The 57,671-nt window shown below is 69.1% G+C and carries 40 protein-coding genes (1 of these 40 running past the window's edge); 14 read left to right on the top strand and 26 right to left on the bottom strand.

Translation table 11 applies throughout. The features are described from left to right. The 4 genes from AC5JJ2_RS09785 to AC5JJ2_RS09770 all read right to left on the bottom strand — a co-directional run. On the bottom strand, positions 1-511 hold the 5' end (the start) of the coding sequence (locus AC5JJ2_RS09785; RefSeq protein ID WP_495857798.1) for a transaldolase family protein. Its footprint begins 539 nt before the window's first position; only the first 511 of its 1,050 coding nucleotides appear in the window; it begins with the start codon at positions 509-511; its stop codon lies off the left edge, out of view. Between the two features lie 141 nt (positions 512-652). Then, positions 653-1,033 carry a DoxX family protein gene (locus AC5JJ2_RS09780; protein WP_495857797.1) on the bottom strand — a complete coding sequence of 127 codons (381 nt, stop codon included), beginning with the start codon at positions 1,031-1,033 and terminating at the stop codon, positions 653-655. Positions 1,034-1,047: 14 nt separating this feature from the next. Continuing rightward, positions 1,048-1,518, bottom strand: coding sequence for a DUF1579 domain-containing protein (locus AC5JJ2_RS09775; protein WP_495857796.1), 471 nt, complete (start codon positions 1,516-1,518; stop codon positions 1,048-1,050). 189 nt (positions 1,519-1,707) lie between these two features. Further along, entirely contained in the window at positions 1,708-2,265 is a 558-nt protein-coding gene (locus tag AC5JJ2_RS09770; RefSeq protein WP_495857795.1) for an ECF-type sigma factor, read from the bottom strand. Positions 2,266-2,324: 59 nt separating this feature from the next. On the opposite strand from AC5JJ2_RS09770, the gene AC5JJ2_RS09765 reads away from it, so the two are divergent. Then, a complete protein-coding gene (locus tag AC5JJ2_RS09765) occupies positions 2,325-3,047 on the top strand; it encodes a DUF4058 family protein (RefSeq protein WP_495857794.1) in 723 nt (240 codons plus the stop codon). A gap of 8 nt (positions 3,048-3,055) precedes the next feature. Here the strand turns inward: AC5JJ2_RS09765 and AC5JJ2_RS09760 are convergent, their stop codons facing one another. The 5 genes from AC5JJ2_RS09760 to thrS form a co-directional block, all read right to left on the bottom strand. Then, the gene (locus tag AC5JJ2_RS09760) at positions 3,056-7,231 is read right to left on the bottom strand and encodes a protein kinase domain-containing protein (RefSeq protein ID WP_495857793.1); all 4,176 of its coding nucleotides are present in this window, start codon (positions 7,229-7,231) and stop codon (positions 3,056-3,058) included. A gap of 78 nt (positions 7,232-7,309) precedes the next feature. Continuing rightward, complete coding sequence (locus AC5JJ2_RS09755) at positions 7,310-7,894, bottom strand: YdeI/OmpD-associated family protein (RefSeq protein WP_495857792.1); 585 nt, start codon at positions 7,892-7,894, stop codon at positions 7,310-7,312. Positions 7,895-7,902: 8 nt separating this feature from the next. Next, positions 7,903-8,229: a hypothetical protein gene (locus AC5JJ2_RS09750; protein ID WP_495857791.1), complete on the bottom strand. Its 327-nt coding sequence runs from the start codon at positions 8,227-8,229 to the stop codon at positions 7,903-7,905. Next, positions 8,229-8,477, bottom strand: a complete 249-nt coding sequence (locus AC5JJ2_RS09745; protein WP_495857790.1) for a hypothetical protein — start codon at positions 8,475-8,477, stop codon at positions 8,229-8,231. Before AC5JJ2_RS09745 ends, AC5JJ2_RS09750 begins: the two co-directional genes overlap by 1 nt. A 78-nt stretch (positions 8,478-8,555) precedes the next feature. Beyond that, positions 8,556-10,805: a threonine--tRNA ligase gene (gene thrS / locus AC5JJ2_RS09740; protein WP_495857789.1), complete on the bottom strand. Its 2,250-nt coding sequence runs from the start codon at positions 10,803-10,805 to the stop codon at positions 8,556-8,558. A gap of 442 nt (positions 10,806-11,247) precedes the next feature. Here thrS and AC5JJ2_RS09735 point away from each other — a divergent pair, with 442 nt between their 5' ends. Beyond that, on the top strand, positions 11,248-11,598 hold the full coding sequence (locus AC5JJ2_RS09735) for a transposase (RefSeq protein WP_495857788.1): 351 nt from the start codon (positions 11,248-11,250) through the stop codon (positions 11,596-11,598). Positions 11,599-11,730: 132 nt separating this feature from the next. Further along, complete coding sequence (locus AC5JJ2_RS09730; RefSeq protein ID WP_495857787.1) at positions 11,731-13,623, top strand: RNA polymerase sigma factor; 1,893 nt, start codon at positions 11,731-11,733, stop codon at positions 13,621-13,623. 54 nt (positions 13,624-13,677) lie between these two features. Here AC5JJ2_RS09730 and AC5JJ2_RS09725 read toward each other — a convergent pair whose 3' ends face one another. Continuing rightward, positions 13,678-13,932, bottom strand: coding sequence for a hypothetical protein (locus AC5JJ2_RS09725; RefSeq protein WP_495857786.1), 255 nt, complete (start codon positions 13,930-13,932; stop codon positions 13,678-13,680). Between the two features lie 241 nt (positions 13,933-14,173). Between AC5JJ2_RS09725 and AC5JJ2_RS09720 the strand changes: the two genes are divergently transcribed. From AC5JJ2_RS09720 to AC5JJ2_RS09710, 3 genes are all read left to right on the top strand, one after another. Then, positions 14,174-15,166, top strand: coding sequence for a DUF1559 family PulG-like putative transporter (locus AC5JJ2_RS09720; RefSeq protein WP_495857785.1), 993 nt, complete (start codon positions 14,174-14,176; stop codon positions 15,164-15,166). 145 nt (positions 15,167-15,311) lie between these two features. Then, the gene (locus AC5JJ2_RS09715; protein WP_495857784.1) at positions 15,312-16,397 is read left to right on the top strand and encodes an SPFH domain-containing protein; all 1,086 of its coding nucleotides are present in this window, start codon (positions 15,312-15,314) and stop codon (positions 16,395-16,397) included. Between the two features lie 77 nt (positions 16,398-16,474). Continuing rightward, complete coding sequence (locus AC5JJ2_RS09710) at positions 16,475-17,620, top strand: TFIIB-type zinc ribbon-containing protein (RefSeq protein WP_495857783.1); 1,146 nt, start codon at positions 16,475-16,477, stop codon at positions 17,618-17,620. Between the two features lie 247 nt (positions 17,621-17,867). Here the strand turns inward: AC5JJ2_RS09710 and AC5JJ2_RS09705 are convergent, their stop codons facing one another. After that, entirely contained in the window at positions 17,868-20,945 is a 3,078-nt protein-coding gene (locus AC5JJ2_RS09705) for a Tex-like N-terminal domain-containing protein (RefSeq protein ID WP_495857782.1), read from the bottom strand. A gap of 321 nt (positions 20,946-21,266) precedes the next feature. On the opposite strand from AC5JJ2_RS09705, the gene AC5JJ2_RS09700 reads away from it, so the two are divergent. Both AC5JJ2_RS09700 and AC5JJ2_RS09695 read left to right on the top strand, forming a co-directional pair. Beyond that, positions 21,267-24,107, top strand: coding sequence for a serine/threonine-protein kinase (locus AC5JJ2_RS09700; RefSeq protein ID WP_495857781.1), 2,841 nt, complete (start codon positions 21,267-21,269; stop codon positions 24,105-24,107). A gap of 296 nt (positions 24,108-24,403) precedes the next feature. Next, complete coding sequence (locus tag AC5JJ2_RS09695) at positions 24,404-25,666, top strand: DUF1501 domain-containing protein (protein WP_495857780.1); 1,263 nt, start codon at positions 24,404-24,406, stop codon at positions 25,664-25,666. Between the two features lie 63 nt (positions 25,667-25,729). Here the strand turns inward: AC5JJ2_RS09695 and AC5JJ2_RS09690 are convergent, their stop codons facing one another. From AC5JJ2_RS09690 to AC5JJ2_RS09650, 9 genes are all read right to left on the bottom strand, one after another. Then, the gene (locus tag AC5JJ2_RS09690) at positions 25,730-26,320 is read right to left on the bottom strand and encodes an LOG family protein (protein ID WP_495857779.1); all 591 of its coding nucleotides are present in this window, start codon (positions 26,318-26,320) and stop codon (positions 25,730-25,732) included. After that, positions 26,317-26,730 (bottom strand): hypothetical protein, encoded by a 414-nt coding sequence (locus AC5JJ2_RS09685; protein ID WP_495857778.1) that lies wholly within the window; start codon positions 26,728-26,730, stop codon positions 26,317-26,319. Before AC5JJ2_RS09685 ends, AC5JJ2_RS09690 begins: the two co-directional genes overlap by 4 nt. A gap of 459 nt (positions 26,731-27,189) precedes the next feature. After that, a complete protein-coding gene (gene glnE / locus AC5JJ2_RS09680; RefSeq protein WP_495857777.1) occupies positions 27,190-30,336 on the bottom strand; it encodes a bifunctional [glutamate--ammonia ligase]-adenylyl-L-tyrosine phosphorylase/[glutamate--ammonia-ligase] adenylyltransferase in 3,147 nt (1,048 codons plus the stop codon). Beyond that, on the bottom strand, positions 30,333-30,722 hold the full coding sequence (locus tag AC5JJ2_RS09675) for a hypothetical protein (protein ID WP_495857776.1): 390 nt from the start codon (positions 30,720-30,722) through the stop codon (positions 30,333-30,335). Before AC5JJ2_RS09675 ends, glnE begins: the two co-directional genes overlap by 4 nt. 1 nt (position 30,723) lies before the next feature. Continuing rightward, positions 30,724-31,704, bottom strand: a complete 981-nt coding sequence (locus AC5JJ2_RS09670) for a hypothetical protein (RefSeq protein ID WP_495857775.1) — start codon at positions 31,702-31,704, stop codon at positions 30,724-30,726. Positions 31,705-31,714: 10 nt separating this feature from the next. Continuing rightward, entirely contained in the window at positions 31,715-32,008 is a 294-nt protein-coding gene (locus tag AC5JJ2_RS09665) for a hypothetical protein (protein ID WP_495857774.1), read from the bottom strand. A 101-nt stretch (positions 32,009-32,109) separates the two neighbouring features. Further along, a complete protein-coding gene (miaB, locus tag AC5JJ2_RS09660; protein ID WP_495857773.1) occupies positions 32,110-33,564 on the bottom strand; it encodes a tRNA (N6-isopentenyl adenosine(37)-C2)-methylthiotransferase MiaB in 1,455 nt (484 codons plus the stop codon). 133 nt (positions 33,565-33,697) lie between these two features. Then, the gene (locus AC5JJ2_RS09655) at positions 33,698-35,821 is read right to left on the bottom strand and encodes an elongation factor G (RefSeq protein ID WP_495857772.1); all 2,124 of its coding nucleotides are present in this window, start codon (positions 35,819-35,821) and stop codon (positions 33,698-33,700) included. An 84-nt stretch (positions 35,822-35,905) separates the two neighbouring features. After that, positions 35,906-39,250, bottom strand: coding sequence for a 3-keto-alpha-glucoside-1,2-lyase-like domain-containing protein (locus tag AC5JJ2_RS09650; RefSeq protein ID WP_495857771.1), 3,345 nt, complete (start codon positions 39,248-39,250; stop codon positions 35,906-35,908). 224 nt (positions 39,251-39,474) lie between these two features. Here AC5JJ2_RS09650 and AC5JJ2_RS09645 point away from each other — a divergent pair, with 224 nt between their 5' ends. From AC5JJ2_RS09645 to AC5JJ2_RS09635, 3 genes are all read left to right on the top strand, one after another. Beyond that, complete coding sequence (locus tag AC5JJ2_RS09645; RefSeq protein ID WP_495857770.1) at positions 39,475-40,281, top strand: glycerophosphodiester phosphodiesterase; 807 nt, start codon at positions 39,475-39,477, stop codon at positions 40,279-40,281. Positions 40,282-40,794: 513 nt separating this feature from the next. Next, positions 40,795-41,451, top strand: a complete 657-nt coding sequence (locus AC5JJ2_RS09640; RefSeq protein ID WP_495857769.1) for a redox-sensing transcriptional repressor Rex — start codon at positions 40,795-40,797, stop codon at positions 41,449-41,451. Between the two features lie 181 nt (positions 41,452-41,632). Continuing rightward, a complete protein-coding gene (locus AC5JJ2_RS09635; RefSeq protein ID WP_495857768.1) occupies positions 41,633-44,053 on the top strand; it encodes a DUF1549 and DUF1553 domain-containing protein in 2,421 nt (806 codons plus the stop codon). Positions 44,054-44,206: 153 nt separating this feature from the next. Here AC5JJ2_RS09635 and AC5JJ2_RS09630 read toward each other — a convergent pair whose 3' ends face one another. From AC5JJ2_RS09630 to AC5JJ2_RS09615, 4 genes are all read right to left on the bottom strand, one after another. Then, positions 44,207-46,150: a dihydroorotate dehydrogenase gene (locus tag AC5JJ2_RS09630; RefSeq protein WP_495857767.1), complete on the bottom strand. Its 1,944-nt coding sequence runs from the start codon at positions 46,148-46,150 to the stop codon at positions 44,207-44,209. A gap of 53 nt (positions 46,151-46,203) precedes the next feature. Continuing rightward, positions 46,204-47,352, bottom strand: a complete 1,149-nt coding sequence (locus AC5JJ2_RS09625; protein WP_495857766.1) for an ATP-grasp domain-containing protein — start codon at positions 47,350-47,352, stop codon at positions 46,204-46,206. Between the two features lie 194 nt (positions 47,353-47,546). After that, entirely contained in the window at positions 47,547-50,150 is a 2,604-nt protein-coding gene (locus AC5JJ2_RS09620; RefSeq protein ID WP_495857765.1) for a fused MFS/spermidine synthase, read from the bottom strand. A gap of 129 nt (positions 50,151-50,279) precedes the next feature. Further along, entirely contained in the window at positions 50,280-52,337 is a 2,058-nt protein-coding gene (locus tag AC5JJ2_RS09615; protein ID WP_495857764.1) for a hypothetical protein, read from the bottom strand. 297 nt (positions 52,338-52,634) lie between these two features. On the opposite strand from AC5JJ2_RS09615, the gene AC5JJ2_RS09610 reads away from it, so the two are divergent. After that, complete coding sequence (locus AC5JJ2_RS09610; RefSeq protein ID WP_495857763.1) at positions 52,635-52,943, top strand: hypothetical protein; 309 nt, start codon at positions 52,635-52,637, stop codon at positions 52,941-52,943. A gap of 197 nt (positions 52,944-53,140) precedes the next feature. Here the strand turns inward: AC5JJ2_RS09610 and AC5JJ2_RS09605 are convergent, their stop codons facing one another. Further along, positions 53,141-53,956: an arginase family protein gene (locus tag AC5JJ2_RS09605; protein ID WP_495857762.1), complete on the bottom strand. Its 816-nt coding sequence runs from the start codon at positions 53,954-53,956 to the stop codon at positions 53,141-53,143. Positions 53,957-54,058: 102 nt separating this feature from the next. Between AC5JJ2_RS09605 and AC5JJ2_RS09600 the strand changes: the two genes are divergently transcribed. Continuing rightward, a complete protein-coding gene (locus AC5JJ2_RS09600) occupies positions 54,059-54,559 on the top strand; it encodes a gamma carbonic anhydrase family protein (protein WP_495857761.1) in 501 nt (166 codons plus the stop codon). A gap of 25 nt (positions 54,560-54,584) precedes the next feature. Then, a complete protein-coding gene (locus AC5JJ2_RS09595; RefSeq protein ID WP_495857760.1) occupies positions 54,585-55,835 on the top strand; it encodes a M24 family metallopeptidase in 1,251 nt (416 codons plus the stop codon). Between the two features lie 123 nt (positions 55,836-55,958). Here the strand turns inward: AC5JJ2_RS09595 and pckA are convergent, their stop codons facing one another. Further along, positions 55,959-57,437 (bottom strand): phosphoenolpyruvate carboxykinase (ATP), encoded by a 1,479-nt coding sequence (gene pckA, locus AC5JJ2_RS09590; protein WP_495857759.1) that lies wholly within the window; start codon positions 57,435-57,437, stop codon positions 55,959-55,961. Between the last annotated feature and the right edge of the window lie 234 nt (positions 57,438-57,671).

Below are 57,671 nucleotides of genomic sequence, written 5' to 3'. Positions count from 1 at the left end.
ACTGGCTCTCGGAGAAGATGAGCGTCACGTTCACGGCCACGCCGTGGGCGACGAGTTCCTCCAGCGCGCCGAGGCCGCCGGGCGTCGCCGGGACCTTAATCATCCGGTTGCAGTGGCCGCTCGACCACCGCCACGCGAGGTCCATGTACTTCATCGTCCGCTCGATCGTCGGCAGGTTCCGGCCGGTGTCCTCGAGCAGCGGGTCCAGCTCGAAGCTGACCCACCCGTCGTCCCCCTTCGTCTCGTCCCAGACCGGCTTGAACACGTCCTGCGCGGCCTGCACGAGCTTGTCCGTCATGGCCCAGGCGATCGTCTCGTCGTCGTGGCCCTGGCTTGCGAACGCGGCGATGTCGCTGTCGAACCGGCCGGTCTTGAGGAGGTCGGCGATGATGATCGGGTTGGAGGTCGCGCCGGTCGCGCCGAACTCGCGGTTCTTCTTGATCTCGGTCGGATCGACGGAGTCGAGCCAGAGCTTCGTGCCGGCGGCGACGATGGATTGGAGCGGCGTCATGGGAATCTCCGAACGTGGGTGAGCGGCGTCCGGGACATGATACGGAAGAACCGCGGGCCGTTCCCGGCCGCGGGGCGGGGAAAATCGCGGCCGTCGGGCCGGGCGCGGAACGGCGGGTCAACACCGCGGGGCCGTGCCCGGTTACCCGGGCTTGCGGCCGACGGCGAGGTCGAAGACCGCCGGCTGCCGCAGGCCGAGGGCCACCCAGACGAGTACGCCCATCACGAGCGGGGCCACGAACGCGTCCCCGACCCGGACGTGGGTGCAGATCGCGCCGCCGAGGTAGCCGGTGATCAGGATCGCGGCGACGAACGCCGCCCGCGGGACCAGGAACAGGAGCGCGATTGCGACCTCGACGATCCCGATTTTCGTCATCACGTCCGTGGTGAAGCCGAGCTTCGCGAACATCTCGGCCTTGCCTTCCCACTCGGTGAACTTCCCCATCGAGCTGAAGAGCAAGAACGCGGTCAGCAGCCCGCTCAGCACCCAGCCGACGATCCGTTGCGTTCGTGAGCCTTGCATTTCTGTCCCTCGGGTTACTTCGTCCGGGTGTACACGCCCGACATGAACTGCTTCCAACTGCCGTCCGGCTGCCGGGTCTGCGACTTGAGCGTGCGGCGGCCGTCGTCCAGGAACTCGAAGATGTCCTGGTAGTGCGCCATCCCGCCGGCCTCGGTGAACGTCGGCCCCTCGCAGTCCATCGTCAGCACCCGGCCGTCGGCGTCCAGGGAGCCGTTGTACACCCACAGGTGCGTCATCATGGAGGCGACGAACGTGCCGACGAACCGCTGCTGGACCGGGTCGTACCCGAGCGTCATGAGCGACGTGCCGTGCTCGTTCGTGCCCTCGCCGAGCGTCCAGAGGCCGCCGAGGGAGCGGACGACCTCCGTGCCGCTGTGCTTCATCGGCGGCTGGTCCGGCCCCATGATGCACTCGGTCTCGTAGGTCCACTCGCCGACGAGCTTGTGCAGCCACTGGTGTTCCGGTTGCGGGGTAACGGGTTGCATGCCAGGTTCCTTTCGGGGTTGAGGTGTACCGATGTTTACACGGCATACCATCGGCCGCGATGTCGGTTGGGCATCAGTCGAATGCCGGGATTCGGCCCTCACCGGTGCGACGACTGGGGGGCGGTGGAATCGACAGCGCCGGCCGGAATTTTTGGAACGAATGAGACGGGTCCGGACGTGCGGGTCGTGTCAATTAGGCGGGCCGGCGGCGATGGCCCGGTGTAGCCAGGCGCGGGCGTAGGCCCAGTGCCGGTCGGCGGTACTCGGCGACACGCCGAGGGCGGCGGCGGCCTGGTCGGCGGTCAGCCCGGCGAAGTACCGCAGCTTCACCAGTTCGGCCTTCTCAGGATGGCTCTCCGCGAGCTTGTCGAGCGCCTCGTGCAGGGCGAGCAACTCGTCGTCCGGGGCGGGGGCGGCGACGCGGTCCGGGTCGAGCGGCTCCCGTTGCCGCTCCCCGCCTCGTTTCGCGGCCAACCGGCGGCGGGCCTGTTCCACGAGGATGCGGCGGATGGCCTCGGCGGCGGCGGCGAAGAAGTGCCCGCGGCCGTCGAACTGCTGGTCGCCGACGAGCCGCAGGAACGCCTCGTGGACGAGGGCCGTGGCGTCGAGCGTCTGCCCCGGTTTCTCGTGCGTGAGCTTCGCGGCGGCGAGCTTGCGGAGTTCGTCGTAGACGAGCGGCAGCAACTCCGCGGCGGCCTGCCGGTCGCCGCGGTGGGCCGCTTCGAGGAGTTTCGTCACGTCGGTCATGGGTTCGGTTCTGCACCGGGACTTCGGTGGTGTACAATCTCGATCATCCGGAGGCCCCCATGCCGCTGCACGACCACTTCCACCCGCCGGTGTCCAACCGCCGCCATTGGAGCGAACTCCACGGCTGGTGGCCGGGCGAGATCGCCCGTTACCTGTTCGACCGACTCCCGCCGGGGTTTCAGGCCGCGCCGCGGCTGTACCTCGGCTCGTCGTTCGAGGTGGACGTGTCCGTCGCCGAGGACGACGACCGCCCGGCGGAAGCGGACGACGCGGGTGGCACCGCGACCCTTCCGGCCGTGGACCCGCCGTTCACCATCGTAACGGACCTACGGGGCGTGGACGAATACGAGGTTCGCATCTACGATCCCGACCGGGAACGGACCCTCGTGGCGGCCGTCGAGATCGTCAGCCCGTCGAACAAGGACCGGCCGGAGAGCCGGGCGCAATTCGTCGGCAAGGTGTCCGCCCTGTTGCGGGAGGGCGTGTGCGTGGCGATCGTGGACATCGTGTCCGACCGACTGGCCAACCTGTACGCCGAGTTGCTCGCCCGGATCGACCAAGCCGATCCGCGGTTGGGGGCCGACCCGTCGCCGCTGTACGCCGTGACCCTCCGCCGGCGGAAGCCGAAGAAGAAACGGCCGCTGCTCGACGTGTGGTACTTCCCGCTGACCGTTGGTCACCCGCTGCCCACCATCCCGTTGTGGCTGTCGCCCACCCTCCGTATCGACCTGCCGCTCGAACCGAGCTACCAGGAAGTCTGCCGGCTGTTGCACATCCCGTAGCCGGGTCGTCACTTCTTCCCCCGCCATTCGGCCGCCTTCTCCGGCCGGTCCGTCGCCGCGTACAGAGCCACCAGCCGGTCCGCGATTATGAGCGGGCATCCCTTCTCCCACAGCGGGACGCCGGCGAGCCGGGCGACGAACTCCGCGTGCGCTTCCAGTAGCAGCGGCTCGGCGGCGGCGTACTTCTTCTGGTCGCACAGCGCGAACCCGAGCCACGCCTTGTACTTCGCCGCCGTCCAGTGCTTCGCGTCGGCTTCGATTTGCAGCTTCAAGGCGTCCCGGAAGTGCCCCTCGGCCTCCGCGTGCGCCCCGGCGTGGGAGCGGGCGAACCCCGCGTCGAACGTCGCGCGGGCCGCCCGCAGCCCCGGTACCTCCGGCCGCTTCCGCACCTCGGCCAGCACGGCCGTGCTGATCGCCGTCGCCAGGTCCGCGCGGCCGGCCAACGCCGCCGCCTTCGCCGTGCTGCCGTAGGCCGCGACGGAGGCCGCGTCCGTCTTCCAACCGCTCGCCTTCTGCCGGGCGAGTACCTCCGCGGCCAGCTTCGCCACCTCGTCCTTCCGCCCGGCGTGGAGGTGCGAGAAGGCCAACGAGTTCGTCACCTGCAACACTCGTAACTCGCCCGCGTTCGCCGCCCGGACCCCGTCCAGTTCCCGCTCCAGCGCCGGGATGCGCATCTCCGCCCACGGCTTCATCCGGTCGAACTGATTCTTCGACTCGTAGGTGTTGAACGCGGTCCCGCTCAACCGCAGCCACGCGTCGGCCGTCGGTTGATCGGCCGGCTTGTACTTCGCGTCCAGTTCACGGTACACCGCGAGGGCGTCGTCATGCCGGTCGGCGGCGACGTGGCCCATGACGACCTGCGTGGCGAGCGCCACCGTCGCCGCCGTGAGCTTCTCGCCGACCACCGTCTTTCGGAGCAACTTCTCGATCAGCTCCGCCTTGACCGCCGCCCACTTCTTTGCCTCGGCCGGGCGGTTCGTTTTTTCCAGCAACTGGACGAGAACGTCGAACGGGTAATTCCGGTGGCGGTATTCGAATTCGGGAATCTGGTGGGCGTGGTCGGCGACCTCACGGCAACCGGCGACCAGGTGCGGCTCCGCCTCGGCGTAGTTCTTCTCGACGAACAGCAAGATCCCGAGGCTCGACCGGGCCGACCCGAGCAGGAAGCTGCGATGGGCCGGCCCGCGGGCGGCGACGATCACGTCCACGGCGGCGCGGGCGTGCTCGCGGGCGGCGTCCACCCGGCCGAGCCTCTGCTCGGACTGTTGCAGCCCCTGGTAAGACCGGCTCTTGTCCTCCGGCGTGGCTGCGACCTTGACGTTCATCTCGAACAACCGGGCCGCGGTCTCGTGGTCCCCCTCGTTGAACGCCTCCCACGCCTGCGTGTGCCGGCTGCCCCACGACGCCGCCCCCTTGCCTTGCTTCTCCAGAGCCGCCCAGTAGTCGTCGGCCGCGCGGCGGGCGTCGGCCGGGCGGTTTATCGCCTTGTAGAGGTTCACGAGCGCCCGCTGTGCCAAGGCGGCGTCACCTTGGCCCCAGGCCGGCGATTGGCCATGGAATTCGACCAAGTCGCGGACGGCGTCCACGAGCAACGGCTCGGCCTCGGCATACTCCTTACGACCCGCCAAGTGCCGGCCGAGGTAGGAACGGGCCCGCCCCGTGTACCAACTGCGGAACGTCGCCGGCTTTCCCGCGAACATCACCTCCAGCCCCTTTCGGGAGTGGACGAGTGCCGCATCCATCCTGCCAAGTTTCTCCTCCGTCTGTTGCAGGGCGTGGTACGTCAACAGTTTCCGCTCCGGCGAGTCGGACGCCTGAAGGTTCGCCTCGAACAGCTTGGCCGCACCTTCAACGTCTCCCATGCCGGACAGGAGGAAACCGGATTCGTGCCGGGCGATCCAGGTGCTGCGGTGGTAGGGATCGCCCCGCTGTTCCCACGGAATCATGATCTCCCGCCAGGCCTCGAGTGCCTTGTCGGGTCGATTCCGCGCCTTGTACGCCATCGCCAGTTCGCCGAACGCGGCGCTGAGCATCGGATGGTCCTGGCGAATCTTGACCGACCTGGCGGCGTCACGGAGGTCTTCCATCTCCCGGACCGCCTCGGGAATTTGCCTGTTGTACCGGTACGCCATCGCCAGGTGGCCGGACGCGAGTAGTGTGAGTTTGTCCGCAAGGCCGAAATAGCCGATCCCTTCTTTCTTCAACGCTTTCAAGAACTCGACGGCGTCGGCCGCACGACCGTTCAACGTCATGTTCCGGCCGTGCATCACGAGCACCTCGAACGTGAACGGGTCCTTGCGCCCGAATGCCGGCTCGGCTTGCCGGAGGATGGTCGCGTACTCCCGGTCGGATTGGTCGTACCGACCGCGGTAATGGGACGCGTTCGCCTTCACGAACTGCGCGGCGAGCGTTCGCCGGTCGGCCGGACCCCGCGCGGTCAGGTACAACGGGACGGCCCGGTCGAGCAACGCGAGGGCCTTATCGTCTTCCCCGACGCCGAAGTACGCGGAAGCGATGGCGTGCAAGACCTCGGCCTGGACGAACGGCAGGTTCGGGAACTTCGCCTCGATCTTGTCCGGCGTCAGTTGCGCCGCCGCCCGGTCGAGCAGTTCTTCGATGGTCGGGTTCGGCTTGACGTCGAAGTCGCCGCCCGCCGGCGAAAGCGAATTCGCCTGTTCCACGAGCGAGGCCTGTCGCAGCAGGTCGTCCTGGAGGAAGCTGCGGACGGCCTCGGCCGCCCGCTTCTCCTCCTCCGCCCGCTTCTGCTCGGCGAACGCCCGCCTCTGCTCCGCCAGCGCCCGCTGCGCGGCCTCGTGGGCCAAGTCGGCCATCTCCTCGGCGTCGGCGGCGCTGGCGGCCGCGTCGATCGCCTTCGCCCGCGCGTCGGCCTCCGCCCGCACCGCCCGGTCGTAGGCGAAGTAAATCCCGGACGCCCCGACGTAGGTGAGGGCCAGGAACGCGGCCGCCACCCAGACCGCCGCCCGGTTTTTCCGGTACGCCTTCCGCAGCCGATAGCCGAGCGTCGGCGGACACGCCTCGACGGCGTCGCCGGCCAGGTACCGCTGCACGTCCTTCGCCAGCCCGTTGGCCGTGTCGTACCGGCGGGTGCGGTCCTTCTCCAGCGCCTTCATCACGATCCAGTCCAGCTCGCCGCGCATCAGCGCCGACAGCTTCGCCGGGTCGGACTGCCGCGTCGCGGCGATGCTCGCCTTCGCCTGCGACGTGCTCAGCCGCTGGCTCGGGCGGGGCGGCTCCTCGTCCCGGACGATCCGCAGCACCTCGTCGATGGCCGCCAGCTTCAGCCGGTCCCGCTCGATCGGCGGGCTGCCGGCGAGAAGTTCGTACAGAAGCACGCCGAGGGCGTACACGTCGGCCCGCGTGTCCACGTCCAGTTGGTTGAACGTGGCTTGTTCCGGGGCCATGTACGCCGGCGTGCCGACGAGCGTGCCGAACCCGGTGTACAGCGTCCGCTCCGTCAACTGTTGGCCGATTGCTTTCGCGACGCCGAAGTCGATGACCTTCGCCACCGGCGTCTCGTCGTGCAGCGCGATCAGCACGTTCGACGGCTTGATGTCGCGGTGGATGATCCCCTTCATATGCGCGTGTTGGATCGCCTGACAAACGGGGACGAACAGTTCCAGCCGCTCCCGCGGCGTCAGCTTCCGGGCGTCCGCGAACTCGGTGATCGGCGTCCCTTTGACGAGTTCCATCGCGAAGAACGGCCGGCCGTCCGGCGTCGTCCCGGCGTCGAGCACCTTCGCGATGTTCGGGTGGTCCATCACGGCGAGCGCCTGTCGCTCGGCCTCGAACCTCGCGAGCACCGCCTTCGTGTCCATGCCCGGCTTGATGAGCTTGAGCGCGACCCGCCGCTTCAGCGGCTCGTGCTGGTCGGCGACCCAGACCTCGCCCATGCCGCCCTCGCCGATGCGTTCGAGCAGCTTGTACGCCCCGACGCGGTCGCCCGGCTTCGCCGCCGCGACGGTGTCGGCCGGGTGGTACGCCCCGGTCCGGCCGAGGTCCGCCGGCGGCCGGTCGAGCGGGTTGTCCGCCGCGTGCGCGGCCAGCAGCGCCTCCACCTCCGTACGGAGCGTGGGCTTGTCGGCGCAGGCGCGGTCGAGGTACGCGGCCCGGTCCGTCGGGTTCGGGATGGCGAGGGCGGCGGCGAAAACGGACTCGTCGGTCATGGCCGGGCCTCCGGGGCGGTGGCGTCCCCTACCATGCGCGATCCGCGGGCGAAACGCATCAAGGAAATGTGAGATTCTTTACGGCCGCCACTGGTTGGCCCGGACGTTCTGGGCAGCGAGGCGGGCGGTTTCGTCGATCCGCTTTGCCCGCGTTTCGGGCTTCTTGGCGCTGACGATCCACTCCAGGATGCCGCGCTTCACGGACTTCGGGAACGCGTCCCAGTTCGCCTTCGCCCCGGCGTACTTGCGGAACGCCGTCGTCAAGTCCGGTGGCACCTCCAGCGCCTCGACGGCGTCGAGCGCTTCCCACGTCCCACACTTCTTCGCGGCCTCGACCTTCGCGATCCCGGCCGGCTGCATCAGTCCGGCGGCGAGCAGCTTCTCGACGCGGGCCTTGTTCGTCTTCGCCCACTTGCTCTTCGGCTTGCGGGGCGCGAAGTAGAGCATCGTGCGATCATCGTCGAGCTTGCCGGGCTTGCTGTCCACCCACCCGAAGCAGAGCGCTTCCTCGACGGCGTCGTCGTAGGCGACGGCCGGCTTGTTGGTGTGCTTCTTGAAGGAGACGAGCCAGACGCCCTGCGTCCGCGCGTGGTTGGCGGCGAGCCACGCCCGCCACGCGGCGCGGGTGAGCGGGTGGACGGCGTTCGGCGGGAGGGCGGGCATGACGGGTGCTACTCGGCCATTCCGAGGGCCCGGTCGGGGCGGAGCCTGACGGATCGGACGAAAACCAACGGCCGCTTGGTGTGGACGGCGTAGGTAACGATCTTGTACTCGGTCAGCCCGCGGTACAGACAGAGTTCCGCGTGGTGGTAGTCGTGAAGTGGATCACCGAATGCCTTCGGCCGACGGGCGAGCCGATTGTTCAACAGCTTCAAATCGTCGAGGTACGACTGGAGGAGGCCGGCCGTCGCGGCGACTTTGCCCCACGCCCGAAACTGATCCCGTACGTCGGCGGGAGTCACGACCCGATAGGCGGGAATTCCGTTGCCCGCGGCCATCAGCGGCCCTCGCTCGTTTCGATGTCGCGGATGATCTCGTCCATGTTCAGATCGACCGCCGTGGCGAGGGCGGCTTCCATCTCCGCTTCCTCTTCCGGGGTTGCAACCGGCAGCAACGACATCATTTGTCGTTGCAACACTTCGTTCTCTTCGCGTAGACGGGCCAGTTCTTCGGCCGAAATCGAGCCGACGATCTTTCCGTTGGTGTCGTGGACCTCGAACTTGCCGGGCACGGGGATGTCGTTCATGCCGCAACCTCCGTCGATAGGTACGCACATCATACCAAATGTGGCGGCGGGCCGAAAAGACCGGCCCGCCACTTCACATCACCCCGCGTACTTCGCGGTCCCGCCGCCGCTCAGGTCGGCGGTCGCGGTACTCAGCGTGCGGATCGTCTTCTTCGCCACCTCGTCGGCCAACTGCGCGATCACCGCGTCCAGCTTTAGGTCGCGGGTCTCCTTGTCCGCCACCCGGTCCCGCAGCGCGACCGTACCGGCGGCCGCGTCCTTCTCGCCGACCACGATCATGTACGGAACCTTCTCGACCGACGCCTCCCGCACCTTCGCCCCGATCTTCTCCGACCGGTAGTCCGTCTCCACCCGGAACCCGGCCGCCTTCAGCTTCGCCTCGATCTCGCGGCCGTAGGCTTCCGACTTCTCGCTGATGGTCAACACGCGGACCTGCTCCGGGGCCAGCCACAGCGGGAACGAGCCGGCGAAGTTCTCGATCAGGATGCCGGTGAACCGCTCCATGCTGCCGAACGGCGCGCGGTGGATCATCACCGGGCGGTGCGGCTTGTTGTCCGGGCCGGTGTACTCCAGCTCGAACCGCCGCGGCAGGTTGTAGTCCAGTTGCACCGTGCCGAGCTGCCACTCGCGGCCGATGCAGTCCTTCACGATGAAGTCGATCTTCGGCCCGTAGAACGCCGCCTCGCCGACGCCGATGCTGAAGTTCAGGCCGGGGGTCGTCTCGACGACCGCCTTCAGCGTCGCCTCGGCCTTCTCCCACAGGTCCGGCTCGCCGACGTACTTGTCCGACCCCGGCTCGCGGACGCTGACGCGGACGCGGTACTCGTTGAGGCCGAGCGTCTTCAGCACGAGCAGCACGAGTTCGATCTCGCTGCGGAGCTGCGGCTCGACCTGCTCCGGGGTCATGAACAGGTGGGCGTCGTCCTGGGTGAAGCCGCGAACGCGGGTCATGCCGCCGAGTTCGCCGGACTGCTCGAACCGGTAGACGGTCCCGAACTCCGCGAGGCGGATCGGCAGGTCGCGGTAGCTGTGCGGCGACGCCTTGTAAATCTGGATGTGGTGCGGGCAGTTCATCGGCTTCAGCAAATAGCCCTCCTGCCCGCTCATCCAATCCTTTAGCACCTTCAGCTTCGCGTCGCGGTCCTTCGCCTCCTGGTACTCCAGCCACAGCGCGCGGGCGTCGAGTTTCATCTCGCCGACGGTGAACCGCGGCAGGTCCTGGTCCGGGCCGTCCGGCGACCGCCCCTCGCTGACGGCCTGGATCGCGGCGAGGAACGCCTTCTCTTGCTCGTCGGTGAGTAGCTTCTTCTCCAGCAGCGTGTACCAGGTGTCCACGGTCTGCACGGTCGGGTTGAAGTACATCGGCGGGAACTGGGCGTCCGCGTAGTACGGGAAGTGGCCGCTGGTCCGGTACAGCGTCAGGTTGCCGATGTGCGGCGTGTAGACCGGCTGGTAGCCGCGCTTGACGAGTTCGTCCTTGATGAAGCCTTCCAGCAGCCCGCGGACGGTCGCCCCCTTCGGCATCCACAGGATGAGGCCCTGCCCGGCGACCTGGCTGATGGTGAACAGCTTCAACTGCCGGCCGAGGACGCGGTGGTCCCGCTTCTTCGCTTCTTCGACCTGCTTCAGGTACGCGTCGAGGTCCTTCTTGTCGAAGAACGCGGTCCCGTACAGCCGCTGGAGCTGCTGCCGCTTCGCGTCGTTCTTCCAGTACGCCCCGGCGATGGACAGCAGCTTGAACGCGCCGACCTTCCCGGCGTGCGGGATGTGCGGCCCGCGGCACAAGTCGATGAACTCGCCCTGCCGGTAGAAGCTGACGCTCTCGTGGCTCTTGCCGAGCGACTCCTCGATGTGTTCGACTTTCAATTTCTGCTTCAGGTCGCCGACGAGCTGCTTGCCCTCGGGGACGGATTTCTCGAACCGCTCGAACGGCTCGGCCGCCTTGACGATCTTCTGCATCTCCTCCTCGATCCGCGGGAAGTCGTCCTCGCGGATCGGGGTCGGGGTGTGGATGTCGTAGTAGAACCCGTTCTCGGTGGTCGGGCCGAACGCGAGTTCGGTGCCGGGGAAGAGCCGCATGACGGCGCGGGCCATGATGTGCGCGGCGCTGTGCCGCAGCACGTCGAGCGACTCCTTGTCCTTGTCGGTGAGCAGGGCGAACTCCGCGTCGGCGGTCAGCTCGCGGTCGAGGTCGAGGACGTCGCCGTTGACCTTCGCGGCGACGGCGGCCTGCGCGAGCCGCTTGCCGATCGACTCGGCCACGTCGCGGGGGCGAGTACCGGGCGGAACCTGACGAACGGACCCGTCCGGCAACTTGAGAGAGAGCATCGCGAAACCTCCAGGGGCCGGCCGCGCGTCGCGCGCCCGAACGAATGGGCGTGCCCGCGGCCGGAGCGGGTTTTATATAGCCGCCGGCTTGCCGGCGGGATTTCGGTTGCGGACGGCGTCGCGAACCGTTTTCATATAGCCGCCGGCTTGCCGACGGGGTTTTGCGACTCCCAAAACCCCGCCGGCAAGCCGGCGGCTATATAGAGATCGGCTCCCACCGCGGGTTCACCCATACCCACCGTCGGCATCCACCTCATCTGGACGACCTACGGGACGTGGCTGCCCGGCGACGACCGCGGCCACTGGTCGCCGCTGTTCACCCTGTACGGACATGTCCGCGAGCGCGGCGGGCAGTTGAACGTGCCGGACGGGACGACCCGAAGGCAATCCGCGGACGCGCTAACCGAACCCCCGATGTGGCTGACCGACGAGGAGCAACTCGTTGTCGCGGCGGAGCTGGCGAACCACGTCCCACGTCTCGCACTCGCCGGCCGACACCCGGCCGCTCGCGTGGGCGTGTGCCGTCGAGCCGAACCACGTCCACCTGTTGGTCAGCCCGTTGAACGAGGAAGTCGCGAAATACGCCGGCCGTATGAAGGGCCGAACCAGCAGCGAGGTGAGGAAGCAGCCGCGGAACCAATCGCGGCAGCGGATTTGGACGGCGGACTACTGGAAAGTGTTCCTGTTCGACATGGAAGCGGTCGCCGTCGTGAAGCAGTACATCGAGGACCACAACGTCCGCCGCGGGCTACCGGCGGCCCCGTTCCCGTGGTTGACGCCGCTCGTGATATAGCCGCCCGCCTTATATAGCCGCCGGCTTGCCGGCGGGGTTTGGGGACCGCGGAAGTTCCGCCGGCAAGCCGGCGGCTATATAAATTCGTGCCCCACCGCGTAGAACCCGCCCCCCGGCGGGCACTCTTCTTTCGTGAACACCCGGCTGCTGCACTCGGTCCTGACGCACGCGACGGCCCTCGCCAACGGGTCGGCCGCGGCCGACGCCGCGCTGCTGCGACAGTTCGCGCAAACCCAGGACGCGGCCGCGTTCGCGGAACTCGTCCGACGGTACGGCCGGCTCGTGTGGGCCGTCTGCCGGCAGCTCCGGCCGACCGACGCCGACGCGGAAGACGCCTTCCAGGCCACGTTCCTCGTCCTCGTGAAGTCGGCGGGGAGCGTCCGCACGAACGCCCTCGGCCCGTGGCTGCACACGGTCGCGCACCGGGTCGCGTGTCGGGCGGCACGGGGCGACGGCCGCCGCCGGAAGCGCGAGCACGCCGCCGCGGCCCCGGACCGCGACGCGGCCGTGCCGCCGACGGCGTGGGACGCGCTCACCGCCGCCGTCCACGACGAGGTGGCGAAGCTGCCGGACCATTTGCGCGTCCCGTTCGTCCTCTGCTGCCTCGAAGGCCGCGGCACGACGGACGCCGCCAAGCACCTCGGCTGGAAGCTCGGCACGCTCTCCGGCCGGCTGACGCGGGCGAAGCAGGAATTGCTCGACCGCCTCGCGAGGCGCGGCCTCCCGGCGTCGGCCGTGGCGGTCGCGGCGTTCGCCGGCGGCAGCGTCCCGGCCGCGGTGGCGGCAAAGGCGCTCGACCTGATTCAACTGGAAACGATCCCCTCGACCGTTCTCGAACTGGCCAAAGGAGCGACGATCATGTCGAAGACGAAACTGTTGGCCGCCGGGTTGCTGCTCGCGGCCGGGCTGGCCGCGACCGTCGGCGGATGGCTGGCGACCGCGGGCGCGCAGGACAAGCCGAAGGAAGTCCAAGCGGCCGAGAGTCGCTACTGGGAGGCGAAGCTGAATGCAACGCAACGACTCGCGGCGGATTTGGCGGAGATCGAGAGGGCCAAGGCGAAAGCCGCCGCGAAGTGGGAGTACCACTACCACGCGATGTTCTTCGACAAGAACGGCCGGGCCGCGGGGATGAAGGCCGCCGACTTCGAGGCGCTGCTCGAAACGATGGACGCCGACGGCTGGACCTACCTCGGCCAGTCGGACATCGTCGGCGTCCAGGGCACGGCCCTGCCGACGCACGTGTTCCGCCGCGCGAAGGGTAACGCCCCGAGGGTCAGCAGCGTCCTGCTCCGCACCAAAGACACGACGCCGGCCGGCGTGAAGGAGGTCCGCGACACGATCCTCCAGCGGATGCGGAAGGACCCGACCGAGACGTTCGCCGCCGCCCTCGCGACCGTGCTGAAGGCCCGCCCGGACCTGGCGAAGGACGTGGACGCCTACGGCCGCACCCTGCTCGAAGTGGACGTGCTGAAGGCGCTGTTGGCGGAGGCCCGGCAGGCCGCCCCGGACGCGTCCAAGAAGAAGGCGGACGCCCTGTTCCAGAAGCTCGACGACGCGATCGCGAAGGAACAACTCACCCTTCAACTGACCGAGATCGATCGCGCCGTCGTGAAGGGCAAGGCCGAGGCCGCGCTGAAGGAGGCGGAGTTGGTGCTCCAGACCAAGACCGCCGACGAGAAGACGCGGGCCGAGAACCTCCTCAAGAAGTTCGAGGCGCAGAAGGCGCTCAAGGACGTGGCCGACGCCGCCGAGCAGCGGGAGGCCGCGGCCCTGGCCGCGGACGTGCGGACCGTCCGCGACCGCAAGACGGTCCGGTTCGCGGCCGCCGACTACGGGCTGACCGGCAGCCAGCTCATGGACGTGATGATGAAGGCTATCGACCGGAAGTTCGACCCGAAGACGAACACCAAGCCGTTCGACCTGACCGGCCGGACCGATGCCGTCGAGGCGGTCAGCTCCGCGGCCAACGTCGAGTGGCTGAAGGCGTTGATGGACACCGCGAAGGCGAAGCCGGCGTCGCGGTAAGGCGGCGTCTTGGCGAGCGGGGGGCGTCAGCCCCCCGCTCGCCCCCGAACCACGTCACGCCGTTCCGCGAGTGGACACGTTCGTCGGCTCCCTCGCGTCCTTGTCCCGCTGGTACTTCTGCCACAGGAAGAACGCGAGGACCAGCATCAGCACCACGAGAACGCCCAGGAAGACGTACCGCGCCGTCGATCGCTGATACCGCTCCCAACCGCTCGGCTCCTCGTTTTCGTCGTCCTCACGTCGCCGGGCCTTTTTCCGCGGCCGGTCGTCGTCGTCCTCCTCGGGATCGCGTTCCGGTCTTCGTTTCATCACAAATTTCCTCCGGAAAGTGAATTAAATTTCGGACTGTTGTTAACGTGTTGAAAATTAACACCTTGCGAGAAGTTGTGAGAGGAAAAACGATGCCGGACAGTTGCCTTTCGGAGATTGGTGTCTAGATTATGAAGTTAGGGGGAAGGAAATTGGGAAGCCTTCCCCTTTGGCCCCTCGCAGGCCGACATTTTTCCTCATTCTCTGTCCTCCCGTTCCCACTCTACTCTCTGAGGTCCGCATGCTGTCTCTCTCCCGGTCGCGTGGCGCCCGCCGCGCCTTCACGCTCATTGAGCTGCTGGTGGTGATCGCGATCATCGCGATCCTCATCGGCCTGCTCCTCCCCGCGGTCCAAAAGGTCCGCGAGGCCGCCGCCCGCACGCAGTCCACGAACAACCTGAAGCAGATCGGCCTCGGGTTCCACAACCACAACGACACGTTCAACAAACTACCGTACCACGGCCGCCGCGGAGCCGGGGTCGCGAACCAGCCCTTCAACTACGGGTTCCACAACTCGCAGTTCGAGGGGTCGGGGTCGTGGGCCACGCAAATCCTGCCGTTCATCGAGCAGGATGCGTTACACCGGGCGATGGCCATTACGGCCACCAGCGACACGGACAAGACGTGGTTCGGCGTGACGGCCAACCAGCCGATCTGGCAAGCCAGCATCAAGACGTACCTCTGCCCCGGTCGCGGCCGCGGCGTCGGGTACAAGAACGCGGGCAACTCGGGCGGGACCGGGCCGGCCACGGACTACGCCATCAACGCCCGGATCAACAAGGGCAATTGGTTCGGCACGCCGGGCGTCAACGGCGAGGGTAACGGGGCGTGCTGTGGCGGCGCGGACAACCGCAAGACGATTCAGGGCATCACGGATGGCTCGTCGAACACGATCCTGGTCGGCATCAAGGCGTCCCGTGCGGCCATCTACAGCAACCTTAGCGACTCGAACTGGGACGAGTCGATCGTGCAAGGCGACTGGGGCGGGCACACCCGGTCCGGCCGCGGGGCGGACGAGGTCATCAACAGCGTGACACTGCGGTCCTCGAAGCCGCTCGTGAAGGACGACCCGAACAACGACTTCGCCGACAACTGGGGTAGCGCGTTCGCCGGCGGCACGCTCTTCCTCATGGGCGACGGCACGGTCCGCGGCGTCTCGTACAACGTGGCCCGGCAGAACCTGAACGCGGCCCTCAACCCGAGCGACGGTTCGACGCTCAGCCTCGACAACTAACCGCGTTCTCGAACGCGAACGAGACACCCTGGCAACAGCCGGGGTGTTTTTTTGCGCCCGCCCGCCCATTTCCCGTTGCCCCGCCCGCGCTTCCGGTCACAATAATCGCTGCCACGTCACGAATACCCCGTTCGGAGGTGCTCTCATGGGCCTGCTCGACCGACTCCGCGGCGAGTTCATCGACATCCTCGAATGGACCGAGCCGTCGCAGAACGAAATCCTCGCCTACCGGTTCCCCCGGTACGACAACGAGATCAAGAACGGGGCCAAGCTCATCGTCCGCGAAGGGCAAGCGGCCGCGTTCGTGAAGGAGGGCACGCTCGCCGACGTGAAACTGCCCGGCATGTACACGCTCGACACGAACAACATGCCGATCCTGTCGAAAATCCTCGGGTGGAAGTACGGGTTCGAGTCGCCGTTCAAGTGCGAGGTGTACTTCATCTCGACCCGCCAGTGGACGGACCAGAAGTGGGGCACGCAGAACCCGGTCATGCTCCGGGACGCGGAGTTCGGCCCGGTCCGGTTGCGGGCGTTCGGCAACTACGCGTTCAAGGTGACCGACCCCGGCACGTTCCTGAAGGAACTCGTCTCGACCGACCCGTCGTTCGAGGCGTTCGAGATCACCAACCAGCTCCGCAACACCATCGTCTCGAAGTTCGTGGACGCGATGGCGGCCGCGAAGATCCCGATCCTGGACATGGCCGGGAACTACGAGAAGATGAGCCAAGTCGCGCTGCAGCGGATCTCGCCGGAGCTGGCGAAGATGGGGTTCACGCTGACGCAGTTCAACGTGGAGAACATCTCGCTGCCGCCGGAGGTGGAGAAGGCGCTGGACAAGCGGTCCGAGATGGGCGTGCTGGGGAACCTCGACCAGTACACGAAGTTCCAGACGGCCGAGGCGATCCGGGACGCGGCGAACAACCCCGGCGGGGCCGCGGGCCTGGGCGCGGGGTTCGGCGCGGGCATGGCCATCGGCAACCAGATGGGGGCGGCGTTCGCGCCCGGCGCGGCCCCGCCGCCGCTGCCGGCCGCGGCGAAGTACCACGCGGCGATCAACGGCCAGGCGGCCGGGCCGTTCGAGGCGGCGGCGCTGCAGCAGAAGATCGCGGCCGGGGAGATCACGCGTGCGACGCTGGTGTGGAAGAGCGGCATGGCGAACTGGGTCGCGGCCGAGACGGTGCCGGAACTTCAAGCCTTGCTGGGTCATTTACCTCCGCCCCTGCCGAAGTAGCCCCTATATAGCCGCCGGCTTGCCGGCGGGTTTTCGTCCCTCCAAAACCCGCCGGCAAGCCGGCGGCTATATACCTCATGTCCGACCCGCTCCAGAAAACCCCGACCGTCACCAACGCCCCGCCGGAGGGGAAGAAGTTCCCGTGCCCGCAGTGCGGGGCGCGGCTCGACTTCGACCCCCGCGTGCGGGGGTTGGCGTGCCCGTACTGCGGGCACAAGGAAAAGATCGCCAAGCACACGTCCGCGGCCGTCCTCGAGCGCGACTACCTGAAGTACCTCGACAAGCAGGAGACGGACGCGACGCCGATCCCCGGCCGCGAGACGCAGACCCGCTGCACCGGGTGCGGCGCGATGGTGCTGCTCGAAGAGAAGGTCGTCACCGACCGCTGCCCGTTCTGCGGCACGCACCTGGAGAACAAGCCGGTGGCGGTGGTCGGGATGATCGCCCCGGAGTGCATCCTGCCGTTCCGCGTGGACCTGCGGGACGCGCGGGCGGCGTTCACGAAATGGCTCGCGGGCCTCTGGTTCGCGCCGTCGCAACTGACGAAGGTGGCGACGCTCGGCCAGCTGTCCGGCGTGTACGTGCCGTACTGGACCTACGACACGATGACGTACACGTTCTACGACGGCGAGCGGGGCGACAACTACACCGACTACGTGACCCGCACCGTGACCGACGCGAACGGCAACCGGCGGACGGAGACCGTCCCGGTCACGCGGATCGAGTGGACGAGCGTGTCCGGCGAGGTGCAGCACTTCTTCGACGACGTGCTGGTGTGCGCGTCGCACAGCCTGCCGCAGGACCTGATCGACGCCGTCGAGCCCTGGGACGTGGGGAAGCTCGACGGGTTCCTGCCGGAGTACCTGAGCGGGTTCCGCACGGAGCGGTACGCGATCGGGCTGAAGGAAGGGTTCCAGGTCGCGAAGTCGCTGATCGAGCCGACGATCGACCGGCTGGTGCGGCAGGACATCGGCGGCGACCACCAGCGGGTCCACGAGCAGAAGACGAAGCACTCGGCGATCACGTTCAAGCACCTGCTGCTGCCGCTGTGGGTGGCGGTGTACCGCTACCACGACCGGACGTTCCAGATTCTGGTGAACGGCCGCAGCGGGAAGGTGGTCGGCAAGCGGCCGTGGAGTGCGTGGAAGATCGTGCGGCTGGTCGTGCTGATCGCGCTCGCCGTCGGGCTGGTGGCGCTGGTCGCGTCGCAGGTCAGGAAGTGAGACGCGGGTTGGAGCAAGCGGCCGCGATACGCGTACCGCCGGTTTTCAGCCTGAAAGGCTGGGACATGTCAGCCCAGGGCAACGCCCTGGGTAGACGGCCGGCCAAATGCAACCAGCCCTGAAAGGGCGTGACAGCCGCACTGTCACGCCCTTTCAGGGCTTTCCTCCGGGAATGCCCCACCCAGGGCGTTGCCCTGGGCTAACATGTGCCACCCCTACGGGGTGAAAACCATGACCCGCGGCGCGATTAACTTTGTGCCGGCGGCGTCTCCGGCGGCGCGTCCTTCTTCTCGTCTTCCTTCTTCTCCGGCTCGGTGCGGCCCTTGAAGAACACGGCCAGCTCGCCGAACGTGTTCAGCGCCGCCTTGCCGCTCTTCTTCTCGTCGGTCAGCTTCACCACCGGCCGCGGCTTCGCCGGCTTCGGCGGGGGCGGCGGGACGGCCGGCTGCGGCGGGGCCGACCCCTCGCCTTGCGGTGGCCGCGGGCGGTCGAACCGCCGGCTGTTCGGGCCGCCCGGCGCGCCGGGCCGCGTCCCGCGGGGCGGCCCCTGGTGCGCCGGCCGTGGCTGTTGCGGCCGCGGGGGCGGCTGTTGACGCGGCGGCGGCTCCGGCGGCCGGCCCATTTGCCGCTCCTGGCCCGGCGGGATCATGGAGAGGGAAATCTTCTTGTCCCCCGGCTTCACCTCCATCACCCAGACCGTCACCACGTCGCCGACGGACACCACGTCGTAGGGGGACTTGATGTACTTGTTCGCCATCTGGCTGATGTGGACGAGGCCGCTCTCCTTCACCCCGATGTCCACGAACGCCCCGAACGGCACGACGTTCAGCACCGTGCCGGTCAACTCCATGCCGGGCTTCACGTCCTCGAGTTTGAGGATGCCCTTCTTGAACACCGGCGGCGGCAGCTCGTCCCGCGGGTCGCGGCCGGGCCGGGCGATGGCGTGGAAGATGTCGATGAGCGTCGGCACCATCACGTCCAGCTTCTTCGCGACCTCGTCCGGGTCGGCGGCGTTCAGCTTGCCGCGCAGCTCGTCGAGCTTCGCCTTGTCCTTGAGGTCGGCGGGCGTCAGGCCGAACTCGGCGAGGACCTTGCGGGTCAGGTCGTAGCTTTCGGGGTGAACCCACGTCATGTCGAGCGGCTCGTCGCCGTCGGCGATCTTCAAGAATCCGGCCGCCTGGGTGAACCGGACCTCGCCCATCTGCGGCACGGCCTTCAACTGCTCGCGGGCCTTGAACGGGCCGTGCGCCTTGCGGTACTCGACGAGTTCGCGGGCGGCGAGTTGGTTCAGCCCGGAGACGTGGCGGAGCAGCGGCACGCTGGCCGTGTTCACGTCCACGCCGATGTGGTTGACGCACGACTCGATGACGGCTTCCAGCGACTCCTTGAGGTACTTCGGCCGCAGGTCGTGCTGGTACAGGCCGACGCCGACGTGCTGCGGGTCGATCTTCACCAACTCCGCGAGCGGGTCCTGGAGCCGCCGCCCGATCGACACCGTGCCACGGGTCGTGGCGTCCTTGTTCGGGAACTCTTCCTTCGCGACCGGCGACGCCGAGTAGTCGCTGGCTCCGGCCTCGTTGACGATGACGTAGGCGAGGTCGGCCGGCGCGTCCGGCAGGCCGTCGAGGACGATGACCTCGGCCGGCGGCGGCGGGGGCGCGGGCGGGGCGGCGGTCACGGCCGTGGCCGTCGCTTCCGTCGTCGTCACCGACTCGGCCGTCGCCTCGGTCGGCGTGGAAACGGTCGTCGCCTCGCCGAGGGGCATCGAGCTGACGCTCTCGGCGGTGATGGCCGGCGGCGCGACCATCACGGCTTCCGCCACCGGCGCGGGCACGTCGATCGTCGGGGCGATCACGGCCGTCGGCTCGACGGTCACGGATTCGGAATGCGTCACCGTCGGCTGCGGGTTCAGCCGGCGGTTCTCCAACTCGGCGAGGAGGTCGGAAACCACCTGTTCCGTCTCGCGGCAGGCCGTCCCGTTGCCGATGGCGATGACGGTGAGCGAGTGCTTGCGGACGAACTGCTCGAGCTTCCGCTTCGCCTCCTCGACCTTCTTCTGCGGCTGGTGCGGGTAAATGACCGAGTCTTCGAGCAGCGCCCCGGTCTCGTCCAGCGCGGCGATCTTGCAGCCGGTCCGCAGGCCGGGATCGACGGCGAGGACGCGCTTCCCGCGGAGCGGCGGTTGCAGCAACAGGCCGCGCAAGTTCCGCGCGAACACATCGACGGCGTGGTCCTGCGCCCGCTCGGTCAGGTCGCGGCGGATTTCGCGCTCGAGGCTCGGCAGCACGAGCCGGTCCACGGCGTCCACCATCGCGGCGATCAGCACGTCCCGGTGCGGGTGGTCGGCGAGCGGAAGCTGGTCCGCGGCGATGTGCTTGGCCCGCTCCGCGTCCACGTCGAACTTCACCTTCAGGATTTGTTCCTTCTCGCCGCGGTTGACGGCGAGTACCCGGTGCGGCGGGATCATCCGCACCGGCTCCTTGAAGCTGAAGTACTCGCGGAACTCCTTGCCCTTCTCCTCCGGCAGCCCCTCGGCGCGGGTCGAGACGAGGACGGCCGTGTCCCAGGTGAACGCCCGCAGCGGCCCCCGCACGTCCGGGAACTCGGAGATCACTTCCGCCAGGATGTGCTGCACGCCGATGAGGATGTCATCGACCGTGTTCAGCTTCAGGTCCGGGTTCACCATGCCGGGCAGGATTTCGGCGAGGTTCGCGACGACCTCTTCCTTGTTCCAGATCGCCTGGGCGAGCGGTTCGAGGCCCTTCTCGCGGGCCTCGGTGGCGAGCGACCGCTTCTTCGGCTTGTACGGCAGGTACAGGTCTTCGAGCCGCTTCGGGTGGTCCGCTTCGAGGATGGCGGCGAGCAGGTCGTCGTTCAGCTTCCCCTGGTTGGCGATCGTCCGGAGGATGGTCTGTTTGCGGTCGCGGAGGGACCGCAGGCCGGCGACGCGGGCCTGAATCTTCCGGATCGCAACTTCGTCCAGCCCGCCGGTGCGCTCCTTCCGGTAGCGGGTGATGAACGGGACGGTGTTCCCCTCGTCGAGCAGTTGCACGACGGCCTCGACGTGCATCCGGCGGATTTGCAGGTCCTGCGCGAGCCGCGACAGGTCCGGCGGCTGCGGCGCGGGCGGGACCTCCGGCACGGGCTGCGGCGGCACCGCCTCGGCCGCCGGCGCGGCCGGGGCCGGCTCGGGCGGGGCCTCGGCGACCGGCTCCGGCGGAACCTCGGCGGCCGGCGGTTCGACGGGCGGCGGGTCCGTCGGCGGCGGGACGGGCGGGTCGGCGACCAGGGTGGCGTCGGCGGCGGTGGGGTCGGACGGCGTCATGCGTGAGCTTCCGCGAGGGTTACAGCGCGTGTCCAGCCGGGGTCGGCGGGCGGGAGATCAGAGTGTCGCTGGTTTACGGGGGTTCGCGGAACGAGTCAAGAATTTGCCCGGCCGCGGGGCCGGGGTTTCACCGGACGTTCGAGGTGACGGCGGCGGCCCGGCCCGCACCCGCGGCCCCGGTTCGGAACCTTGATTCCGCCCGACCGCGCGACTAATTTGATCGGAAGTCGGTTCGGACGACCTCCTTTCCGTCGCCCCGTCGTGTGCTAGACTTCATTCTTCCCCACCGCCCACCGTGTCTCGCCCTCTGGAACGGCACTGATGCACCAGACACCCCCGCCGGACGCCGACCGGACGATGACGGCCACGGCCGACCAGCAGAAGCACACCGCCACCCTGTCCCTCGCCCCGCCGTTCCCGGCCGGGTACGAGAACCTCGGCGAGATCGGCCGCGGCGGCATGGGCGTCGTCTACCGCGCCCGCGACCTCGCCCTGGACCGGGAGATCGCCGTCAAGGTGTTGCTGGACGACTTCCCGGCCGAGAGCCTGGCCGCCCACCGGTTCCTGGAAGAGGCCCGGATCACGGCCCAGCTCCAGCACCCCGGCATCCCGGCCGTCCACCAGGTCGGGATGCTCGGCCGCGGCCGGCCGTACCTCGCCATGAAGCTCATCCGCGGGCTGACGCTCGACGTGATGCTCAAGAAGGGCGGCGTCAACCCGCTGTCCGTGTTCGAGGCGATCGCCCAGGCGGTGGCCTACGCCCACAGCCGCGGCGTCATCCACCGCGACCTGAAGCCGCAGAACGTCATGGTCGGGGCGTTCGGCGAGGTCCAGATCATGGACTGGGGGCTGGCGAAGGTGCTGCACGCGCCGAGCGGGTCGAAGCCGGTCATCGACGTGCCGGTGACGGCCGAGCACCGCATCCTGAACGTCCGGTCGTCGGACTCGCAGACGCAGCAGGGCGAGTTCATGGGGACGCCGGCGTACATGGCCCCGGAGCAGGCCGTCGGCGCGACGGACAAGATCGACGAGCGGTCCGACGTGTTCGGCCTCGGCGGCATCCTGTGCGCCATGCTCACCGGCCGGCCGCCGTTCAGCGGCGGGGACGCGGAATCGACCCGGCTGCTCGCCGCCCAGGGGAAGGTCGAGGACGCCTACGCCCGGCTCGACGCGTGCAAGGCCGAGCCGGACGTGGTCGCGCTGGCGAAGCGGTGCCTGGCCGTCACCAAGGCCGACCGGCCGGCGGACGCCGGGGAGGTGGCGCGGGCCATCGCCGAGTTGCGGACGGCGGCCGAGGAGCGTGCCCGCAAGGCCGAGATGGAGCAGGTCGCCGCCGCCGCCCGCCGCCGGGTCCTGTCGCGGGCGTCCGTCGTCGTGTTCGCCGCCCTCGCCGTCGGCGGGTGCGCGGCCGTGTTGCAAGCGATCCGCGCGACGAACGCCGAGCGGGAGACGGCCCACCAGCTGGTCCTGACGAAGGACGCCGAGGCCGCCGCCCGCGCCGGGGAGGAGAAGGCCCGGCACGCCGCGGCGGAGGCCAAGACCTCCGCCGCGAAGGCGCGGGAGGCGGAGGAGGTCGCGAAGAAGTCCGAGGCCGAGGCCGTGCGGCTGGCCGCGGTGGCGAAGAAGTCCGAGGCCGAGGCGAAGGACGCCGAGCAGAAGGCGCGGGCGGCGGAGGCGGACGCGAAGTCGTCCGCCGAGACGGCCCGGCTGGCGCAGGAGGAATCGAAGGCCGCGGAACTGAAGGCGAAGGCCGCGGAGGCCGACGCGACGGCGTCCGCGGCGACGGCCCGCGCCCGCGAACTGGCCGAGAAGGCCGCGAAGGAGGAAGCCATCCGCCAGGAGCGGACGGCCACGGCCGTCCTGTTCTTCCTCCAGGACCTGCTCGCCCCGGCCAGCGCCGACGGCGTCCTCGGCCGGGACAAGCTGCCGGACCCGAAGATCACGCTCAAGGAGTCGCTCGACCGGGCGGCGAACGACATCGAGGTCCTGTTGACCGGCCAGCCGCTCGTCGAGGCGGCCATCCGGAACACCATCGGCCAGGCGTACATGGAACTCGGCGCGGTGTCCGAGGCCCGGCAGAACTACGACCGGGCGCTGGCCCTGTTCGAGCGGCACGGGGCGGCCGACCACCCGGTCGCGCTGTCCGTCCTGCACAACCTCGGGTTCCACTACCGGGCCGTCCGCGGGGGCGAGGCGGAGTCCGAGGCGTACTACCGCCGGGCGCTGGCCGGCCGCGAGAAGCGGATGGGGCCGGACCACCCGGACACGCTCCGGACCGCCAGCTCCCTGGCCAGCATGTACGACACGCAGGGCCGGTACGAGCTGGCCGAGCCGCTCTACCGCCGGGCGCTGGACGGCCGGGAGAAGACGGCCGGGGCGGACCACGCGGACACGCTGAAGCTGGCGAACAACCTCGGCTACCTGTACTTGCTGATGGGCCGGCCGGACCGGGCCGAGCCGCTGCTCGTGCGGGCGCTGCGGGGCAAGGAGCGGTCGCTGCCGCCAGACCACCCGTCGCTGCTGTCGAGCGCCAACAACGTCGCCGCCGCCTACGCCGCCCTCGGCAAGCACGAGGAGGCGGAGGCCCGGTTCCAGTGGGTACTGGAGAAGCGGGAGAAGGTGCTCGGCCCGGCGCACCCGCACACGCTCCTGACCGTCCACGGGCTGGCCGCGGCGTACCGCGACCGGGGGAAGCACGCGGACGCCGAGGAGCTGTTCCGGCGGGCGGTCCGGGACCGCGAGGCGCTGCACGGCGCGGCCCACGAGGAGACGCTGGAGAGCGTCGTCGGGCTGGCGAAGCTGTACGACGCGGCGGCCCGGCCGAAGGACGCGGAGCCGCTGTGGCGGAAGGCCGTGGCCGGGTACGCGCAACTGCGGCCGGCCTCGTGGGAGGGGCCGGACGCGCGGTCCCGGCTGGGGGCGACGCTGGTGGCGCTGAAGCGGCCGGCCGACGCGGAGGCGGAGCTGACGGCCGCGTTCGAGGAACTGTCGGGGCGGGAGGCGACGCTCCCCCGCCACCTGCGGGACGCGACCTTGCGGGCGGCGGCGGCCCGCGCCATCGACGGCTTCACGGCGCTGAAGAAGGACGCCGACGTGACGGCTTGGCGGGCGAAGCTCGCCGCCATCCACGACCTCGCCCCGCCGCCGCGGGAGGCGAAGTAGCCGCGACCCCACGTGGCGGTGGGGAGCGCGGCGGCCAGACTTCCGAAGTCCGGCTTCGACTTCGGAAGTCGAGGGGAACGAGGGGCGTCTGCCCACCGCGCGAACGCCGCGGCGCGGGATCGACTTCCGAAGTCGAAGCCGGACTTCGGAAGTCTGGGTTTTCTCCCGCTTTGTCCCCGGTCCCTCCGCACCACGTCGGGTGTCGCGGCTAGACGATCCTCTCATTCCTGTTTCCTCGCCGCCCGCCGTCGCGTTACACTGGAGCTTCCCCGCCCCTCCCTTCCCGGAGGCCGACCGTGCTCACCTTCTTCGGCTCCCGCGACCCCCGCCGCCCTTCGCGGCGCGACATCCTCCGCGTCGGCACGCTCGCCCTCGGCGGCCTCACGCTCCCGCAGCTGCTCCGGGCCGCGACCCCTGCCCGGCCGAAGGCCGTCATCCTCGTCTGGCTCCGCGGCGGGCCGAGCCACATCGACAGCTACGACATGAAGCCGGACGCCCCGCCGGAAATCCGCGGCGAGTTCCGGCAGACCGCTACCAACGTCCCCGGCATTCAGATTTGCGACCTGATGCCGCGGCAGACGAAGATCATGGACAAGCTCGCGATCGTTCGCGGGATCAAGTCCGCGGACATCGGCGACCACACGCCGCACTACATCCTCACCGGGTTCCCGGACCGCGGCAAGCGGCCCGTCTTCGGCTCCGTCGTCAGCCGGCTGCAACCGCGCGCCGACGGGATGCCGCCCTACGTCAGCCTCATGTACGAGCCGCCGAAGCTGTACGACACGGAAGGCCCGACGTACCTCGGCAACGCCCACCGGCCGTTCGTCCCGAAGCGGGAGGGCCTCGCCAACCTCAGCCCGGCGAAGGGCGTCTCGCTCGACCAGATCGCCGACCGCCGCGGCCTGCTCAAGAAGTTCGACACGCTGAACCAGCAGGTCGAGTACAACGGCAACACGTCCGGCATCGACGCCTACACGCAACGCGCGATGGAGATGATCGTCTCGCCGAAGGTCCGCGACGCCTTCGACCTCCAGAAGGAAGGGCCGGCGGCGTTCGAGCGGTACGGGAAGTATTGCGAGAACCTGCTGCGGGCGCGGCGGGTCGTCGAGGCCGGCGTGTCGGTGGTGACGCTGAAACTCGGCGACTGGGACACGCACGAGCACAACTTCCGCGACATGCGGGAGCAGCTGCCGCAACTGGACCAGGGGCTGCACGCGCTGGTCACGGACCTGCACGACCGCGGGCTGGACAAGGACGTGGCCGTCGTGGTGTGGGGCGAGTTCGGCCGTGCCCCGCGGGTGTCGCGGATCGCCGGCCGCGACCATTGGCCGGACGCCGGGGCCGCGGTCATTGCCGGCGGCGGGTTCAAGGTCGGCCAGGTGATCGGCGAGACGGACGCGCACGCCGGCCAGTCGAAGGGCCGGCCGTACACGCCGGCGAACGTGCTGGCGACGCTGTACCGCCACCTCGGCATCGACCCGGCGAAGGCGTTCCCGGATCACAACGACCGGCCGATGCACGTCCTCGACGACCGCGAGTGCGTGAAGGAGTTGCTGTGAGATACGCGCCGGCACCGGGTTCCACCCCGGCGAACCGGGCCGCCGGGCACGGCCCCGCGGGTGCTACCGCCCGTCCGGCGCGACCCACTTCTCCGTCGGCGGCGGCGGCGTCCACGCCGCGAGCGCGTCCAGTAATTCGCCGATGCCTTCCCGCACGATCAGCAACTCGCGGTGCTTCGGCTTCAGCAGCCCCTCCTCGACGACGTGGTCGAGCCACGCGAGCAGCGGGGTGAAGAACCCGCCGACGTTCAACAGGCCGACCGGCTTGCGGTGGATGCCGAGTTGCGCCCACGTCAGGATCTCGAACAACTCGTCGCACGTCCCGAACCCGCCGGGCAGCGCGACGAACGCGTCCGCCCGGTCGGCCATCAGCGCCTTGCGGACGTGCATCGTGTCCACGACGATCAGCTCCGTCGCCTCCGAGAACGCGATCTCCTTCGCCGAGAGCATGACGGGAATCACGCCGACAACTCTTCCACCGGCGGCGACGGCGGCCGTGGCCACGTCGCCCATCAGCCCGACCCGGCCGCCGCCGTAGACGAGCGCGAGGTCCCGCCGGGCGAGTTCCGCCCCGAGGTCGCGGGCCGCGTGCGAATACAGGGGGTTCGTGCCGCGGGACGAGCCGCAGAACACGCCGACGGCTTGCATCGTCACGTCCCGGTCGCCTTGCGGAGGACGCCGGCCGTCGATTTGAGGATGCGTTGCCGCCGCCGCTTGACCGGCTCCTCGGCCTCGGCCTGCTTCTTCTTCAGGTCGTCGAGATTGGCCGTGCAGTGCGGGCAGCCGATCGTCTTCAGGTGGAACGTGATGTAGTCCTGCACGTCCGGGTCGAGGGCGTCGAGCAGGTAGCCGCCGAGCTGTTGGCGGGTCGGGCACGACAGCCGTTCCCGCCGCCAGATCGCGCCGACGGAGTGCTCGCCGCGGTCGAGGTCCTGGCGGACCTGGGTAAAGAGATCGCGGACGGCCGGCTGCTCGCGGAGGGCCTTCTCGACGAGCGGCAGCTCGTCGTCCGGCAGCGCCTCGTGGATGTAGTCGCGGAGCATCTCGCGGGTGATCGGCGGCATGGCGTGCGGACCGGCGGGGAAGCAATGCGGGGATTATAGCGGGAAGGGGCCGACTTCCGAAGTCCGGCTTCGACTTCGGAAGTCGAAGCCGGGCGCAAGGGCTACGGAAGGGCGGGTCATGGTTTTCAGCCCCCTCTTCGGGGCTTTCCCCGAAGGGGTAATAGGCCCGCCCTTCAGGGCGGGTGTGCGGTGGCGAGGATCCAAAGCCCCGTTCACGGGGCTTCTCGACGTTCCCGCTTTAGCGCCGGGACCGCCGGCGGCTCGGCGGCTGAAGCCGAACGCCGAGGACCCCGGTGAACCGGGGTCGGGGGTGGTTGGCCCCGCGTGACCCGCCCTGAAGGGCGGGCCTACTACCAATTCGGGGGAAGCCCCGAAGCGGGGCTGAAAACAGTGGCCGCGGACACCGCCACCGCGCGAATCGACTTCCGAAGTCGAAGCCGGACTTCGGAAGTCAGGGCCTCACCCCAACCCCTGGAACACCGTGTGAATCGCTGCCATCACGCGGTCCACCTCCGTGCGGAACCGCCCGCCCGCGGACTGCGGCCCCTTCGGCTCGAACCCCAGTCGGCGGGCCAGCTTCTCGCACTCGTCGGCCGCCTCCGGCAGCTCGATCAGCGGCCGGTCGGTCACGATCCGCAGCCGGGCCTCCACCGCCCGCAGGAACGAGTACCCCACGTTCAGTGTCAACGCGGTGTCAGTCGAGATCAGCTTCGCCGTCGCGAGCGCGTCGAGGGCGGCCCATACGTTGGGCTGCAAAATTTCCGGCCGGTGGCGGCCGTGCTCGAGTTGCAGCCACTGGACGAGGAACTCCACGTCCGTCAGCCCGCCGCGGCCGCGTTTGATGTTGCGCGGGCCGGCCTTCGCTTCCAGCTTCGCCCGCATCGCGCGAATCTCCGCCGCCCACGCCGGCTGCCACGCCGGGCCGAGCGCCGCCGCGCGGATCGCGGCCGTAAGCTGGTCCGTGAACTCCGGGCCTCCGCGGACGACCCGCGCCCGCGTCATCGCTTGGCGTTCCCAGAGCTGACAGCCGGCGTCCGCGAAGTACCGCTCGAACTCGGCGAGCGGCAGCACGAGGCTGCCGGACTTGCCGGTCGGCCGCAGCCGCATGTCCACGGCGTACAGCCGGCCCATCGGCCCGGCCCGACTCAGCGACTGGATCACCTTTTGAAGCAACTCCGTGAAGTAGTGCTGGTGCGTCGTCGTGCCGCCGGGTTCACCGTCCGGCCGTATCGTCGTGCCGTCCACTGAATAAAGCAGCAATAAATCGAGGTCGCTGTGGTAGCTGATCTCCCGGCCGCCGAGCTTGCCGAGGCCGACGATGGCGTACTGACAGTCCGGTGTCACCGCGCCGAGCTTCGCCCGGACTGTCGGCTCGACGAGGTCGCACACGGCCGTCAGCACGGTGTCCGCCAGGTCGCTGAGGGCGGCCGTCGTCTCGCGGATGGGCGTCTTGCCGAGCAGGTCGGCGACGCCGACGCGGAGCAACTCCTTGTCCTGGAAGCTGTGCAGGATCGGGTCCGGGTCGGTCGCGCCGCGGAGCAACTCGTTCAGCTCGTCCCGCAGTTCCCGCGCCGTCCGCGGCTGGTTCAGCACGAGGCTGTCGAGCAGTTCGTCTGCCATGCCGGGGTTGTTGATGAGCAGCCCCGAAAGGAACGGGCTGCCGGCGCACAGGTCCACGTACAGCTTCAGCGTCGCCGGGTTGAAGCTGAACAACTCGTACAGCACGGCCTTCGCGCCGAGCGAGGCGGTCACCTGTTCGAGGCTGTTCAGCGCCGCGTCCGGGTCCGGCGTCTCGGCGACGGCCCTTAGCAGTTGCGGCGCGATGCTGGCGAGGAAGTGCCGGCACCGGCGGTGCGACAGGAACCGGACCGACTCGTGCGCGAGTAGCGACAGGTTCTGGTACGCGGCCGGGATGTCGCGGAACGGATACCGACCCAACACCTCGCGGACGGTCGCGTCGTCCGGGCCGGGGTCGAGGATCAGGTCCGACTCCGGTTCGGCCTCGCCCTTCTGGTTCGCGAACGTCTGGTGCAGCAGGTGGTCGAGGATGACGCGGTCGCGGCTCGTCTTGTCGTGCAGGTCATTCAGGAACAGGTCGAGCGGCTCGATGAGCAGCGTCCGCGTCTGCAACAGCGGCCCGCTCGTCGCCTCGTCGAGCGGCGACCGCCGCTGGGCCGGGTACTGGGTACTCGGTACCGGGTACTCGGTGCCCGGCGGCGCGAGGTTGGCGTCGAGCCGTTGTTCCGCGTCTGAGGTCCGCGTTCCGAGGTCCGCGTTCCGAGTTTGTGAGTAGCCCATCCGGATGGCCAGCTTCGCCAACTCCGCCTCGCCCTCCGGCAGCCGGTGCGTCTGCATGTCGAAGAGGAGTTGCAGCCGGTGCTCCGTCTTCCGTAAGAACCGGTAGGCGTCGGCCAGGATGTACGTCTCGTTCCCGGTCAGGCAGCCGGCGATTTCCAGGCTTTCGAGGGCGAGCAGCGTGTTCCGCTGGCGGACGGCCGGCAGGTCGCCGCCGTTGAGCAGTTGCAGGAACTGCACGGTGTACTCGATGTCGCGGATGCCGCCGCGGCCGGCCTTCACGTCCCGGTCGGCGTCGCCGGACCGGGCGGCGCGGTGCTCCATCTGCCGCTTCAGCGCCTTCACCTCGTTGATCTCGGAGAAGCTGAAGTACTTGCGGTAGACGAACGGCTCGATGGCGGCGACGAACTCGCGGCCGAGGTCGAGGTCGCCGCCGCACGGCCGCAGCTTGATGAGCGCCTGCCGCTCCCACGTGCGGCCCATCACGTCGTAGTAGCTCCGCGTGCTGGCGAGCGTCCGCGCCAGCGGGCCGGTCTTACCCTCGGGCCGCAACCGGAGGTCGATGCGGTACGCGAACCCGCGGTCGGTGTGGCTCGACAGTAGCCGCAGCAGCTCGGTGACGACGCGGGCGAAGTAGTCGGCGTTCGGGACGACGCTGATCCGCTTGCCCGTCGTCTCGCCGTCCTCGTCGTAGACGAACATGAGGTCGAGGTCGGACGAGTAATTCAGCTCGTCGCCGCCGAGCTTACCGAACGCGAGGGCGGCGAGCCGCGCCGGTTCGCCCGCCGCCGTCGGCGTGCCGAACTTCCGCGAGACAGTTCGCATCGCAGTTTGCAACCCGACCTGAATCGAGGCATCCGCGACCCGCGCCAGGTCGCGGGTGATCTCTTCCAGTGGCCGGTCGCGGATGACATCGTTGATGCCGATGCGGAGCACTTGCAACTGCCGGAACTTTCGGAACGCGCGTAACAGGCTCGCGTCGTCCGCTGCGGCGTCGGTCATCGCGTGCAACTGGTGGACGAGTTCGAGCGTGGACGGGTTTCGGCCGGCCGGCTTCAGCACGACGTCGAGCGCTTCCGGGTACAGCACGAGCGTGTCGGCGAACAGTTGCGACGTGGCGAGAAGGTGGAGGAGGGTTTCGAGGCCGCCGCCGTCCGGGTCTAGGAGGGCCGGCAGGTGGTCGGCGGTCGCCGGCTGCGCGAGGAGGCGTTCGAGGTGGTTGGCCGCCATCGCCGGGTCGGCGGTCAGCGGCAAGAGGCGGGCGACTGCCGCGGCCCCGGCGGGGCCGAGTTGTGCGGCGAACACGGTCATGGCGTCCCGTCAGGGATGCGGACGTGGACGCCCCGCATCATCGCCCGCTGCACGGCCGCGATGACCTGTTGCGCCTTCTGCCGTGCTTCCTCCGCGAGCTTAACGTCCGCATCCGGCTGCTGCGCGAGCGCCGCCCGCTGTTCCACGATCGCCCGGCTGGCGGCGCTGGCCTGCTCGATGTGGTGCTTGATCTTCGACTCAAGGCCGATGAGCGGCGATCGTTCCTCGTCGGTCGCCGGGCGAATGTCCGGTGGGTCTGCGTGCTTGGGGAAGGTCGCGACAGCTTGCTTCACCAATTGGATCAGGTCGTCGAGCAACTGTGCATCCGGCTCGCCTTCGGCAGGTGTCAGTTGCAGGAGAAGGCCGACGGCAGAATCGTGCGGCATCTTACACCCCCGCCGGGACGAGGGCCGGAACGAACGGTTGCAAGTCGGCCAAGGTTAGCGGCTGGCCGCCACGCGAGACGTGATACTCGTTGAGGGCATTGAATACGTTGAGCGTTTCCTCGACGAGTCGTTGTTCGAGCGACTCTTGTTGAGACACACCGATGTAGAAGTTCGTAGGTGGTGTCGGAATAAGATCAGCAGGCCAACCAAGCGGCGGTCCATCACGCCAGAGGGGACCAAACACTTCCTGGGACACGGGTGTGTCGTTGGTCCACGCTTGCCATTCCGCTAGACTTTTCAATCTGTCGAACTCCTCACGCACTACTTTTTTACCTGACTCGTGGAGCAAGTTCCACGCATGTGCTAAAGCACCCCAAGCAAGATTGACTTGCCGTGGAGTATCTTCGGCGTATGCCGTGTTGATCGCTAATGCCGTCACAAATGCAATTTTGGATGCTCTCTCTCGACCTTCATTCAAGGCTCTAGTCGATACATGATGTGCGGCGTCAGCCGCGCCTAGACGGAAAATACCTGCAACTTCTGGGTCTCGAACTGCTTGATCGGCTGCTTTTGTCGCGGCCTTCAAGGAACTAAGGACTTCAGCTAGATAATCATCTGAAATGTCAGGCCAAGATTCCTGCAAGAGAGGTAAAACCCTGTTCGCACACCTGGCCGCAAACGCTACCCTTGCCCACCAAGGTAAATTCGCAACTTCCCCCTCAGTAGGCAACACGGGCGGATTCTGGTACGCATACCTAGCTGCACAATTCCCTTCCAGCGCGTCAATCGTGTCGTGAAACGCTTCTTCCGAATCGTCGTTGAATCCCGGCGTGCCCCGTGCGGCCTCTTCCATTCCGAGCAACTCGTCGCGAATTTGGTTCGTCAGCCGCCCTTCAGCCAACTCCACACGCACGAGGCGGTCCAACTCGCTCCACGGTTGGGGCGAGACGAGGGCCGAACGGAGTGCGTCGAGTGAAATCATGTTCGTGAACCTACGGGAGCTTCTCCCACAAGTCGCGAGTGTCGGCCAGCAGTTGTTGAAACTGGGCCAACGTCACGGGCCGCGACGGTTCGATCAAGCAATGCGGCGGACGGTCGGGGTTCGGCATCAACGCCGGGCCGAGAGCATCCGTGTCGATGGCGAACATCGCCTCGTTGTTTCCGATCCTCAGACTCCCTTGTACGAGCGAGGTCGATAACCCTTCGCCCGGCTTCACCAAGTCCGTGTCCGTTGCCGCGTCCACGTCCGGTCGCCCTGGACCCCCTTGCGGGCGAACGACGAGCATGTACCCACGCGTCCCCACCAGGGGTTTGCCGTCCGTGTCAACTTTCATGACTCGGTACAGTTTCACGGGCGACTCGCTTCATTCCCATCTTACCGTGGGCATCAAATTGTGTTTAGCCCGATCCGCCGCGGCTTCGCCGGCGGCGCGTCGCCGGTCACGCCGACCCGCTCGCCCGTCACCACGTCGCCGTAGAGCGTGAACGGACTCGCGTTCGCGATCCGCACCGGCACGAGCGCCCCGACCAACCGCTCCGGGCCGTCGAACACGACGCCATGGTCCGTCATCGTCCGGCCGAGCAACTGCCGTACCGGGCCGGTTTCCCGCTCGCCGTGGCGGCTCGGGCCTTCCACCAGCACCTCGGCCAGCTTGCCGACTTGCTCCTTGTGGTCGGCGTGGCTGTTCGCGTTCTGCACCGCCAGCAGGTCGTTGTTCCGCCGCTTCTTCACCTCCTCCGGCACGTCGTCCGGGAACCGCTCGGCCGCCTTCGTCCCCGGCCGCTCGCTGTATTTGAAGATGAACGAGTTCTTGAACCTCGCCTCGGCCACCAGGTCCATCGTCTTTTGGAAACTCGCCTCCGACTCGCCGCAGAACCCGACGATGAAGTCGCTCGTCACCGACACGCCGGGGACGCGCTCGCGGCAGCGGGCCAGCATGTCGCGGTACTCCGCGACCGTGTAGTTCCGCTTCATCCGCTTCAGCATCTCGTCGCACCCGGACTGGGCCGGGACGTGCAGGTACTTCACTACCTTCGGCAGCTCCCGCACCGCGTCGAGCAGGTCGTCGGTCATGTCCTTCGGGTAGTTCGTCACGAACCGGACGCGGTCGAGGCCGGGCGTGTCGTGCATCGCGGCGATGAGGTCGCTGAGCCGCGTGCGGCGGCCGTCGCCGTGGTCGAACGTGTAGCTGTTGACCGTCTGGCCGAGGAGCGTCACCTCCTTGCACCCCTGCTCGACGAGTTGCCGGACTTCCGCGAGGATGTGCTCCGGCCGGCGGCTCTGCTCCGGGCCGCGGGTGCTCGGCACGACGCAGTACGTGCAGAACTTGTCGCACCCGATCTGGATGCGGACGAACGCCTGGAACGGGGTCGGCCGCATCGACGGGTCGCGGGTCGGGTCGTAGCTCTCGAAGCTCGCTTCCACTTCATGTCGGCCGCCGTCCGCCCGGCCGAGGCTGAGCGCGAACTGCGGCTGCCGCGTCCGCTTCACCTCCTCGACGAGTTCCGGGATGCGGGCGAGTTGCCCCGTGCCGACGACGAGGTCCACGTAGGGGGCGCGGTCGCGGACGGCGTGCTGGTCCTTCTGGGCCATGCACCCGATGACGCCGACGACGACGCCGGGGTTGGCCCGCTTGTGCGGGGCGGCCCGGCCGAGGGCGGAGTACGTCTTCTCCTCCGCGTGCTCCCGGACGGAGCAGGTGTTGAACAAGAGCACGTCGGCGTCGGCGGCCGTGTCCGTGAGGTCGTACCCCTGCTTGCGGAGCGCCCCGACGACGAGCTCGCTGTCGAGGACGTTCATCTGGCAGCCGACGGTTTCGATGTAGACCTTCTTCGCGTTCATGGTTCGGGTGTCCGCTATCAACGGGGCCGAGGGGTGGGGAAGGAGTGAATTGTATCAAACCGCGTGCGGCCGGCTGAAACGCAAGGGGCCGCGGCGAGGGTGACCTCGCCGCGGCCCCGGCCGACTCGACTCGTTATTCCCCCAGCATCTCGCGCCGGACCTCGGCGGGGGCCGGCTCGTAGCTGTGCGGCTCCAGCCCGCTCGCGGCCCGGCCCTGGCTGAGGCTCCGCACCCGGTCCGCGTAGTCGAACAGCAGCCGCAGCGGAACGAACGCCTCCACCTCGAACGTGTCGCCCGCGCCGAGCGCCTCCTGCCGCTCGATCACGCCCCGCCGCTGCGTCAGGTCGCCGATGACGTTCCCCAGGAACTCGTTCGGCGTCGTCACCGTCACCCGCATGATCGGCTCCATCAGCTGGATGTTGCCGTCGATCGCCTCCCGGTACGCCTGCGACGCGGCCTTGAGGAACGCATCCTCGCTGCTCAGGTTCGGGTCCGCCGCCGCGCCGGTGATCGTCGCCTGCACGTTCATCATCGGGTAGCCGAGTTCGCCCGTCTGGAGCGCGTCGAACAGCCCCCGCTCCGCGGCGGCCGCGAACAGCGGCGGCAGCGTTTCCGGGCCGACCGAGTTGTTCACGATCACCGGCTTGTCCGTCTTGAAGTTCGTGAACGACACCCGCAGCTTCGCGAACGCCTGCTTGTCCCCCATCCGGTCCACCTCGACCTCGACCGTCTTCCCGGCGATCAGTTGCTCGCGGAAGCTCACCCGCGGCTTGCCGACGCGGACCTTCAGCCGGAAGTCGCGCTCCAGCCGGTGGCGCTTCACTTCGAGGTGCAGCGTCCCCATGCCGCTCATGACCGTTTGGGCCGTGTCCTTGTCGAGCTTCACCTTGAACGTCGGGTCCTCGAGCTGCAACAGGGCCAGCGACGACGCGAGCTTGTCCTTGTCCCCGCCGCTCTCCGGCTCGATGGATTGACTCACGACGGCTTCCGCGAAGGAGATCGCCTCTAGCAGGATCGGGCTGGCCGTTTCGCAGAGCGTGTCGCCGGTCACGGAGTCCTTCAGCCCGAGCACGCAGACGATGTCCCCGGCCGGGGCGCTCTCGACTTCCTCCAGGTCCTTCAGCGGGTTGGCGTGGACGTGGAAGATTTTGGCGATGTTCTCCTTCACGTCCTTGCCGGCGTTGTACGCCCGCATGTTCGGCTTCATCACGCCGGAGTAGACGCGGATGAAGAACCGGTTCCCGTTCGGGTGGCCGACGGCCTTGAACACGAGGCCGCAGAACGGCTCCTTCGGGTCGGGCTTCCGCTTCTCTTCCTTCTTGCCCTTCGGGTTCACCCCGACGACCGGCGGCCGGTCGAGCGGCGACGGCAGGTAGTACGTGATCGCGTCCAGGAGCGGCTGGACGCCGATGTGCTCGCGGCCGCTGCCGGCGAGCACCGGGTAGATGCGGCGGGCGAGCGTCTGCTCGCGGACGAGCTGCCGGACCTTCGCCGGGTCGGGGGCCTGGCCTTCGAGCAAGGCGCTCGTTATGAGGTCCTTGTCGTCGGCCTCACTCAGCACGTCGAACAGCTTCGTGCGGTAGTCCTCCGCTTCGAGTTGGCTGTCCTCCGGGATCGCCTCCACCTTCATCGTCTTGCCGTAGTCGGACGGCTCGAAGTAGATCGCCTTCATCTCGATCAGGTCGATGACGCCCTTGAACGGCGTCGGGCTGTCCTTCGCGGACCCGTACCCGATCGGGATGACGACCGGAACCGGCCGGCCCTGGCTCGCCGGGTCGGGCGTCAGCCGCTGGCGGATGGTGGCGAGCGTCTTCGCGAAGTCCGCCCCGACCACGTCCATCTTGTTCACGAACACGACCCGCGGGACGCCGTACTTGTTCGCCTGCCGCCACACCGTCTCCGACTGCGCCTCGACCCCCTTCTGGCCGTCGAACACGCACACGGCCCCGTCGAGGACGCGGAGCGACCGTTCGACCTCGGCGGTGAAATCGACGTGCCCCGGCGTGTCGATGAGGTTGACGGTGAACCCCCGCCACGGGAACGGGACGCACGCCGAGTAGATGGTGATGCCGCGGGCCTGTTCCTCGGCGTCGTAGTCCGTCTCGGTCGTGCCCTGGTCCACGCCGCCGAGCTTGTGCTTGACGCCGGCGTAGAAGAGCAGGTGCTCGGTCGTCGTCGTCTTGCCGGCGTCGATGTGGGCGATGACGCCGATGTTGCGGAGCTGTTTGAGGTCGTCGGTGGGGGAGGATTTCGCCATGGCATCGCTCGCAAGGCCGTCAGCGGACCGCGAAGAGCGACGCCGAGGACACGGGCATTTTACGGACGGGGGAAGGGCCGCGGGTCACTTCGGGGCGGGCAGCTCCTTGATCTCGATGTTCCGGTAGCGGATGCGGTCGTGCCCGGCGCAGTGGAACGCGATCCCCCCGCCGTCCGCCGGCATCTGGTCGTCGGTGAGGTCGGCCGTCCGCACGCCGTTCACCTCGACGGTGATCCGGTTACCCAGGACGACCACGTCGTAGCTGTTCCACGCCCGCAGTGGGATACGGTCGGCCGGCGTCTTCATCGGGAGGTCGGACCCGCGGGCGCTCAGCCGCCCCATCTCGTCGCCAACGGCGTTCTGCGGCGACCCGAGCATGATCCGGTACGGCGGGCGGTTCGGCGGCGACCCGAACAAGAAGACACGGCTGTTCCAGACCTCCGACTTCGTCGCTTCAAAACGGAGGTGGAAGTGCCGCGGCTTCACCCCGACCGGCACGATGTTCGTGCCCCCCGAAGAGTCCACGCCCTTCGGCCACTCGCCGACGATGGCCCCGTCCTTGACGGCCCAATTCGCCTTCGGGTTGCCGACGACCTGCCACCCCTCCAGGTCCTTGCCGTTGAACAGCGACTTGAACTCCGGTTCCTTCGGCGGGGCCGGGGCGGGCAGCTCCTTGAACTCGACGCTCTTGAACATCACCGTCGCGTTGCCGGGGCAGCCGAGGGTGAACGGCCGGCCGTCCGCCGGCAGGTCCGGGTCGGTGTAGTCGGCCGTCCGCTTGCCGTTCACGTCCACCGTCACCCGCGGGCCGGACACGATCACGTCCAGCGTGTACCACTCGGTGTTCGCGACCGGCAGCGGCCCGCCGAGCAGCGGGGCCGCGGCGCGGGTTTTCCCCGTGGCGTACTCCAGCCGCCCGACCTCGCGGTCCGGCTGCGGGGTCGTGCAGCCGGTGAACACGATGTACCGCCCCGGCCCCGGCCCGCCCCACGGCCACGCGCCGGGGTTCTTGTTGTTGGCCGTGTACTTCATGTCGCAGAACAGGGCGACGATGCCGGCCCACCCGTCGGACTTCTTCGTGACGAGCCGCAGGTGGTAGTGCCGCGGGGCCAGGCCCTTCGGCCACGCCAGGATCGTCCCGCCGGCGTTCTTGAGGAAGCTGCCGACGAGGACGCCGTCCTCGACCCGCCAGCTCCCCTGGCCCATGCCGGACGTCTCCCACCCGGTCAGGTCCTTGCCGTTGAACAGGGCCTTGAACTCGGGCGGCTTCGGCGGGGCGTTCGGGTCGGGCAGCTCCTTCATCTCGATGGTTTGGAACCGGACCGTCGTGCCGGCCGAGACGTGGACCTTCAGGTCGCCGGGGCGGGCCGGCATGTCCGGGTCGGTGTGGTCGGCCGTCCGCTTGCCGTCCACGTCCACGGTGATGCGGTTGCCGCGGACGATCACGTCCAGCGTGTACCACTGCCGCCGCTCGGCCTTCACGTCGAGCTTCGCGCGGGGGTTGCCGGGGGCGATCAGCCGGCCGACGTAGGCGGTGGCCGGGTCCGTGCTGCCGAGGGTGATGCGGTACAGCCCGCCGGGGCCGTGCAGGTTCCGCGGCCCCTCGCTGTACAGGTACAAGAGCGCCCCCGGCCCGACCGGGCCGGCGACCTTCACCCGCAGGTGGTAGTGCCGGGGCATGGGGCGAAGCTTCCGCAGCGTCGTCGGCATGGCCGGCGGCTTGGTTTTCATCGCGCCGAAGAGTATCCCGTCGGCGACCTTCCACGACGTGCCGTCCTGGTTGCCGAGCCGCTCCCACCCGGACAGGTCCTTGCCGTTGAACAGCGGGACGAAGTCCTTCTCCGGCGGGGCCGAAACGACCGGCGGCGGGGGCGGCGGGTCGTCGTCCTCGTCGTCAACCGTGGGAACGACCGGGGTGGCCGCCGCGACCGCCGGCTCGACGGGCTTCAACTTCGCGGACACGACCTTGCGGTCGTTGTGCGCGATCTCGACCGTCTCGCCGGCGACGGTGACGCCGTTCCGCTTCACCTCCAGCTTCCGCGTGCCGGCCGGGACGCGGATTTCGGCCGACTGATTCCCGTCGGCCCACTTCACGCTCACCTTCCCGTCGTCCACGAACACCTCGGCGTCCGGGGCGAGGTCGGTCAGCTCGATGGTCCCGTCCTTCGTCTTCACGAACAGCGTCGAGGCCGCGATCACGGCGGCCGCCAGCCCTGCCAGCACCGCCGCGGCGACGGCGGCCGGCTTCTTCCACCCGCCGCGGGTCGGCTCGGGGGGCGGAACCCAGTCCACGGTCGTGCCGCCGGTGGCGAACGGTTCCAGTGCCAGCGCGACCTCGGCCGGCGTCTGATGGCGGTCGGCCGGGGCCTTCGCGATCATCTTCAGCGCGATGTCGGCGAGCTTCGGCGGCACGTCCGGCCGCTGCGCGTCTAGCCGCGGCGGGGCGTCCTGGGCGTGCGCCATCAGGAAGCCCGTCGGCGAGTCCGCGACGAACGGCGGCCGGCCGGTGAGGAGCGCGTACAGCGTGCAGCCGAGGGCGTAGATGTCCGTGCGGATGTCCGCCGACTTGCTGTCGCGGGCCTGCTCCGGCGACATGTACGCGAGCGTCCCCATGACGACGTTCTCGCCCGTCAGCGGCCGGCTCTCGTCTCCCCCCCGCGACTCGTCCCGCGCCTTCGCCAGGCCGAAGTCCACGATCTTCACGACCGGCTTCCCGCCCACGGTCGTCAGTAGCAAGTTGCTCGGCTTGATGTCGCGGTGGACGACCCCCCGCTCGAAGGCGTGCTGCAACCCGTCGGCCGCCTGCGCGACGAACCGGCAGGCGTCCTGAATCGGCAGCGGGCCGGTCTTCGCCAAGTGGCCGTCGAGGCTGTCGCCGGCGAACTCCATGCTCAGCACGAGCAGGTCGCCGACCCGGTGCGTGGCGTAGGGCGTGACCACGTTCGGGTGGTTCAGCTGCCCGATCGCCTCGATCTCCTGTTGGAACCGGGCCATCGCGTCGGCCGAGCCGATCCGGGCCGGGATGACGACCTTCAGCACCTCGTCCCGCTTGAAGCTGACGTTGCGGGCGAGGAACACGGCCCCCATGCCGCCCTGCCCGAGCGGTCGGACGTTCTCGTACTGCGGCAGCGACCGGAGCCGCGCGAGGATGTCCGCGGCCGCGCCGGGGACGACCGGCGGGCCGTCGGTGTCGCCTTGGACGGCTGTGCCGGTCGGCCCCTGGTCGTCGAACGCCCGCGACCCGCCCGGCCCGACGGCGCTTTGCAACCGGTCGAGGAACCCGTCCCCGCTGACCTCCGCGACCCGCCGGCGGCAGTCGTCGCAGACCGTCAGGTGGCGGTCGATGACGGTGCTGGCCGCGTCGTCGAGCGTGCCGAGGCCGTACTTCGCGAGGGCGTCGTCGGTGGGGTGCTGGTGGGCCGCGGTCATGGGAGTCTCCGGGCGGGGCGGGACTATTCTTGTTCGCCGGCGGGGGAACTACAAGGGAAAGGTCGCGGCCGGCGGAAACCTGACGGGAATCCGGAAAGAATTGCCCGCGGCGTTCTTCGCCTTCTTCCCTCCCCCGTCGGAGTCGGGGCTAGAAAGGGAGATACCCCGGCCCGGCCCCTCGGCACGGTCGGGTTCCGAACCCTCAACTAGCCCCCGGTGACGCCATGACCCACGCGGTCGTCCTGCTCGCGGTCCTGATCCTGCTCGCCGTCCCGGCGGCCGCGGCCGACCCGCCGCGGCCGCTCGTCGTCGCGCACCGCGGCCTGCTCCTGCACGCCCCGGAGAACACGCTCGCCAACTTCCGCGCGTGCCTCGAGCTGCGGCTCGGGTTCGAGTTCGACGTGCGAACGACGAAGGACGGCCACCTCGTCTGCGTCCACGACGAGGACGTGACGCGGACGACCGACGGCACGGGCAAGGTGGCCGACCGGACGCTCGCCGAGGTCCGCCGGTTGGACGCCGGCCGGTGGTTCGACGCCGCGTTCGCCGGGGAGAAGGTCCCGACCGTGGATGAAGTTCTCGCTTTGGTCGGCGAGTACCGGCGGCACGACGTGCTCATCGCCGTCGATCTGAAGGCGGCGGGCGTGGAGGCCGGCGTCGTGCGGCTGGCCGAGAAGCACAAGGTCCTCGACCGGCTGCTGTTCATCGGCACGACGATCGAGACGGCCGCGGTCCGCGACCGGTTGAAGGCGGCGGCGGCCGCGGCCCGGACGGCCGTGGTGGCGAACGCGGCCGACGAGTTCGCGGCGGCCCTCGGGGGGGCGAACGGCGACTGGGTGTACTTCCGCTACCTGCCGTCCGAGAAGGAAGCGGCCGCGGTGCGGGCGGCCGGGAAGCGGTCGTTCATCGCCGGGACGGCGGTGAGCGGCCGTGTGCCGGCGAACTGGCGGCGGGCCGCGGCCGTCGGCCTCGACGGCGTCCTCACCGACTACCCGCTGGACCTCCGGGCGGAACTGAGGGCGAAGAAGTGACCCCCGCCGACCGGCCGCGTTGACCGGCGACACCGCCACCGCCGCCACCGCCACGGGTGGCCCCCCGTGGCGGAGTCGCCACCTGGGTTGACGCGACACCTATAATATCTATTTGTACACATTGGGCGTCGGTGTACTCGACGACCGGGTACTGGCCGCCGCCGGGTTCACTGTGATAGCGGACGACCGTGCCGACGACCCTGGTTCCACGACGGGAGAGGAGGGCGGAGCGGTAGGACAAGCCGACGCCGATGGCGAGGAACGGGCCGCCCACGACGAGCATCACATACCCGACAATCTCGTCGCTCATGGCCGCCCCATCCTCCCGCGCCGCCGGTCAACCGCGGACGGCGCACGAAACCCATCGCCACGGCGGGGCGGCGCGGCGTGAGCGCGACGCCCGCCGTTGATCCGGGCAGGCGGTCCCGCGCGGGTGCCGGTTGACCGTTCCCCGAACGCGGTTTACGTTGAAGGTGTTGACGGAGCGACACCTGCCCCGGATCGGAGTTCTTCGTGAGCCAGAGTCGGGCCGACGACGCCCCCGCCGAGCTGTCCCGCGCGACGGCCCAACGGCTCAGCTACTACCTCCGCTGCGTCGCCGCCGTCCCGGCCGGGGCGACCGTGTCCAGCTCCCAGCTCGCCGCGTCCGTCGGCGTCAGCGACGCCCAGGTCCGCCGCGACCTCGCCGCCCTCGGCCACCTCGGGCAGCGGGGCGTCGGGTACGACGCGGCCGCCCTCGCCGCCATGATCCGCCGCACCCTCGGCACCGACCGCGGGTGGCGGGCCGTCCTCGTCGGCGTCGGGAACCTCGCCCGCGCCCTCCTCCGCTACCGCGGGTTCCGCGACCAGGGGTTCCAGATCGTCGGCCTGTTCGACGCGGCCGCCGACAAGATCGACCACGAGGTCGAGGGCCTCCGCGTCTTCCCGATGCCGAAGCTGAAGGAACAGGTGGCGTTGCTAAAGGCCGACCTCGGCGTCCTGACCGTCCCGGCCGAGGCGGCGCAGACGGTCGCGGACGAACTCGTGCGGGCCGGGGTGAAGGGGTTGCTCAGCTTCGCCCCCGGCATCCTCCGCGTGCCGCCGCGGGTGAGCGTGGTGACGGTCGATCTCGCGATCCAGTTCGAGCAGCTGGCGTTCCTCGTGAACCACGGCCCGACCGACGGCGCGTGAACCGTTCGTAGAACCCGGAGCGGTAGCGACGGGGGTGTTGGTCGTGTCCAACACCCCGTCGCTACCGCTCCGGGTTCTACAGAGTGGCCCCGCTTCACTTGACCCGGCCCCGTCTTTCGGCCACGATAGTGGCATCCCACCCCGCGGCGTTCCGCCGTCCGCTCTTGGCGAACGAATTCCGATGAAACTCACCCTCGCCGCCCTCGGCCTGCTCTGCCTCGCCCCCTTCGCGGCCGCCGACGGCCCGAAGCTGACCGTCTACCCGCCGTCGATCGCCCTCGACTCGCCGCGGGCGGAACAGCGGGTCGTCGTCCTCGGCACGTCCGCCGACGGCCGCGTGACGGACCTGACGCGGGAGGCGAAGTACGAAATCCGAAGCACGAAATCCGAAACGGCCCGCGCCGATGGCAACGTCGTGCGGCCGGTCGCGGACGGCACGGCGACGTTGACCGTCACCGCGCACGGCGCGACGGCGACCGTTCCCGTCACCGTCAGCAAACAGACGGCCGACGAGCCGGTGAACTTCGCGGCGGAGGTCGAGCCGATCCTGACGAAGGCCGGGTGCAACGGCGGGAACTGCCACGGGGCGCAGCACGGCCGCGGCGGGTTCCGGTTGTCGCTGTTCGCGTTCGACCCGGCGTTCGACCACGACCAGATCGTCCGCAGCAACGAGGGCCGCCGCGTCGTCCTTTCCGACCCGGACCGCAGCATCGTGCTGGCGAAGCCGGCCCTCGCGATGGAGCACGGCGGCGGCGAGAAGTTGAAGCTGAACTCGCGGGAGTACGCGACCGTCCGCCGGTGGCTCGAAGACGGCGCGCCGGAACCGCCGGCGAAGGAAACCACGGTCGCCAAGCTTGAAGTCTTCCCGCCGGCGCGGGTGATCTCGCCGAACGAGCAACAGCAGCTGGCCGTCACCGCCGTCTGGTCCGACGGCCGCCGCGAGGACGTGACGCCGCTGGCGCAGTTCGACGCGCTGAACGAGGCGGTCGCGGCGGTCACGCCGGCCGGCCTCGTCACCGCGAAGGCGACCGGCGAAACGCACGTCATGGTCCGGTTCATGGGTCAGGCCACCGTCGCCCAGGTCACGCTCCCGTTCGCGAAGCTCAAGGACTTCCCGAAGCTGCCGGCGAACAACTTCATCGACGAGAAGCTGATCGCGAAGTGGCGGGACCTCGGCCTCGTGCCGTCGCCGGCCGCGACGGACGCCGAGTTCCTGCGGCGGCTCTACCTCGACGCCATCGGCACGCTGCCGACGCCGGACGAGGTGCGCGCCTTCTTGAAGGACGCGGACCCCAAGAAGCGGGCGAAGGCGATCGACGCGGTGCTGAACCGGCCGGAGTTCCTCGACTGGTGGGCACTCAAGTGGGGCGACCTGCTGCGGATCAACCGGCAGGCGCTCGACGAGAAGGGGATGTGGAGCTTCCACAACTGGGTGCGGGCGGCCGTCCGGGACAACAAGCCGGCCGACGAGTTCGCCCGCGACATCCTCACCGCGGAGGGCAGCACGTACACCGACGGCCCGGCGAACTTCTACCGCGTCGCCCGCAGCCCGGAGGACTGGTCGGAGGCGGTGACGCAGGTGTTCCTCGGCGTCCGCGTGCAGTGCGCCAAGTGCCACCACCACCCGTTCGAGAAGTGGAGCCAGGACGACTACTACGGCATGACCGCGTTCTTCGCCCGCCTGGGGACGAAGACGAGCCAGGAGTTCGGCATCTTCACCCGCGAGACGGTCATCTTCCTCCGGCCGACCGGCGAGGCGACGCACCCGCGGAAGCGAAAGGTCGTGAAGCCGCACCCGTTCGACGGCCCGGAGGTGGACGACGAGTTCGACCGCCGCAAGAAGCTCGCCGACTGGATGACGACGCCGGACAACCCGTTCTTCGCGAAGAACATCGTCAACCGCTTCTGGGGCTACCTCATGGGCCGCGGGTTGGTCGAACCACTCGACGACCTGCGGGCGACGAACCCGGCGAGCAACCCGGAACTGCTCGACGCGCTGGCGAAGGATTTCGTTCAACACAAGTTCGACGTGAAGCACCTGCTCAAGATGATCTTCAACAGCCGGGCGTACCAGTTGTCGTCGGCCGTGACGGACGGGAACCGGGCGGACGCGACGAACACGCACTTCACCCGGTACACGACGAAGCGGCTGACGGCCGAGCAGACGGCCGACGCGCTCGATTCCGCCACCGGGACGCGGGAGAAGTACCCCGGCCTGCCGCTCGGCACGCGGGCGGCGCAGCTGCCGGACCCGGAGGTGCGGTCGTTCCTGCTGGACACGTTCGGCCGCCCGGCCCGGCAGGTGGTGTGCGAGTGCGAGCGGACGACGAAGCCGAACATCGCGCAGGCGATGCACCTCATGAACGGCGACTTCCTGAACAAGAAGATCGCCGACCCCGCCGGCCGAATCGCGGGGCTGGCGAAGGCGAAGCCGGCGGCGGCGGTCGAGGAGCTGTACCTGGCGACACTCTCGCGACCGCCGGCAGCGGAGGAGACGGCGAAGGCGCTCGGCTGGATGAACGGCGCGGCGACGGCGAAGGACGGGTTGCAGGACTTGCTGTGGGTGTTGCTGAACAGCCGAGAGTTCCTGTTCAACCATTGAGCCGCACCCGTCAATGGTTTTCAGGCTGAAAGCCTGGCACATGTCAGCCCAGGGCAACGCCCTGGGTCGGACAACCGCGGAGGGCAAGCCCTGAAAGGGCGACCCAGCGCAACCTGTGCTGCCCTTTCAGGGCTTGTTGCGTCGGGTGTCGGCCTACCCAGGGCGTTGCCCTGGGCTGACATGTGTAACCCCTTCGGGGTAAGAACCGGCCGCCTGTGTCGCCATGTACGGTCGCAACAGCGCCAGCCCCGCGAGGTACGCCGTCAGCCCCGCGAACGCGGGGACGAGGTGGCCGAGGTCCGTGTACCCGACGGCGTAATGTACGATAATCGCCGGCGCGTACCCCGCGACGCCGGCGACGAGCATCGTCCGCCACAGCCACGGCTGGTTCGCCCGAATTCCCCAAAGGCACGTCAGCAGCTGCACCACACCGAAACAGATCAGCATCCCGCCGAACGTCGCCCGGTCGTGCGCGATCAGCGGCAGCAGCCGCGGGTTCGCTTCCGCGAGCGCGGCCGACGTGGTTCGCATGAACGCGAGGTCTTCGGGCACGAACACGACCGTCATCCCGAACCCGCCGATGACGACGCCCGCGCCGAGTACGCCGACCGCGTGGAGGATCAGCAGGAACTGGCCCCACAGGCCGCGCTTCCAATTCCGATTCGTGCGGGTCGGCTGGTTCCTAATGGGTTGGTGCGGCCCGAGGTCGGCGTAGACGGCGAGCAGCAGGAACTGGAACAAGATGCCGGTGACGAATGCGTGCAGCACGTCCAGGTAGCCGAAGCCGAGGAAGAAGAAGAACGACAGGAACCCGACGCCGGCGGAGCTGACGACCGCGACCTGCGCCCAGTGCTGCCCGCGGCGGACCCCGCCGAGCGACAGGCCGACGTAGAACAGCCCGAGCGCCACCATCGTACCGGCGAGGGTGACGCGGTCGTGGGCCATGAACGGCAACAGACGCGGGTTCACGTCCCGCAGTTGGGCGCACGTCATGCCGACGAACTGCTCGTCGTAAGGCAGCACGACGCGGGTGGCGGCGATGCCGAGCGCGAGCAAGGAGCCGACGGCCATGCCGACGCCCATGAGCAGCGTCCAGAACCACGACCGCTTCGCCGGCCGGGCCGGCGGCGGGTCGGGGTCGTCGCGGGTGGCGCGGTCGAGGACGGCCTCGTTGATCGCCTTCACCAGCCCCGGCCCCGTGAAGACGAGGCCGCTGTCCAGTTCGACGAGGTTTGCGCCGGCGTCGAGCAGCGCGAGGGCATCGGCCGCTTCGTGGACGCCGCCGCGGGCGACGATCGCGAACGCCGGGCCGAACCGCTTGCGGACGGCGGCGACGAGCTTGATCGCCGGTTCGAGGGCGGGTGAACCGATCACGTTCCCGCCGTCGATGATCGCACCGGCCGCACCGGCGATGATTTCCAAGTCGGGTGAATCCGTGACGACCGGCAAGAGCGGTTTGCCCCCTGGGACCGCGGGCGTCCCGCCCGCCCACCTTTCCTTGTCCGGGGACTCATCTTTCGCGGCTGGGGCCGTGGCGGGCGGGACGCCCGCGGTCCCAGGCCGGAACAGCCGCGCCGGGACACCGACCAGCGCCGCGTGCGGCGACACGACCTTCACCAACTCGGCCAACTCGTCCGCCGTGTCCGCGGTCAGCCGCACGAGCAGCGGCACGCCGGCCCGCGCGGCTTCCGCCAGCTTCGGGACCGCGGACGCGATTCCCAGCGGCGGGTGCGGGTCCGGGAAGGAGATCGTTTGCGAATCGTCGTGCCGCTCGACCCGCGGCGGGGTCGGCGGTTCGTTCAACCCGACCGGTCCCACGTCCAGGAAGCCGACGCCGAACCGGGCGAACGCCGGCAGCGCCACGGCCTCCGGGTCCAGCCCCGGCCCGAGGCCGACCGGCGACGCGAACCGGACGCCGAGGATCGTCACGCCGAGCCGCGGGTCCGGCCGCATGTGGCCGAGCAGGTCGATGACCGTGCCGCCGAGCGGCAGCCGGGCGAGCCGGCCCATGACGCCGAGCGCGACGGCGCGGGCCGTCCGGGCGGGCAGCCGGTACAGCAACGGGCGGGAGACGGTGCGGTAGAACCAGTCGGGCATGGCGGATCATCCCACGACGGGAACCGCAAGGGAAGGGGCGGCCGCAACCGGCATCACCCCGCGAACAGCCGGTCCAGCTCCGCGGCGCGGCGCATCAATTCCAAGACGCACGCCTCCTCCGTGGCCCCCTCCGCGAGGACCGTGCAGACCGGGTGGCCGGCCGCGATCGCGTCCCCGGCGTGCGGCAGGTCGGCGAAGTCCGGCCGCCGCCACACGTCGGTGCAGCGGGCCAGCGACTCGTCCCACGGGCCGAACGCGGGGAACGTCAACCGGCGGGGGGCGTAGTAGATCGCCTTGCCGACGACGCGGGCCGGAGCGTCCAGTCTGGGGTCGCGCCGGGTGGGATCGCTCTCGGCCGCCGGTTCAAATTCCCGGAGGTGTCGGCCCAACAGCGCCACCCCGGTCCCCAACTCGTACACCTCGGTCGAAGCCGGATACCGCGGGTTGAACTCGACCGGGCAGACCTGAGAATCGCGGAGGATGAAATCGACCCCGAACAGTCCGATCATCCCCCACGTTTGACACCACTCCATGATGTCATCGAGCTGGCGGCCGACGCCTGGGCCGAGGTCGAGTGGCCCGATGCTCCCGGCGTAGTGGAACGGGCGGGCGTGTAACCAGTTCTCGCCGACGAGTTGACGAGAGCAACCGACCAACTCTACCCCTTCACGGAGGCCGTGGAAGAGGGCCGAGTAGGACGGCCCGTCCGCCCATTCCTGCGCGTAGATCGGTTCGTCGTCGGTCGCGGCCCACTCGGCGGGCGTCGTAACGCGGACGCCGAACCCGGCCGCGCCCTTGAGTGGTTTCCGCAGCCATCGGCGATCCGCGGGCAACGCCTCGCCCGGTCGGACGACCGCGAGCGGGGCTTCGAGCCACCGGGTCCACTCCAGGGGGTCGCGAACGGTTTCCAGGTTCTCGGCCAACACGCCGCGAAGCGGTCGCGTTGCCGAAATGATTTCGACGACGTGCGGGTAATTCTCCAGCCCGCCGGTGTACATCCACGGCATCGGCGGCAGTTGCCGCGCGAGTTCGACGAACCCGTGCGGGTAGTCGCTCATCGGGAGCTTCCGCACGTCACACAGGCGCTGCGTGTCGGCGTCGGCGAACAGGTCGAGGACGACCGGCTCGAACCCGGCGCGGAGCGCGGACCCGGCCGCCGCCCGGCCGCTCGCGCCGACGATCAGCAGCCGGTCGCGGGCCATGGGGTTCCTTCAGTGTCTTGTCTTGGTTTTCTTCCCTCCCCCCTTGGGGGGGAGGGCTAGGGAGGGGGGTAGACCTCCCCCCCGCGGTGAGGATCGCGTTTGCAACGGGGCGCGCTCAGCCCCCCTCCCTGGCCCTCCCCCCCAAGGGGGGAGGGAACAAGAGTCGGGCCTCGCAAAGCCTCGCCCGCCGCTCGCTACTCCTTCACCGCCTCGATCGTCGGGAGGCCGAGCCAGCCGCGGAGCTGCTGGACCTCCTTGATCCGCATCACGCTCAGCACGTCCGCGTAGTCGTCCGTCCACGCCCGCACCTGCGGCACCACGACCATCTCCCGCCACCGGTTCGGCTTCAGCTCGTGGTCGAACGTCTCCGGCCGGTACTTCGTCGTGTACTTCTCGTCCCGGAAGGCCGCCAGCGCCTCCGGCTTCTTCGCCAGCACCACCCACGTCGATTGCGACTTCCCCGGCGGGTACTCCTCCGTCTTGTCGAACCAGGTGTCGTTGAACTCCAGCACCGGCACGCCCAGTTCCTGCGCGATCTTCGCGACCACCAGCTCCAGCCGGATGTACCGGTTCGAGATGTGCAGCGCGACGATCCCGTCGTCGACGACGCGGTCCAGGTACAGTTGCACCGCCTCCTTCGTCAGCAGGTGGACGGGGATCGAGTCCGAGCTGAACGCGTCGACGAGCAGCAGCTTGTGCTTCACGTCCTCGGCCTGGAGCTTCAGCCGGGCGTCGCCCATGACGAACCGCATCGTCGCCCCGCGCCGCTCGGCGTCCTTCACGTAGGTGAAGTTCTTGTCCGTGTCCGCGACCATCGCCTTCACCACCGGGTCGATCTCGTAGAAGGTGAGCGTCTGCCCGGCCCCGGCGTAGCACGACACCGACCCGGTGCCGAGGCCGACCATCGCGAAGTCGGCCCGCGGGTAGCGGTTGTACGTCACGTCGAAGACGTGGCCGACCGGCCCGTTGCGGTGGTAGTACGTCAGCGGCTCCTGCTTGTAGTCCCACGTCGTCCACGCCCCGGCCTTCGCGATCACCGACCACGGGTCGAGCGGGCCGGCCACCTGGACGGCGTTGAATTTCCGGCTGCTGTTCGACAGCCCCTCCAGTTCCAGGAACGCCGGGACGCCGGCCGCGGCCGTGGACTGGATGCCGTGCAGCGTCGTACCGTGGACGAGGCGGCGGCGGTTGTAGTGCTCCGTGATGTCGTAGACGCCGCCGTCCTCCGTCAGGTAGCGGGTCACGTCCGAGGTCTCCTCCTTCACCTCCATGATGCCGAAGAAGCTGCGGGCGCGGTCGATCGTGTCGCGGGACTCCTGCCGGAAGTGGCCGACGAACAGCAGGGCGGCCACGCACAGCCCGAACCGCAGCGGCCGGTCGATGAAGAAGAAGCAGATCATGGCCGGCATCGCGTACAGGATGAGTTCCTTCACCCGGTCGCCGCGGAGGGCGATGTTGACGCCGCTAAACTTGAGGCCGCCGGACAGGTTGTCCGCGATCCAGGCGCAGAGTTGGTTGAACCCGCGGAACGCCGGCAGGGCCGTCAGCCCGGCGACGAGCGCGAGCATCACGCACGGGATGACGAAGTCGAGCAGGCGGTTCCGCTGCTCCTTCGCCGGCGAGGCCGGCGTGTCGTCGAGCCTCGGGATCAACATGCACCCGACGGCGATGGTGATCGGGTACTCCCACGCCTGCCGGAACGCGACCGGGGCGACGAGGGCGTTGAACACGCCGCCGAGCATCCCGCCGAGGGACATCCAGAGGTAGAAGTTCGTCAGGTACGCGATCGACGGCCGGTCGCGGGCCAGCTCCGAGTGGCAGAGCAACGCCGTCAGGAAGTACGCGACGAGGTGCAAGAGCAGCGAGTAGAAGACGTTGTCGATCTTCGTCGTCGAAACAAGGACGAACACGAGGAGCAGCGTCACGACCGGGCTGATGTTGCCGAGGACGGGGCGGAACCAAGACGGCGTTCGGGCGAACGCGATGATGAACGTGACGAGGTAGAGGGCCAGCGGGCCGACCCACAGCAGCGGGATGGACGCGATGTCGGTCGTCATGTGCGTCGTCACGCCGAGCATCAGACTCGACGGCACGAACGCCAGGCCGAGCCACCGCAGCTTGCGGGCGAGTGTCGGCGGCGGCTCTGTCGGCGCGGCGGACTTCACGGCCACCACTTCCGCCTGTTTCACAGAGTTCCCGCACACGTACACGAGCGCCAGCAGCGCCACGAACCCGCCGAAGAAGAGCCACGCCTGTTCGACCAGTCGCAGGCTCGGCTCGGTGACGAGCGGGTAGCCGAGGAGCGAGATGAGGCTACCGGCGTTGCTGGCGGCGTACAGGAAGTACGGGTCTTTCGCGCTCGGGTGGCCGCTGTACGCGAACCACCGCTGGAGCAGCGGGGCGCTCGTCGAGACGGCGAAGAACGGCACGCCGATGGCCACGGTGAGCAGCGCCAGCACGCCGAACATCGGGTACGCGGTGTTGTCCGGGGCGAGGGATTCGACGACGGGGATGGGCGAGTTCTTCGGCCCGAGCAGCGCGGCGAGCAGCATGACGCCGACGGACCCGCCGAGGACGGCGAGGTGCAGGGCGACCTGCCGCCGCGGGCCGAGCTTGGCGGTGAGCTTGTGGGCGTACAGGTAGCCGAGGAGAAGCACGGCCTGGAAGAAGACCATGCACGTGTTCCACGCGGCCGGGCTGCCGCCGAGCAGCGGCAGGATCATGCGGCCGATCATCGGCTGGACCATGAACAGCAGGGAGGCGCTGACGAAGAGGGTGAACGCGTACAGGATTGGCACGGGCCGATTCCCCGACGATGGGCGGTGGTGCGAGTCTCTCCACGGGTTGTATCGAGACGGCCGGGCGCGGGGTAGAAGTGGGGGTGACGGGAAAGCCCCGGCACGATCGTGCCGGGGTTTCGGGGGCGGTTACTTCTTCTCCTTCTTGGGTTCCTCTTTCTTCTTCGGCTCCTCCTTCTTCGGTTCGGTCACCGTCACCTTCGCGAAGTCGGTGTGGTACGCGAAGTCCTTCCCGCCGCTCTTGGCCGTGCCGCGGAGGTAGAACGTCGCCGGGCCGACGGCCGCGGCCGCGGCGGGGTTGACCTCGATCTCGACCTCGCTCGCCCCCTTCGGGATCGGCTTCAACTTCGCCGTCACGTTCGCCGGCAGGTTCTGCGCGGCCAACGCGATCTCGTCCGCGAACCCGTCGGCCCGCTTCGCCGTCACCTTGCCCTTCACGGCCCCGCCCTTCAAGACCTCCGGCTTCTCGAACGTGATCGCGAGCGTGAACAGCGGCTTCTCGGCGGCCGTCGCGTACATCTGCGGCGCGAACTGCGGCGGCACGTTCGGCAGACCGGCCAGGGCCGGGCGAACCACCTCCGCGAGGTTGGCCGTCTTCGTCACGTCCTTGCCGTCGATCTTCGCCGTCGCCTTCACGATGAACGGGATCAGCCCCGGCTTCGCCCCCGGCTTGAGCGTCACGGTCATCAGCAGCGGCGTCGCCGGCAGCGGGTTCGCCGCCGCGGGGAGCGTCAGCGTGCCGACGAGCGAGTCCGACACGACCGCCATTTCGACCGGCAGGTTGAACCCGTTGAGCTTCGTCAGCCCGACGACGGGGAGCTGCGCCACCCCGCCGCCGGACACGTCGATCCGGTCGAGGCCGAGCGCGACTTCAAAATCCGGAGCCGCGGGGCGGACCGTGAGGTGGTACACCTCGGCCGAGCCGTACCCGTAGTTCAGGTGCTCGGTGACGGCGTAGAACTCGCCGTCGGCGGCCGGCGTGAACTCGGCCCGCGCCGTCGCCTGGGCCGGGTTGGACTTCGCCAGTTCCGCCCCCTTCGCGTCCACGACCTTTAGCAGCACCTCGGCCGGCGAGTTGACCTCGTAGGTGCGGGCGATCAGTTCGAGCTTCTGCCCCTTCTTGCCGGGGAACGCGAAGTAGTCGAGGTCCGCCTTCTCGGCGAACCGGGCCGACACGCCGCCGGGCACGGGCAGCTTGTTCGCCTTCGCGAGTTCGTTGTTCGGCTCGGCTTCGACACTTTCGGGATGCGGGCTGACCAGTACGGGGATGCCGACGCCGCTCGGCCCGCCGTCCCGCTTCGGGGCCGCGAGCATTGCCGTTCCGGTTCCCTTCACCGCGACCGGCTTCACGCCGTCGAGGCCGGGGCCGGTGAAGTTCACGTTCGCCGTCTTGTCCTTCTCCACGGCGAGCGGGTAGGCGGTCGTCGCGCCGGGGAAGTCGCCGATGCGGAGGCGATACGTGAAGTCGTTGCCGCCGCGGTACGTCGTGTCGCGGATCTCGACGATCACGTCTGTTGCCGTCGGGAACGTGTGCGTCAGCCGGGCGTCGGATTGCAGCCCCGGCGTGTCGTCGGCGTACAGGGCGGGCAGCTCCCGGCCGGTCTTCGCGTCGTGCAGGATGACGACGGGGTCCAGTTGCGAGCCGAGCCGCCGGGCGACGGCCTCGAACGTGAGCCGCTGGCCGGGGGACACCTTCACCTGGTAGAAGTCGCTCGACTCGACGGCGACGCTCCCCATGACGACGCACGGGGAAGTCACGACCATCGGCGAATTCTTCTTGTTGTTGCCCGGCTTCTTCTCGATTTCCGGCAGGTCGTCGATGCTGAGCGATCGGGCGTTCGAGACGCCGTTCTTGGTGACGACGCGGACTTGGTACAGCCCGACGGCCGAGGCCTTCGGCGTCTCGACGGAGACGGTCACGCGGTCGGCCTTCACCGCGTCCTTCACGAGCGTGGCCTTCGCGCCGTCGGCGGAAAAAAGCACGGCGGTCGCGTCGGCGAGGTTCGTGCCGACGAGGGTGAGGTCGGCCTTGCCGCCGGCCGGGACGCCGAGGTTCGCGGGGCTGGTCAGGACCGGGAACTGCGGCGGCAGTGTGGGGATCGCGGGCTTCTGCTGCGCGACGGACGGCACGGATTGCGACGCCACGGCGGTCACCGCGGCGAGGAAGGCGAGCGTACGATAGGGCATGGCGCGGACCTCGGACGGAAGAGCGAACCGGCGGGATGCCGTGATGATACTTCCGCGGCGCAGGGGCGTCGAGGAAAAGCCCCGACTTCCGAAGTCCGGCTTCGACTTCGGAAGTCGATCCCGCGGCGAAGCATTTACGGCGGCCGCATCCGCTCCTCCGTCCCATCGACTTCCGAAGTCGAAGCCGGACTTCGGAAGTCTGTACCGATTCTGCGGCCGCGATTGACCTTGGCGCGGCGGCCGTTCGACGGCACAGTACGCCCCTGCGCTCTAAGCTCCTGACAGGAGGTATTCACGGTGCGAAACTTACTCGCGTTGCTCGGGTTGGCCCTCGTCCTGTTCTTCGGGATCGGCTACTTCCGCGGCTGGTACACGTTCAACTTCTCGACCGGGACGGACGGGAAGACGAACATCCAGATCGGCGTGGACCAGTCGAAGCTCGGGACCGACCTGAAGGACGGCAAGCAGTGGGCCGGGGAGAAGATCGACCAACTGAAGCAGCCGAAGACGGACGCGAACGTGCAGCCGGCATCCGGGACGCAACCGGCCCCCGCGAGCCTGCCCGCGCCGGTCGGGGCGCTGCCGCCGCTGCCGGGCAAGAAGTAGCCGGCTTTCCCGCCCTGAAAGGGCGGTTCTTACAGCGAAGGCCGTCAGGCCTGGTACACGAGCAACGACAACATCCCGGCCCTGAAGGGGCCGTGCGCGAGAAACGCACGGCCCCTTCAGGGCCGGGGCGTTTGCGATGTGTAGTTTCCAGGCCTCACGGCCTTCGCTATAAGAACCGGCCCTTCAGGCCGGAAAACTCACGGCTCGTACCGCCTCAGCAGCAGCCACTCCAGCAGCCAGCCCAGCAGGTTCAGGCTCGCGTCCCGCACGTCGCGGCCGGGGGCGAACTCGCTGACCGAGACGCCGGCCACCTTCTCGCCCCACACCGCTTGCACCAGCGCCAGGAACTGCGGCGGCGACAGGCCGAACGGCATCGGCTGGCACACGGCCGGCAAGAACTGCGGGTCCAGCGCGTCCGCGTCCAAATCAATCCACACTCGCGGCGCGGCCGCCACGTGTTCCCGCAGCTCCGCGACCACGCCCTCAAAGTCCGCCGCCAGCCGGTCCGCGGCGTACACCGCCGCGAACGTCCGCCCCACGTGCTTGGGCGTCAGGAACAGGTCGCGGCTTCCGACGTTCACCACCCGCGGCAGCGGCCCGTCGGCGTGCAACAGGAAGTTCCCGTGCGACAGCTCCGGCGTGCAGTCGTGCAGGTTGTACACGTCCAGGTGCGCGTCGAACTGCACCACCAGCGTCTCCGGGCCGAGTTCCTCCAGCACCGGCAGCACGCTCAGGTGGTTCCCGCCGAGCCACAGGAGGAAGTCGCCGGCCGCCAGCGCCTTCTTCGCCGCCTGCCGCCCGGTCGCCCGCCACGCCGCCGCCTCCGCCATCGTCTCGAACCGGAACTCGCGGACCTTCAACTTGTCGCGGAACGCGGTCGGACGAATCTGCCGGGCTTCCTTTTTCGTATCCGATAGCACCTCGCGGAGAACGTCGCCGAGCAGTTCCGCGCCCGCCCCGGTGCCGGAATTGCCGAATAGATCGAATGGGAAGACGACGGCGGTGGTTCGCATAACCGGTGCGGGCCTCAATCTCGGCCGGACCTCTGGGACGGAGTTCCCGGTCAAGATATGATGCGGGAAGTCGGTGAAGGACTCGCAACCCGGACGATCCCCATGCGGCGAATCGGCGACGTGTACATCGCGGGGACGGCTACCGTCACGGCTGACGTGACGCTCGGCCGCGGCGTGAGCGTCTGGTTCGGCGTGTCGATCCGCGGGGACGTGGCCCCGATCACCATCGGCGAGTTCACCAACGTCCAGGACAACGCCGTCGTCCACTGCGACTTCGGCCGGCCGAACGTCATCGAGCCGGAGGTCGTCGTCGGGCACGCCGCCGTCCTCCACGGCGTCCGCGTCGGGACCGGCACGCTCGTCGGCATCGGGGCGAAGCTGCTCGGCGGCACGGACGTGGGCGAGGAGTGCCTGATCGCGGCCGGGGCCGTCCTGCCGCCGGGCATGGTCGTCCCGCCGCGGTCGGTCGTCATGGGCACGCCCGGCCGGGTCGTCCGGTCGGCGACGGCCGCGGAAATCGCGAACACGCGGGCGATCAACCTCCGGTACCGGGACCTCGCCCGGCGGTACGCGGACGGCGAGATCGCCCGCCCCTACGGGTAACCTCTCAGCAGTTCGGACGGTGCGTATGGCCGCGGAAATCGAAGACGAAGACGCCGAGTCCATCTTCAACTCCGAGACCGACGGGGAGACGACGAGCATCTTCATGGACGTGGTGCCGCCGGACCTGCCGGACCCCACGGACGTGCAGACGGACAACGACCTGCTCGACCCGCGGATCGTCCAACGGCGGGCGGACATCGACGTGAAGCAGGCGAAGGTCGCGCACCTGCTCGAGGAGATGCAGTGCGAGGGCGTCGTGTTGCTCATGCCGGCGCACGTCACGTGGTTCACCGGCGGGATGAACGTGCGGGGCCTCATCGCCGACGGCGAGCGGCCCGGCGTCTACACGAACGGCCGGCAGCGGTGGCTGCTCGCGAGCAACATCGACGCCCAGCGGCTGTTCGACGAGGAACTCGACGGCCTCGGGTTCCAGCTCAAGGAGTGGCAGTGGAGCGTCGGCCGGGCGGTGCTGCTCGGCGAGCTGGTCCACGGGAAGAAGTTCGCGACCGACCGGCCGTTCCCGAACATGCCGATGATTAACGACAAGCTGCGGCCGGAGCTGCGGCCGCTGACCGAGTTCGAGCAGGCGCTGTACCTGTCGCTCGGGAAGGCGGTCGTCCACGCCATCGAGGCGACGGCGCGGGGCATCGAGCGGGGCGAGTCGGAGCAGGAGATCGCCGGCCACCTAGCGCACCGGATGTTCCGGCACGGGGTCGAGGCGACCGCGATCAGCGTGGCGGCGGACGGGCGGGCGAAGAAGGTCCGCCGGGCCGGGTTCACCGAGGCCCAGGTGGCGAACACCTGCTTCCTGCAGGCGACCGGCTGCCGGGACGGGCTGTACGCGACCGTCAGCCGGACCGTCTGCTTCGACGCCGCGGCCGACGCGTTCCGGCAGGAGTACGACGCGGCGGCGAAGATGTCCGCGATCTACCGGGCGATGAGCGTGCCGGGCGAGTCGATCACGACGGCGACGGAGACGGCCCGGAAGTTGGTGGTGAACGGCCCGTTCGAGTACGAGTGGCGGCACTCGCAGTCCGGGTACGGGGCCGGCCGGTTCCCGGCCGAGGAACTCCGCCGCGGCGGGGTGGACGAGAAGTTCGGGCTGGGCTGGCCGCTGGTGTGGCAGGCCAAAATTGGGGCGGCGGCGGTTGTAGACACGGTGGTGGTGGACCAGCACGCCCCGCTCCCGGTGACGCCGCCGGAGGTCTGGCCGTTCAAGCGGATCAAGCTCCGCGAGCAGTTCATCGACGTGCCGGACTTGTTGGTCCGGTCGTGACGACCGCTTCACAACAAGGGACCGCGGGCGTCCCGCCCGCTTCGCTCCCTGACTGTGAAGACTGATCCCCGGCGTCGGGAAGGTGGGCGGGCGGGACGCCCGCGGTCCCAGGCAAAACCCACCCTACCTTCTCTCTCTGAACAACTCCGCCAGCTTCGTCGCCGCCGCGTCGTAGGCGGCCTTGTCCGCCCAACTGTTCCGCGCGGTCAGCACCTCCGCCGGCACGTCCGGGCAACTCGTCGGCACGTCCACGCCGAACACCGGGTCCGGCACGAACGGCACGTCCTTCAGCGCCCCGGTCAGCACGCCCGTCAGCAGCGCCCGCGTGTGGCTTAGTTTGTACCGCGCCCCCGTGCCGTTCAGCCCGGTGTTCACCAGCCACACGGGGACGTTGAACCGGTCGAGCTTCGCCTTCAACATCTCCGCGTACCGCTTCGGCCGCAGCGGCAGGAACGGCTTCGCGAAGCACGTGCTGAACTCCGGCTGCACGCCGGTCACGCCCGCCTCCGTGCCGGCCACCTTCGCGGTGTACCCGAGCAGGAAGTGCTCCATCGCCAGCGCCGGCGACAGACGGGAGAGCGGCGGCAGCACGCCGTAGGCGTCGTAGGTGAGGAAGAAGATGTTCGCCGGGTGGCCGCCGCGGCCGGTCGGCTCGTAGTTCGGGATGAACTCGATCGGGTACGCGCCCCGCGTGTTCTCCGTGTACGTCGTGCTGTTGAAGTCCGGCGTGCCGGTCGCGTCGTCGATCGGGACGTTCTCCAGCACGCAGCCGAACCGCAGGGCGTTCCAGATTTGCGGCTCCCCGGCCGCGGACAGCTTGATCGTCTTCGCGTAGCAGCCGCCCTCGATGTTGAACACGCCGTCGTCGCCCCACCCGTGCTCGTCGTCGCCGATCAGCCGGCGGTTCGGGTCGGCGGAGAGCGTCGTCTTGCCGGTCCCGCTCAGGCCGAAGAACAGGGCCGTGTCCCCGGCCGCGCCGATGTTCGCCGAGCAGTGCATCGGGAAGACGCCGGCCCGCGGCAGCAGGTAGTTCAGCACCGTGAAGATCGACTTCTTGATCTCCCCGGCGTAGTGCGTCCCTGCCACAATCACGAGCTTCTGCGCGAACGAGATGGCGACGCAGACGCTCGACTTCGTGCCGTCGCGGGCCGGATCGCACTGGAAGTCGGCCGCGTGGATGACCGTCCACTGCGGGCGGAACGCGGCCAGTTGCGCGGCCGTCGGCTGGCGGAACAGGCACTTCGCGAACAGCGCGTGCCATGCCTTTTCCGCGATGACGCGGACGGGCAGCTCGTGCTTCGGGTCGGCGCACGCGAACCCGTCGAACGTGAACAAGTCGCGGTTCTGCAGATAGGCATGGACGAGGTCGCGGAGCCGGTCGAACGCGGCCGGGTCCATCGGCTGGTTGCCCGTCCAATCGACCTCGCCGTCGGTCGTCGCGTCGCGGACGGTGAACTTGTCCTTCGGCGAGCGGCCGGTGCGGGCGCCGGTGGTGGCGGCGAACGCCCCCATCGACGTGAGCCGGCCTTCCTGCCGCTGGACGGCCGCCTCGACGAGGGCGGCGGCGGACCGGTTGGCGTGCAGGCGGGCGTTCGCGATCATGACGGCGTCCGGGAAAAAAGTCTCCCCCCGGCGCGGCGGTCCCGCGGGCCGAGGGGAGAGAGGGTGATTATAGACGGAAATCGTCGGTGTCGGTTCGTGAACGGGATCGCGTTTCGCCCCGCGTTTCAGTGTTTTATTCCCTCCCCCCTTGGGGGGGAGGGTTAGGGAGGGGGGTCAGCTGCCTCCCGCGGACGCGATGCGCCTTGGGCGGGTCGGGCTGGGGCGCCCGCGCCG

The organism is Limnoglobus sp. (assembly GCF_059499385.1).
The sequence above is the reverse complement of the archived record's forward strand: the minus strand, read 5'-3'. Positions and strand labels throughout refer to the sequence as shown.

Bases quoted from the DNA above. Each gene is read 5' to 3' on its own strand.
- AC5JJ2_RS09675 (WP_495857776.1), bottom strand. From the start codon at position 30,722: ATGCCGCACGATTCTGCCGTCGGCCTTCTCCTGCAACTGACACCTGCC.
- AC5JJ2_RS09645 (WP_495857770.1), top strand. From the start codon at position 39,475: ATGACCCACGCGGTCGTCCTGCTCGCGGTCCTGATCCTGCTCGCCGTC.
- AC5JJ2_RS09775 (WP_495857796.1), bottom strand. From the start codon at position 1,518: ATGCAACCCGTTACCCCGCAACCGGAACACCAGTGGCTGCACAAGCTC.
- AC5JJ2_RS09715 (WP_495857784.1), top strand. From the start codon at position 15,312: ATGGGCCTGCTCGACCGACTCCGCGGCGAGTTCATCGACATCCTCGAA.
- AC5JJ2_RS09625 (WP_495857766.1), bottom strand. From the start codon at position 47,352: ATGGCCCGCGACCGGCTGCTGATCGTCGGCGCGAGCGGCCGGGCGGCG.
- AC5JJ2_RS09600 (WP_495857761.1), top strand. From the start codon at position 54,059: ATGCGGCGAATCGGCGACGTGTACATCGCGGGGACGGCTACCGTCACG.
- pckA (WP_495857759.1), bottom strand. From the start codon at position 57,437: ATGATCGCGAACGCCCGCCTGCACGCCAACCGGTCCGCCGCCGCCCTC.
- miaB (WP_495857773.1), bottom strand. From the start codon at position 33,564: ATGAACGCGAAGAAGGTCTACATCGAAACCGTCGGCTGCCAGATGAAC.
- thrS (WP_495857789.1), bottom strand. From the start codon at position 10,805: ATGCTCTCTCTCAAGTTGCCGGACGGGTCCGTTCGTCAGGTTCCGCCC.
- AC5JJ2_RS09760 (WP_495857793.1), bottom strand. From the start codon at position 7,231: ATGACCGACGAGTCCGTTTTCGCCGCCGCCCTCGCCATCCCGAACCCG.
- AC5JJ2_RS09615 (WP_495857764.1), bottom strand. From the start codon at position 52,337: ATGCCCTATCGTACGCTCGCCTTCCTCGCCGCGGTGACCGCCGTGGCG.
- AC5JJ2_RS09595 (WP_495857760.1), top strand. From the start codon at position 54,585: ATGGCCGCGGAAATCGAAGACGAAGACGCCGAGTCCATCTTCAACTCC.
- AC5JJ2_RS09765 (WP_495857794.1), top strand. From the start codon at position 2,325: ATGCCGCTGCACGACCACTTCCACCCGCCGGTGTCCAACCGCCGCCAT.
- AC5JJ2_RS09605 (WP_495857762.1), bottom strand. From the start codon at position 53,956: ATGCGAACCACCGCCGTCGTCTTCCCATTCGATCTATTCGGCAATTCC.
- AC5JJ2_RS09705 (WP_495857782.1), bottom strand. From the start codon at position 20,945: ATGACGCCGTCCGACCCCACCGCCGCCGACGCCACCCTGGTCGCCGAC.
- AC5JJ2_RS09650 (WP_495857771.1), bottom strand. From the start codon at position 39,250: ATGACCGCGGCCCACCAGCACCCCACCGACGACGCCCTCGCGAAGTAC.
- AC5JJ2_RS09655 (WP_495857772.1), bottom strand. From the start codon at position 35,821: ATGGCGAAATCCTCCCCCACCGACGACCTCAAACAGCTCCGCAACATC.
- AC5JJ2_RS09665 (WP_495857774.1), bottom strand. From the start codon at position 32,008: ATGCTCGTCGTTCGCCCGCAAGGGGGTCCAGGGCGACCGGACGTGGAC.
- AC5JJ2_RS09700 (WP_495857781.1), top strand. From the start codon at position 21,267: ATGCACCAGACACCCCCGCCGGACGCCGACCGGACGATGACGGCCACG.
- AC5JJ2_RS09725 (WP_495857786.1), bottom strand. From the start codon at position 13,932: ATGAAACGAAGACCGGAACGCGATCCCGAGGAGGACGACGACGACCGG.
- AC5JJ2_RS09750 (WP_495857791.1), bottom strand. From the start codon at position 8,229: ATGGCCGCGGGCAACGGAATTCCCGCCTATCGGGTCGTGACTCCCGCC.
- AC5JJ2_RS09770 (WP_495857795.1), bottom strand. From the start codon at position 2,265: ATGACCGACGTGACGAAACTCCTCGAAGCGGCCCACCGCGGCGACCGG.
- AC5JJ2_RS09630 (WP_495857767.1), bottom strand. From the start codon at position 46,150: ATGCCCGACTGGTTCTACCGCACCGTCTCCCGCCCGTTGCTGTACCGG.
- AC5JJ2_RS09780 (WP_495857797.1), bottom strand. From the start codon at position 1,033: ATGCAAGGCTCACGAACGCAACGGATCGTCGGCTGGGTGCTGAGCGGG.
- AC5JJ2_RS09710 (WP_495857783.1), top strand. From the start codon at position 16,475: ATGTCCGACCCGCTCCAGAAAACCCCGACCGTCACCAACGCCCCGCCG.
- AC5JJ2_RS09685 (WP_495857778.1), bottom strand. From the start codon at position 26,730: ATGCCGCCGATCACCCGCGAGATGCTCCGCGACTACATCCACGAGGCG.
- AC5JJ2_RS09720 (WP_495857785.1), top strand. From the start codon at position 14,174: ATGCTGTCTCTCTCCCGGTCGCGTGGCGCCCGCCGCGCCTTCACGCTC.
- AC5JJ2_RS09635 (WP_495857768.1), top strand. From the start codon at position 41,633: ATGAAACTCACCCTCGCCGCCCTCGGCCTGCTCTGCCTCGCCCCCTTC.
- glnE (WP_495857777.1), bottom strand. From the start codon at position 30,336: ATGACCGTGTTCGCCGCACAACTCGGCCCCGCCGGGGCCGCGGCAGTC.
- AC5JJ2_RS09745 (WP_495857790.1), bottom strand. From the start codon at position 8,477: ATGAACGACATCCCCGTGCCCGGCAAGTTCGAGGTCCACGACACCAAC.
- AC5JJ2_RS09755 (WP_495857792.1), bottom strand. From the start codon at position 7,894: ATGCCCGCCCTCCCGCCGAACGCCGTCCACCCGCTCACCCGCGCCGCG.
- AC5JJ2_RS09670 (WP_495857775.1), bottom strand. From the start codon at position 31,704: ATGATTTCACTCGACGCACTCCGTTCGGCCCTCGTCTCGCCCCAACCG.